This is a genomic window from Flavobacterium plurextorum (assembly GCF_002217395.1).
Classification (GTDB): Bacteria; Bacteroidota; Bacteroidia; order Flavobacteriales; family Flavobacteriaceae; genus Flavobacterium; species Flavobacterium plurextorum.
The window spans coordinates 1-57671 of the sequence record NZ_MUHD01000036.1 but is presented as its reverse complement, the minus strand read 5'-3'; the positions used below and the strand labels follow the sequence as shown (position 1 = coordinate 57671).

The 57671-nt window shown below is 33.9% G+C and carries 42 protein-coding genes (1 of these 42 running past the window's edge); 20 read left to right on the top strand and 22 right to left on the bottom strand.

Annotated elements, in window-relative coordinates:
* From B0A81_RS18685 to B0A81_RS18625, 13 genes are all read right to left on the bottom strand, one after another.
* Nucleotides 1-502 carry the 5' end (the start) of a T9SS type B sorting domain-containing protein gene (locus tag B0A81_RS18685; protein ID WP_089059412.1) on the bottom strand. It extends 8405 nt beyond the left edge of the window, so only the first 502 of its 8907 coding nucleotides appear in the window; its start codon is at nucleotides 500-502; the stop codon falls past the left edge of the window.
* Nucleotides 503-1560: 1058 nt separating this feature from the next.
* The gene (locus tag B0A81_RS18680; protein ID WP_089059411.1) at nucleotides 1561-2661 is read right to left on the bottom strand and encodes a tetratricopeptide repeat protein; all 1101 of its coding nucleotides are present in this window, start codon (nucleotides 2659-2661) and stop codon (nucleotides 1561-1563) included.
* 159 nt (nucleotides 2662-2820) lie between these two features.
* Nucleotides 2821-4764 (bottom strand): OmpA family protein, encoded by a 1944-nt coding sequence (locus B0A81_RS18675; protein ID WP_089059410.1) that lies wholly within the window; start codon nucleotides 4762-4764, stop codon nucleotides 2821-2823.
* 12 nt (nucleotides 4765-4776) lie between these two features.
* Nucleotides 4777-5688, bottom strand: a complete 912-nt coding sequence (locus B0A81_RS18670) for a PorP/SprF family type IX secretion system membrane protein (protein WP_089059409.1) — start codon at nucleotides 5686-5688, stop codon at nucleotides 4777-4779.
* Between the two features lie 78 nt (nucleotides 5689-5766).
* On the bottom strand, nucleotides 5767-7014 hold the full coding sequence (locus B0A81_RS18665) for a gliding motility-associated C-terminal domain-containing protein (protein ID WP_089059408.1): 1248 nt from the start codon (nucleotides 7012-7014) through the stop codon (nucleotides 5767-5769).
* Nucleotides 7015-7099: 85 nt separating this feature from the next.
* On the bottom strand, nucleotides 7100-8611 hold the full coding sequence (locus tag B0A81_RS18660; RefSeq protein ID WP_123922211.1) for a hypothetical protein: 1512 nt from the start codon (nucleotides 8609-8611) through the stop codon (nucleotides 7100-7102).
* A 77-nt stretch (nucleotides 8612-8688) separates the two neighbouring features.
* The gene (locus tag B0A81_RS18655) at nucleotides 8689-9597 is read right to left on the bottom strand and encodes a hypothetical protein (RefSeq protein ID WP_123922210.1); all 909 of its coding nucleotides are present in this window, start codon (nucleotides 9595-9597) and stop codon (nucleotides 8689-8691) included.
* 1877 nt (nucleotides 9598-11474) lie between these two features.
* Entirely contained in the window at nucleotides 11475-12065 is a 591-nt protein-coding gene (locus tag B0A81_RS21670) for a helix-turn-helix domain-containing protein (protein ID WP_165768091.1), read from the bottom strand.
* Between the two features lie 1058 nt (nucleotides 12066-13123).
* Nucleotides 13124-13480, bottom strand: coding sequence for a hypothetical protein (locus B0A81_RS18645; RefSeq protein ID WP_089059404.1), 357 nt, complete (start codon nucleotides 13478-13480; stop codon nucleotides 13124-13126).
* Between the two features lie 465 nt (nucleotides 13481-13945).
* Nucleotides 13946-14707, bottom strand: coding sequence for a LytR/AlgR family response regulator transcription factor (locus tag B0A81_RS18640; protein WP_089059403.1), 762 nt, complete (start codon nucleotides 14705-14707; stop codon nucleotides 13946-13948).
* A gap of 82 nt (nucleotides 14708-14789) precedes the next feature.
* A complete protein-coding gene (locus B0A81_RS18635) occupies nucleotides 14790-17807 on the bottom strand; it encodes a histidine kinase (RefSeq protein WP_089059402.1) in 3018 nt (1005 codons plus the stop codon).
* Between the two features lie 510 nt (nucleotides 17808-18317).
* Complete coding sequence (locus tag B0A81_RS18630; RefSeq protein ID WP_089059401.1) at nucleotides 18318-18752, bottom strand: LytR/AlgR family response regulator transcription factor; 435 nt, start codon at nucleotides 18750-18752, stop codon at nucleotides 18318-18320.
* An 83-nt stretch (nucleotides 18753-18835) separates the two neighbouring features.
* Nucleotides 18836-21865, bottom strand: coding sequence for a sensor histidine kinase (locus tag B0A81_RS18625; RefSeq protein WP_089059400.1), 3030 nt, complete (start codon nucleotides 21863-21865; stop codon nucleotides 18836-18838).
* Nucleotides 21866-22352: 487 nt separating this feature from the next.
* On the opposite strand from B0A81_RS18625, the gene B0A81_RS18620 reads away from it, so the two are divergent.
* From B0A81_RS18620 to B0A81_RS18575, 9 genes are all read left to right on the top strand, one after another.
* Complete coding sequence (locus tag B0A81_RS18620) at nucleotides 22353-22769, top strand: hypothetical protein (RefSeq protein ID WP_089059399.1); 417 nt, start codon at nucleotides 22353-22355, stop codon at nucleotides 22767-22769.
* 270 nt (nucleotides 22770-23039) lie between these two features.
* Nucleotides 23040-23651 (top strand): hypothetical protein, encoded by a 612-nt coding sequence (locus B0A81_RS18610; protein WP_089059397.1) that lies wholly within the window; start codon nucleotides 23040-23042, stop codon nucleotides 23649-23651.
* Between the two features lie 63 nt (nucleotides 23652-23714).
* Nucleotides 23715-24866 carry an HNH endonuclease gene (locus tag B0A81_RS18605; protein ID WP_089059396.1) on the top strand — a complete coding sequence of 384 codons (1152 nt, stop codon included), beginning with the start codon at nucleotides 23715-23717 and terminating at the stop codon, nucleotides 24864-24866.
* A 71-nt stretch (nucleotides 24867-24937) separates the two neighbouring features.
* Nucleotides 24938-25516 carry a hypothetical protein gene (locus B0A81_RS18600; RefSeq protein WP_089059395.1) on the top strand — a complete coding sequence of 193 codons (579 nt, stop codon included), beginning with the start codon at nucleotides 24938-24940 and terminating at the stop codon, nucleotides 25514-25516.
* A 165-nt stretch (nucleotides 25517-25681) separates the two neighbouring features.
* Entirely contained in the window at nucleotides 25682-27262 is a 1581-nt protein-coding gene (locus B0A81_RS18595; protein ID WP_089059394.1) for an HD domain-containing protein, read from the top strand.
* Between the two features lie 74 nt (nucleotides 27263-27336).
* Nucleotides 27337-27888, top strand: a complete 552-nt coding sequence (locus B0A81_RS18590; RefSeq protein WP_089059393.1) for a hypothetical protein — start codon at nucleotides 27337-27339, stop codon at nucleotides 27886-27888.
* Nucleotides 27848-28129: a hypothetical protein gene (locus B0A81_RS18585; RefSeq protein ID WP_123922209.1), complete on the top strand. Its 282-nt coding sequence runs from the start codon at nucleotides 27848-27850 to the stop codon at nucleotides 28127-28129. Before B0A81_RS18590 ends, B0A81_RS18585 begins: the two co-directional genes overlap by 41 nt.
* A 66-nt stretch (nucleotides 28130-28195) precedes the next feature.
* Nucleotides 28196-30067 (top strand): DUF262 domain-containing protein, encoded by a 1872-nt coding sequence (locus tag B0A81_RS18580; protein WP_089059391.1) that lies wholly within the window; start codon nucleotides 28196-28198, stop codon nucleotides 30065-30067.
* A gap of 127 nt (nucleotides 30068-30194) precedes the next feature.
* Nucleotides 30195-30422 carry a hypothetical protein gene (locus B0A81_RS18575; protein ID WP_089059390.1) on the top strand — a complete coding sequence of 76 codons (228 nt, stop codon included), beginning with the start codon at nucleotides 30195-30197 and terminating at the stop codon, nucleotides 30420-30422.
* Nucleotides 30423-30947: 525 nt separating this feature from the next.
* On the opposite strand, the gene B0A81_RS18570 is transcribed toward B0A81_RS18575, so the two are convergent.
* Together B0A81_RS18570 and B0A81_RS21665 are read right to left on the bottom strand one after the other, a co-directional pair.
* Nucleotides 30948-31313, bottom strand: coding sequence for a hypothetical protein (locus tag B0A81_RS18570; RefSeq protein WP_089059389.1), 366 nt, complete (start codon nucleotides 31311-31313; stop codon nucleotides 30948-30950).
* 187 nt (nucleotides 31314-31500) lie between these two features.
* Complete coding sequence (locus B0A81_RS21665) at nucleotides 31501-31731, bottom strand: hypothetical protein (RefSeq protein WP_089059388.1); 231 nt, start codon at nucleotides 31729-31731, stop codon at nucleotides 31501-31503.
* A gap of 625 nt (nucleotides 31732-32356) precedes the next feature.
* On the opposite strand from B0A81_RS21665, the gene B0A81_RS18560 reads away from it, so the two are divergent.
* Nucleotides 32357-32935, top strand: a complete 579-nt coding sequence (locus B0A81_RS18560; protein WP_089059387.1) for a helix-turn-helix domain-containing protein — start codon at nucleotides 32357-32359, stop codon at nucleotides 32933-32935.
* A 39-nt stretch (nucleotides 32936-32974) separates the two neighbouring features.
* Here the strand turns inward: B0A81_RS18560 and B0A81_RS18555 are convergent, their stop codons facing one another.
* From B0A81_RS18555 to B0A81_RS18540, 4 genes are all read right to left on the bottom strand, one after another.
* The gene (locus tag B0A81_RS18555; protein WP_089059386.1) at nucleotides 32975-33658 is read right to left on the bottom strand and encodes a phosphonatase-like hydrolase; all 684 of its coding nucleotides are present in this window, start codon (nucleotides 33656-33658) and stop codon (nucleotides 32975-32977) included.
* Nucleotides 33659-34819 (bottom strand): TIGR03364 family FAD-dependent oxidoreductase, encoded by a 1161-nt coding sequence (locus B0A81_RS18550; RefSeq protein WP_089059385.1) that lies wholly within the window; start codon nucleotides 34817-34819, stop codon nucleotides 33659-33661.
* A 19-nt stretch (nucleotides 34820-34838) separates the two neighbouring features.
* Nucleotides 34839-36137 carry a DUF5690 family protein gene (locus B0A81_RS18545; RefSeq protein ID WP_208861326.1) on the bottom strand — a complete coding sequence of 433 codons (1299 nt, stop codon included), beginning with the start codon at nucleotides 36135-36137 and terminating at the stop codon, nucleotides 34839-34841.
* A 414-nt stretch (nucleotides 36138-36551) separates the two neighbouring features.
* The gene (locus B0A81_RS18540) at nucleotides 36552-39401 is read right to left on the bottom strand and encodes a TonB-dependent receptor (protein WP_089059384.1); all 2850 of its coding nucleotides are present in this window, start codon (nucleotides 39399-39401) and stop codon (nucleotides 36552-36554) included.
* Nucleotides 39402-40273: 872 nt separating this feature from the next.
* Between B0A81_RS18540 and B0A81_RS18535 the strand changes: the two genes are divergently transcribed.
* The 10 genes from B0A81_RS18535 to B0A81_RS18490 all read left to right on the top strand — a co-directional run bounded on the left by B0A81_RS18535 (nucleotide 40274) and on the right by B0A81_RS18490 (nucleotide 51266).
* Entirely contained in the window at nucleotides 40274-41035 is a 762-nt protein-coding gene (locus B0A81_RS18535; RefSeq protein WP_089059383.1) for a DeoR/GlpR family DNA-binding transcription regulator, read from the top strand.
* Between the two features lie 23 nt (nucleotides 41036-41058).
* Nucleotides 41059-42462, top strand: a complete 1404-nt coding sequence (locus B0A81_RS18530) for an L-fucose/L-arabinose isomerase family protein (protein ID WP_089059382.1) — start codon at nucleotides 41059-41061, stop codon at nucleotides 42460-42462.
* A gap of 54 nt (nucleotides 42463-42516) precedes the next feature.
* Entirely contained in the window at nucleotides 42517-43356 is an 840-nt protein-coding gene (locus B0A81_RS18525) for a transketolase (protein ID WP_089059381.1), read from the top strand.
* Nucleotides 43356-44312 carry a transketolase family protein gene (locus B0A81_RS18520; protein WP_089059380.1) on the top strand — a complete coding sequence of 319 codons (957 nt, stop codon included), beginning with the start codon at nucleotides 43356-43358 and terminating at the stop codon, nucleotides 44310-44312. The genes B0A81_RS18525 and B0A81_RS18520 overlap by 1 nt, the downstream gene beginning before the upstream one ends.
* Nucleotides 44309-45229 carry a D-ribose ABC transporter substrate-binding protein gene (locus tag B0A81_RS18515; RefSeq protein ID WP_089059379.1) on the top strand — a complete coding sequence of 307 codons (921 nt, stop codon included), beginning with the start codon at nucleotides 44309-44311 and terminating at the stop codon, nucleotides 45227-45229. Before B0A81_RS18520 ends, B0A81_RS18515 begins: the two co-directional genes overlap by 4 nt.
* Before the next feature lie 2 nt (nucleotides 45230-45231).
* The gene (locus tag B0A81_RS18510) at nucleotides 45232-45846 is read left to right on the top strand and encodes a DUF2291 domain-containing protein (protein ID WP_089059378.1); all 615 of its coding nucleotides are present in this window, start codon (nucleotides 45232-45234) and stop codon (nucleotides 45844-45846) included.
* 1 nt (nucleotide 45847) lies between these two features.
* Entirely contained in the window at nucleotides 45848-47338 is a 1491-nt protein-coding gene (locus B0A81_RS18505; protein WP_089059377.1) for a sugar ABC transporter ATP-binding protein, read from the top strand.
* Nucleotides 47339-47346: 8 nt separating this feature from the next.
* Nucleotides 47347-48321, top strand: a complete 975-nt coding sequence (locus tag B0A81_RS18500) for an ABC transporter permease (RefSeq protein WP_089059376.1) — start codon at nucleotides 47347-47349, stop codon at nucleotides 48319-48321.
* Nucleotides 48322-48398: 77 nt separating this feature from the next.
* Nucleotides 48399-49688, top strand: a complete 1290-nt coding sequence (locus tag B0A81_RS18495; RefSeq protein ID WP_089059375.1) for a nucleoside hydrolase-like domain-containing protein — start codon at nucleotides 48399-48401, stop codon at nucleotides 49686-49688.
* 72 nt (nucleotides 49689-49760) lie between these two features.
* The gene (locus B0A81_RS18490; RefSeq protein WP_089059374.1) at nucleotides 49761-51266 is read left to right on the top strand and encodes an FGGY family carbohydrate kinase; all 1506 of its coding nucleotides are present in this window, start codon (nucleotides 49761-49763) and stop codon (nucleotides 51264-51266) included.
* 78 nt (nucleotides 51267-51344) lie between these two features.
* Here B0A81_RS18490 and B0A81_RS18485 read toward each other — a convergent pair whose 3' ends face one another.
* From B0A81_RS18485 to B0A81_RS18475, 3 genes are all read right to left on the bottom strand, one after another.
* Nucleotides 51345-52265: a hypothetical protein gene (locus tag B0A81_RS18485; RefSeq protein ID WP_089059373.1), complete on the bottom strand. Its 921-nt coding sequence runs from the start codon at nucleotides 52263-52265 to the stop codon at nucleotides 51345-51347.
* Between the two features lie 269 nt (nucleotides 52266-52534).
* Nucleotides 52535-53941 carry a RagB/SusD family nutrient uptake outer membrane protein gene (locus B0A81_RS18480; protein ID WP_089059372.1) on the bottom strand — a complete coding sequence of 469 codons (1407 nt, stop codon included), beginning with the start codon at nucleotides 53939-53941 and terminating at the stop codon, nucleotides 52535-52537.
* 33 nt (nucleotides 53942-53974) lie between these two features.
* Nucleotides 53975-57130, bottom strand: coding sequence for a SusC/RagA family TonB-linked outer membrane protein (locus B0A81_RS18475; RefSeq protein ID WP_089059371.1), 3156 nt, complete (start codon nucleotides 57128-57130; stop codon nucleotides 53975-53977).
* Between the last annotated feature and the right edge of the window lie 541 nt (nucleotides 57131-57671).

The window sequence follows — 57671 nt, the reverse complement described above, 5'->3', positions numbered from 1 at the left end:
TTCTAATTTTTATTCTAAATTCACCGCTGCTGCTAGCTGCATAATCTGCACCTTCCCCAACATCTGCCCAAGTGCAGTTTGAGTCTTTATTTGGACAGTTTCCCCTGGTGAAAGATGCGCAGCCGCCAGTTCTTCTCTGCCAAGTTATAAAAACTGCATCTGTTATGCCTGTCTGTATTAACCTGCTGTCATTTAAACCGCAAAGAAATAATTTTGGAAGCATACTGCCATCATTCGGGCAGCGTGAAACCACCCCGACATAGGGGCTTTGTGCATATTTTATTACCGGATTTACAATTTCGGAAGCATCTTGCCTTACAGAAATATTTTTACTGTGGGCTCCAAACTGGCTTTTAAACTGATAGCTTGGCGTAAAAAAAACAGCATCGAATTCTTTCGCACCTTTCAAGCCATAAGCTACTAGATTTTGCGAGTATATCGTAAAATACTGAAATGAAATTAAGGACAGTAATAGTATTCTCAGAATAGAAGTTTTTTTCATAAATCGTTATTTCTTTATTTTAGAAAACTTTCCTTGGGAGGAAAACTGAATTTTTAAGCTTTAACCAGACAGCTAAAACTTCATCATTTAGCTGCAGCATCGTTTAGACCATGAAGCTGGCACCATTTAGAAAACACACCGCCTGAAGATCTATCATCCTTTTTTTTATTATAGCTTTTAGATGCTAGTCCTCTGTCTATTAAAGAATTTAGTGTACTATTTCCAGCAATACATAATCTATCACACCGTAAATATCAAAAAATGATAATCTACACGATAGCTATAAGTAGTTAACGGTCATAAAAGAAGAAAAACAAGTGCGTTTTACAGATTATCGTATATTCATGAATTTTTGAAAATCAGAATAAATTCATAGTTTATTTTTTAGACAGTATCAATATCCATACCTGCTGCAATTGGTAAATCTTCACCTATATACATTTAAATTCGCAAGTAGGCTAACGGCTAAATGCAGAACATAATGTGAATTTAGAAAGAACAGAAGCTTAATCTCACTTCGAGTAAAGATGCTGTAACACTGCTGATCATTTTCCCAAAGAATCAACGCAAAAAATTACGTCTCCAATACTGGGCAGATTATTTTAACATTCTGGCCTTATACCACATTAGACAGTCCCTCTCTGTCAATAGCCGCAATTCCATGCTGATAAAGACTCTGGCTGCCAGGCTGGGACTGTCTAACGACTTTATTCTGATTGATTGTTAGAATACTGCGATTTTCAATTCTAGAGGTATTTCCTTAGTTTATTCTAATCTCAAGTAAGTGTTTAAAAAAAAAGGGCATGCATTATTCGTAAATACCACTTTGAAGTCCAATAATATTTTTCTGCAGATTAAAAAGCGCCTCAATATTGTATATCAACAAGTGCGAAAGCGCTATATGCCTTATTCATTAAAAATTATTGTTTACTAATTCAAATATTCTCAAATGAACGATGAAAAATGTAAGGCGTTTAAATTCTATATGAAATTACATGCATGGACTTCGAATAAAATATTGAAAGTAAGATTTAGCAGCTGACTATATTATAAAATGCCTACGGATTAAACTCGGAAGTGTCAGTTAAACTAATTTTTTCGCCTAGATTACTAAAAATCCTTTCAGCCTCTGCAGAGGAACTAAGCCTTGCTTCACTTTCAAGCTGGTATACAGGATTAATTTCTAATACCCTTTTGTAATATATTTTAGCATCTTTCTTTTTATTAAGCCTTTCGCTGATAACCCCCAGATAAAAATACAGATCCGCATCATCCGGATTTTTTACCAAGCGTGCAAGCAAAATTTTATCAAATGTCTGGTAATCTTTTGTTTCGAGATAAAGCAGAAATTCAGCCAAATCAAACATCGGATTTTGAGGTTCACGAATTTTATATTCCATTATAGCTCTTTTAGCATTCTCGGCATTACCCAATAAAAGATTTAAGAGTATAATGTTATTTAATATATTCTCTTTCTTAGGCTCACTCATTTCAGCGTAAGATCTTTTGTGGGTTCCCGCTGTTAATGCCTTATCCCTTTCAGATCTGGAAAGAAATTCATCATCCTTTCCGCTAGTGTTATTAACCGCGTAATAAAAAAATATTTTTCCCGAATAATTCTTTTTTTTTAATTCTGTAAAATAATTCAGCGCGTTAGAATATTTTTTCATCAGCATATTACAGTATGCGGCATAGTACAGATAACACATCTGATTTTTATCGAATTGGTACAAATCCAAAAAAATATTACCGCTTTCTTGATATTTTTCTTCTTTAAAATTAACTGCAGCCTGATTGGCCAATTTGCGTTTTATTCCATATAAAGCTTCTTTAGCTACTTCAGAATATTTGAAGAGTTTCGTGGAATTTTCTGTGACTAGCAAGTCATTGAATGCCTGTACTGCAGTGCTAAGACCTTTTTTATCATTGCTTTTCTCGGTCTGCATTAGATTACAGATGCCTGTAATGTAATAATAGTCCGATTTTTCTTCATCGGTTGCATTTAAAATCTTATACTCCAATCCAGAAATTGAAGTCAGTGCACGCTGTGGATATCCTTCCTTTAATTCTCTTAAAGCTGACCTTATTTCTTGTTTTTGTGCATTAGCACCAGTAAATAGCAGCAATATTAAAAGCTGCTTTAAATTACGCCATCTCATACTTTATCTTTTTTTATTTTCAAAAAAAACATCAATTGTTTTTTTACATAGTGTTCCCATCCCGTAAGAAAAAATTTGAATCCCTTTACTATGGCCTCTTAAACTGATCTCACCATTTTTATAAACGGAGATTAAGCTTTATATTTAAAAATTTTACCATTACAGTTCTCTGATGATAAACTCACTTCTCCTGTTTTTCCCATGCTCTTCTTCTGTACATTTAACACCATCTGTACAATTATTCAATAATTCAGATTCACCAAAACCTCCTGCTGTTAAACGCTCTGGGGCTATACCATTCTTTATAAGCCATTCTAGGGTAGATTTCGCCCTGCGATCCGATAAGGCCTGATTATATTTTGCAGTATTTCTGCTGTCTGTATGTGAACGGATATCCAATTTTAAAGAAGGGTGCTTCACCATGACATCAAGAATTTTCTCCAGCTCAAAAACTTCATCTTTTTTTATTTCTGACTTATTTAAATCAAAGTAAATCATTTTTATGCCGAAACATTTTCCTAGATCATCACCTACGGCAATTCTGCATTTAGATTTATCAAGTTCTACGATGAACTCTTTTTTCTTGCTCTGTTTACCGGTCTTAAACTTCAGTTCCTTTGTGAAATAATCCTGTATTGAAGCCCTAAGGATATAGGAATCGCCCGCTTCAACAAAAAAACTGTAATTTGCAGTCGAATCAGCAATTACCTTACTTTTTAAAATCATATTGGCATCGTACAATTCCAGCGCTGCTCCGGGAAGCAATAAACCTGTTTCGGAATCAATAACATAGCCATTCAGCTCTTCTCTCTCAGGAATTATTTTTTTTGTCTCTAGAAAACTGTATATTTCGTCAGTGCCTGAATCATTTCTGTTGGATGAAAAATAACCTTTCCGAGATTTGGAATCGATAATATATGCAAAATCATCACCGGAAGTATTGATATCAGAGCCAATATTCTGTATAAAACCTACTGTATCATCATCTTGAAACTTTCCGACAAAAACATCCAGCCCTCCAAGTCCTGGATGTCCATCTGATGCAAAATAAATTTCACCTTCATCACTGATAAAAGGATAACTTTCCCTGCCTTCTGTATTAATGCCTGAACCAAGATTTTTAACTTCCCCAAATAATCCATCATTTATGCTTACCTTAAAAATATCAGACTGCCCTAACGTTCCAGGCCTATCAGACACAAAAAACAAGGTTTTTTCATCAGCACTTAAAGCAGGATGCGCACTACTGTAATCATCCGTGTTAAATGGCAGTTCTTTTACCTCCGTTATATTGTCCTTTTCAACCTTTCCGCTGTAGATCTTAAGCAAGCTTATACCTTTATGATTCTTTTTTAACTTTCCATTGCTGAAATTATTACCTGTAAAATAAGCCGTTTTGCCATCTTTTGTAAAAATCAGTGAGGATTCGTTAAATTTACTATTGGAACTGATAGTAACTTTTTCAGGCTTTCGTTTAGGATTTTGTCCTCTGGAACTATCAATATCTGCAACGTAAATGTGTGTGAAATACTGTCCCGTCCATCTATGTTTGCTTTTAACAAAATTACCTGTGTCCCTGGCTGATGTAAAATATATTTTACCAGATTTAACAAAAGCGCCATAATCAGAGTATGCCGAATTAAAAGTGCAGTCATTAATGGCGTATCTGCCTGAATTTAAATTTATTTTTTTTATATAATTTTTATCTTCTTTAATTAAAGCTGAACGGCTGTCGTTTTTATTTTTATCTCGAAATCTCTGCATTATTTCATTTGCTTTTTTTATCTGTCCTGCTGATTTTAAGCATTGTGCATAGCGATAATCATATTCAGAATCCTGCTGGTCATTAATAGCATACAATTCACCATACCATTTAGCAGCATCTTTATATTGAGAATTATAGTAATAAGAATCACCAAGCCTTTTGAACATGCTTTCAGATTTAAATCCTTTGGCAGCTATTCTTTCATATGTTTTAATAGCATCAATAAATGCATATCGTTCGAAATCCTTATCACCAGAACTCAAATCTTTCTGACAATAGATATTAGCTGAAAATGCGTTGAATATTATTAATGCGCCAATTGCAATGATTTTTTTCATAATAGATAGATTTTAAAAGAAACGTCCTGTAGTGATTCGATCATATTTTTTAAAAAACTCGAAGCGCAGAAAAATTTCGTGTGACCCGGAATTGTATTTTCTCAGCTTGGTAGTTTCACTGTCGTATCCATAACCAATATATAATCCGTCAGAAATCTGAAATCCAGCTATGGCACTTACTGCTGCATCCCATCTGTATGCTGCGCCAAGTGTAAGCTTTTCAAACAATAAAAAGTTTGCCGACACATCGGTCTGCAGAGGGGCGCCTTCAACAAGTTTAGTTAAAACGGCGGGTTTGAACTTTAAATCTTGAGAGAGATTAAAAACATAACCACCTATTAAATAATAATTTATCTGGTTTTTATAAATTGCCACATCATTATCATTATAATGCCTGGTCTGAATAAAATTAGGCACCGAGACCCCTATATATGCCTTATCTGAATGCCAGTAAACTCCAGCACCAATATTTGGAGAAAATTCGCTGATTGAATTTTGAAACTGCGTATCGCCTGATGTCTCTGGATTTAATTTAGCTATATCAAGACTGAATATAGCTGCCGTAGCTTTAATGCCAAATGACAGTTTCCAGAAATCTGATGTTTGAATAGAGTATGAAAAATCCGCAGAAATCTGATTTTCACTGGTAGGTCCAATTTTATCATTAATTAACGAAATTCCAAGTCCTAAATTGCTATTATTTATTGGAGTGTTAATTGAAACGGCATTGGTTTCCGGAGCACCATCCATACCGATCCACTGACTTCTATGCAGACCAAACACACTTAGCACTCCTCTAGATCCAGCATAAGCAGGATTTATATTAATAGTGTTGTACATATATTGTGTAAACTGCGAATCTTGCTGGGCATGACTAAAAAAGACGCTTAAGAGCGAAATACCCATTAAAAAATTTGTTCTCATATTATGATCAATAATTCGTAACCTAGCAGCTACCTTATTATTAGAATGTTTTTTTGCTTGTTTGATAATTGCTCCCGATTACCAGCTTAAATATAGGTATCCTGTCTTTTGTTTTATTTTTACCTTACTTTGATCCTTTAGATATAAAATGTAAAAGTATGTTCCAGCCGGCAGAAGCTCATTTTTACTAATTGTTGTCCTGCCTTCCGAGTAACCTTTAAAAAAATTATCATTGGAGCCGTAATTACTTGTTTCATATACCTTAACACCCCATCTGTTATAAATTTCAATTGTATTTTCACTAGCACATTCTGTTAAACCGCTAATTTTAAAATAGTCGTTTTTATTATCTCCATTGGGTGAAACCGCATTGAATACGGTTATTGTTCCGCAGAAATCTTCCGCAATACTGCTGAATCGTGCCAGCGTAAAAATGCCATAATCTGAAGCCTGCACAACTGTTGTGATTTCTTTTGTAGAGGAATCTGCAGCGCCTCCTTCATCTACCCATATTTTTTTTGAAGCATCCCAGCGGATAATATGCAGCTCGTCTAAGGGTGCTGCATAGATGGATGCCGGTGTTGTATCCTCATCCCATGTCAGGGTAATAAGCGCTCCGCTCTCTTGGTTTTCTTTCTCAACAATCCAGTACTCTTTATCATCAATCAAAGAAATCTCCTTCTGTTTATTTACATGAGGGTAGAGCAGGTTTGAATTCTCAAAAAAATATCTTGAGGCAAATACATTTTCAGAATTATTAAGAAATGAAATTGCAGAGTGGCGATACTGTCCCTGAGCACCGATAGGAAAATAAAAATCAGATCTTCCGTCTTTTTGAACAGATCCATTTACGAAAGAATCGTCACTGGCATTTACTGCTTGAGCACCTTCCATGAAAAAGAGTTTTCCCTTGTTCGAGATATTATCAATAATCCCTTTATCAAAATTAGAAACTCCAAATATTCTCAATTCATTTGACAGATAAAAGGCAGGTTGTACTATACTATTGCCAAATTCAGCATCATACCAGCTCATAGCGGTATTTCCAGAAATATTTTGAAAACCAAAGGTTCCGATCATATGTGTTGATCCAGATTTCAAACCAGCAGTAAATGTTACCGTACCATCATTATTATAATGATCATACAAATAGAAATCGCCATCATTTACCAATTTAGCTGTACTCTTGTTATCCATGGGTGCTACCGTCGACAGTATAGTTCCCGCACTAACATATAAATCTCCTAAATTGACCGTTTGTGCATAGTTGGCTTGCACAAATAATAAAAGCAGGAATAAAAATAAATGGCTTGAAATATTTTTCATTATTTTTTTATTTGTTGAACATTGATATCTTAATAGCTATAAAATAACTCCAGATACTTCTTACAATTATTCGTTTAATTATTTACTACAGTTTAGAGGGAAGGACAGGATTTGTAATTATTTTACATTTTAGCACTGTAATGGTAATCTCAGCAGGCGCCGACCGAAAAGCTTCATCCCCGTAAGGCTGGAATGTCCCATTCGGATAGGATTTCCCCTTTATAGAATATTTTATAGATGCCTTGCCGCTAAAAGAAGATAGCGGAAAAAATGTAACCGCACCTGTAACAGGGCTATATGAAAACGTTCCTTGGCTATCAGTTACTTGATAAGGATTTGCTGCCGCACTTCCGTCACTGTTTATAAACATGAATTGTGTCTTATCAATATTTTCCTGACTTCCTCCCGGAGTTCCAGTGGTTGGTCCGGCATACGCAATATCATTTGTCAGAGGACTAAGAGTAAAAGTCGTGCTTTTACAGGTTTCCCCTGTATCATCATTAGCTTTAGCGGCAAACGGCAGTGAAATATCTAAGTTCCAGATTTTATGTATATCGTTAAAGCTTCCCGTACTTGCAGCAAATCCAATTCTAAAATTTTCAGGAATTGAAGCATCGATGGTATGCTTGGTATCGGCTCCTCTAACATTCAAGTTATTAAAATCACTAGCATCAGGATTAGCATTTTCCTTGTAAGTAATAGAAGTGCGATACCAGTAGTTATCAATTACGGTGCTTACTATATTTTGATGCTGAATTTTAACTGTCACATTATATCCGCCTAAAGGATTGGGAGTCATGTCAATAAAAGCCTTTCGATAACCAGGACTTCGCACAAAGGGTGCATAGACTCCGGATCTTATATCGAATCGATCACCAGGATAAGTTACTGAAATATCATAAGCTCCAGTCGAACTATTCAGCACTGCACCTGACAAAAGACTATTAAATCTGGACCCTTCCAGAGTGCCTAAAGTAGTCAGAACAGGATATCCTGTATATCCTTCACCCTTCCCATTTGAATCAAAAGAATTGCCTCTAGCTCCTCGAAGAGTTACATGGCTTCTAGCAAAATCTTTCCAAAGAATTCCTGGCATATCAATACCATTGACTCTTTCGTCGGTATTGAAACGCATGTGTTTAAAGTTCCCGAAAACATCCAATGCTATGCCCAAATAAGCCCCCGAAAGGCCTTCCTTTCTATTTCCAGAATTAGAATTATTAGCTCTCCTAAAAGCATAACCTAATCCTGCGCCAGCGCTGCCACTGATTACGGGATTGACTGCCGCATCAAATAGAAAGACACTAATACCGTCTGCTCCCGTTCCGCCATAAATTGCGTAATTAAATGAAATTTTAATTCCGACAGAACTATTAAAAATCTTGTTATCGATAATTACAGCACCAAATTTAAAATTCTCAGCAGGCGTCAGCTCTAAACCTGTGGCAGTAAATTTTGCTGAATTCGCTCCTGATCCCGCAGGCAGCAAAACTTCTGATGGCTTTACTCCTGAAGTGAAACTTTGATGATATGGAAAATCTCCGTATAATTGAGCATATATCTTCTGATGCATTCCTAGAGAAATGAAAAGCATCATAACTGCATATTTTAATTTTCTCAAAAGACCATAATGCATTTTCATAATTTTATCTGTCATAGCAGTGGATATAAGAATTAATCTTTTACTTTAAATACGATATTCATATATGAATTTTCAGATATGACAGCCCCAGTCTTAATGGTATATGTAATTATTCCGGAAGCGGAAATTGAGACAGTCTCAAATATATCGGTATCGAAATACGTTATGAAATAATCTAAATCAGCAGAAGCCAGAACGGGTAGAACCGATGCATTGTTACTTCTCGCCTGGCCGCTTGCCTGCTGAAATCCAAATTGCTTTGTATATAAATTATAAACATCTATAGTTTGAGGTCCTTTTAAGAGTACCCCTGACTGATTGTGGGTTGGAATGGAGACTGATGGCGCGTAGAAAAATTTAGGCATGGCTGACCTAACCTGTTTAAGTAAACCAGATACAGGATCACCAACCAAAATTCTATCTGAAACTAAAGAATAGTTATTACCGTCATAAATGTAGCTGCTGCTGCCTGTCTGAAGACCTGATAAAGACAGGGTATTGTTAGCGCTGGCATTAATTACGGTCGGTTTTAATAATGTCCCTCCTAATTCAATTTTTAAGTCTTTAATTGATAAACCGTTGTCTGCCGACACCTTATTCAAAAGTGGAGTAAGATCTAAATTATTGCCTGACAATCCGTTTACGGTAGTAACAAGACTAGAACCGTTTAAACTGCTGGCCACAGAATTCACAACCTGCGTTACTGCACTATGTTCATTCACTACAGAAGTAATATTATTATCAGCATACGTTAATGAATTGCTTAAATCCTGCTTGGAAGCTGCTCCTACTCTAACCCATTTATCAGAATACCAGTAATAAAAACCAGGCTCTATATCGATCGTTGTTGCAGTATTGAATATCAACAGACCATTTACATTACCATTTGTAATTGTTTTGGAATCAGCAATTCCAGTCAATGAAACTCGAGGAATTAACACTCCTTTATTTGCAGAAACTACATCCAATAGTGATGAGGAGTTAGGAGCGGTCGTTCCAATTCCAACTTGTCCGTAACTTATATAACCTGCAGATAAAAATAGCAGCAGTAGGAAAAATTTTCTCATAATTTATTCTTTTAATCTTTAAACAGAAGTAATTTCAAATTGTTTTTTTGTTTTAAATAAGTTTTTTTTACTATTAAAAAGCATTGCGAGCACAATGCTGTGCATGCGGGTTTTAAATAAAAGAAAGCCATAACCTTTAAGCATCTTTTTCTCCCGAAGCCCACCCTTATCTTTTAGTATAATTTAAAGAATAATAAAACTGTGAAAGGATTTCAGTTCATATTATGATTTGTGCTCTTGTCAATTACACCAGCTCACAATGCTTAAATACATTATAAGTTATTCATTAATATTTTTTAAGTGTTAATAAAAGTTCTGGTCTTAATCTTTTTCAATCTTTAGTCTTAAAACCAGAAAAGAAATAATGAAAGCGAAGTAACATCATATTTAAAATTTATATGGATCATTTTAAAAATACAGTATCTCATTTTCATAAAACACTAATAAACAATCTTTTATAATTTATTTTTTTTTTTATGATCTATGGTTTTGATACATTAATAGCCGCAATAACCCGTATTTTAGTCTTTTAATACGCAAAGCAGCATCTATAAAAATGATTTTAGCAATAAAATGATTTTAAACTTTCAAGAACAAAAAAAGCATACCATATATCTTTGTCTGTTATACTGCTTTTATAACTGAAAAGAAATTATCAGAGATTATAATTTCTGGCTTTAGTTTATCTATAGGCAAGCCCTCGCATTGTTGCACTATTATCAAAGTAATAAAGGAGTAGATTTTTGAAGATCAATTCATCATCAGTTAGGAATGCTAATTGCTTGGGAAGTTAGTCCGCCACACCTGAATTTTTAAAGAAGGGCTTATTAGTAAAATTATACTTGCACAAATATCCATGCTTAGAAAATGGAGATAGCCAAAAACGAGAAATTAAGATACAAAAAAAGAGGCCGAAGCCTCTTTAAAATTAAAATGCAAAACAATAAAAATTATCTAATATCCATGATAATCTATTTTTTTTTGATAGAATCCAGAAAGAACTTTAATGATAATAGGAAACCTAAAATCTGCTTTAAGTATTCTGCTAATGAGACATCAAGAATCTCCATGCACCATTTACCAGTCCATAACCCTAACCTGCCCAATCCCATTTGTGTAAAGCGTTATTAAAGCGTTATGGGCGTAAAGCAGTTCGTCTAAGTTTGGAAAAAGCTGACTTAACTTAGCCCCTAAACCATTTGATCTCTTTCCCTCCCTTACTGCTTTACTTTTGACATAATTTTAGAATTAGAACTGAGAATGAATAAGTCCTAACTACCTACGCTCTAAATTATTATGCCAGCCCATAAAACTATAATTCCGTATATTTTTTTCTCGATAAATCTAATTACTTTTTAATACAAGCGTTTCTTAACTGATGTACAAAAAAGTATCTCAAGCAAAGGACTAATTATATCGTATTTAATATTCCTTCGTAAATTCATCTATTGGCTTTTAAACGACTGATACAGCTGCTGAATCACTAAAAAACACTACTCGATTTAAATAGTCTATTGTTCTTTATTCCATAATTGGATCCTTTAGCATATTAAACAAACATATTTTAAAAAAAATTGCGCGGCTAGACTCTCCCTTAAATACATATTCCATTATCTGTGCCTATTACCTAAAAAACTTTTCTGAACATCTAAAACAAGACAGAAATGCTATGCATGCGGATTAAAAGAACCTGCAATTCATATAACAAAAAATAAAACTTATTATTAAAATCACTTTTATAAGTTGCTGCACTAAAAAATATGCATCGCTACAAATTGCTGAGGAGTTTTTCTAAACTTACTTTTAAAATTTCTATTGAACGTCGCCCGACTGTTAAAACCTAAATTTAGATAGACTTCTTTTAGCAGGAAATCTTTGCTTTTGTGCGTTTTTATTTCCTCAACAAATGCATTTAGCCTATAATCATTCAGATAACTTTTAAAATTATTTTTTGTGCAGTAATTTATAGCATTAGAAATCTGAAAAACATTCAATCGCAGTTCTAAGGCCAATTGCTCCAAATTGTAATCTGCATTTCTCCACGGCTCTTCATTTTTCATATAAAGATCAATTTTTTCAAATATTAGCTGACAGGAAATATTTGCATTTTTTTCAAACTCCCTTTTCTGATCAGAGTTTTGGTTTGCCTGCAATTTTTTCTCTTTTTCGAAAAACAATATCGAATTGTACTTTTTAATCTCAGTGCCGTAGTATACAGTTATGAACAATACCATTAAATTGAATATCCACAAGAAGTGAAATGTATAGCTTTCATAACTATCGCTATGTTCCTGAAATCCTAAATAACTTCTTAAAAATAAATGTGCAGGGTATACTAACATTGTGCCACAGGTGAGAATAATTGTTTTTTTTAGCGAAAAAAACATATAAAATAACCAGGGAAACAAAAAAATATTCAAAAAAAAGCACAACAGAACTGTCTGATTTAAAAATCCATAGACAAGATCAAAAAGCAAAAATAAAACACAGTTAATATTTGTTAGCTTAACAAAATACTCCGGCGAAGAAAGATAAGATGCATAAGTTCCTAAAATAATGCCTACAAAAATTGCTCCTGCAAAAACTGCAACAAAATTTCCGAAATAGTAATTCAGGAAAATCCAAAAAAAATGCTTCAACAATAAAACCGGCAAGCAATATTTTACAAAATCACACTTTAATGCATTTATTTTTATTTCAACCTTATTCATTATAAATCACTTAAATAACTCATTTTTTACAAATAATACTGTTCAGTATTTAAAAACAATAAATATTGCGTTAAATATTACAATTTAACATCATTAAAATCTTGACTATATATTTACCGAATGGTTACAATAAATCTAATATTAAAGTAAATCACCTTATTATACAACTCCATAACTTTTAATTGATGCCTATTGGGAATCATCTCTATAAAAAAGTGGGCAGAATTTGAATTTACCACTTAAGCTTTTTAAAAATTTCCAATAAATACTGCTAATAAATTAATTGATTATCTGCTATAAATAAAATAGGAAAATCTTTTACTTAAGATACTGCGACGGCTTATAATAATTCTTAAATAAAAAACTTCTTAAATAAAAATGATTTCCCTATTTTTAACTAAATCAGAATGTATATTTAATATCTAAAGAACTGATGATCTTTTCAAGCTTTTACACAATCGTTTACATTTTATTAAAAGCCAATTAACAGTTATTCCCCCTAATTATCTTTAACAAAAATTGTAATATAAACCATAATATAAAAAATAGAAAAATTAACGTCCCATAACTATAAAATTTAATTTTCAGTTTATCATCATCATTCTTCACAAGCTTTTTTTTATTGTTAGTATTGACAGTTTATAAAATTTAAACCTATTTTTAATGCCTTGCTAGAGCTCGCAAAATATTTACGCGATTGAATTTATGCCGAAATCCATCTGTTTTATAATTTCAGACTTTAATGTAAAGCTATCTAGAAATCTGACCGTATCAGCACTAAATTTTAATTGATCAAATTCTTTCTTTGTTGAGACTATCAATAAAAATTTAACTTTAGATTCAATGAATTTTACATATATCAAATCATTGTAATCATGTACATTTATAAAACCAAATGAATATTCATTAAGCTTATCAGCACTAAATTCCTTTTCATTATTATTAGCATCGATATTAAACTTATCGCAGTAATGATTTTTTATAAATCTAAAAAAACCATTTGACGAATCATGAACCAAAATCTTTTCTTTTAGCATCTCTTTCATATTATTTTTTTTAAGTTAAGAATAATATAAACTGGCAGACCATTATACTATTCTTTAAATTCATAAATGTTCAACTCAAATAATCAATAAATGCAGCATTAAATATCCCTCCTGCGAAATTATTTATAAAAAACTCGTAACAACAGCAGCTGCAATAATTGCTTATATTTTCAGCAAAGATTACCCAAAAAGCCGGTGAATACTACCCAAAAGTAGTTAACGGTAGAATTTCCTGATTATCGGTAGAATCTTCAGATAATCGCAAATGCAGATAAAAGCCAGATCAATAATTTAAAACATAAAAGAGCCATGATCTGTTCAGATCTGAAAACAGATTATGGCTACATACTAGTTTAATAAGCTTTATTATTAACTAGTTATAAAAAGAAGCTAATCCAATAATGGAATTTTGCTAATTCATCTATATCCTTTTTTACCAGAAGTATTGAATCGAATTATAGCGAATTAATTTTTGATTTTTAAAAACCTGTTGAACAGCTCCTGTTTACGTTTGGAAATGGGAAGAAACATACCATTGAGCAACTCGCAGTAGCTGCCATCTCTTTTTATTATTCTCACTGTATACCTAATATTGATAATATAAGATTTATGAATACGAAAAAAAACAGCAGAATCAAGTACATCTTCATAGAAAATTAAATTTTTATTAGAAACATACTCTTTTCCGTTAACCAAATAAAATGTAGCATATTTACTGTCAGAGCCCACATAAAGTATATCTGAGGTTTTTATTAATTCAATTTTATCCATCGATGCCACTGCAATATAATCTCTGTTGTTTGAAATGTTTTTTTCAATTTTATCCATCTTCAGACTGCTGAAATCAAAATAGTTTTCCCTTTCTATTTTTGTAACTGCCTTATTAATTGACAAAATCAGCTCTTCAATTATAACTGGTTTCAAAATATAGTCTATGGCATTGTATTTAATCGCTTTTAAGGCGTATTCATCATGTGATGTAACAAATATTACCTGTGCCTTCGAAATTTTTATCTCGTCAAGCATTTCAAAAACTTCTCTTCCATTAAGACGAATATCTAAAAAAAGAATATCAGGCTCCATTTCATTTATTATACCGATTGCGCTGGTTATCGTTAACGCTTCACCAATTACTTCGATGTTTATACAGTATTTACCGATCAGATGCTTGAGAAGCAAAATATTATTCACCTCATCATCCACCAAAATTGCTTTGTATTTATTCATAATTCTTTTGTCATTGCAAGTTGAATTTTAGGCTGTATATTTCTACAGACACAAATTTTTCTTTTTTTAATATTTTAATAAATCAGTTCAATTTAAATCTAATAATCACGGTCGTTCCTATTGATTTAGCATTTAATTCATTGTCTATAATTCTAAAAGAAATATCCTGCTCGGAAGAAGATGCATTTAATATTTTTATGCGTTCTTCCACAATTGATGTTGACCAGGATTTATATTGGTGATTTCTTTTATTATTTAATTTTAATGCGGCAGCTCTTCCTATGCCATTATCTGTGATATTAATAATGAGATAATTGTTTTCCACGCAGCAATGGATTATTATTGTTTTATCATCTGACTCTTTTGGTGACAATCCATGAACAATTGAATTCTCAACAAAAGGCTGCACTAACATTCCAGGAATAAAAATATCCTGTGTTTTATCTATAGCATTGGCATTTATTGAGAAAATCAACTGATTATTAAGCTGCATATTATTAAGAATCAGATAGTCATTAATATATTTCAACTCTTCTTCCAATGATACAAGGTGCTGTTTTGAAATGTTTAATGTAAGACGGAGCAGTCTTGAAAATGCTCCAAAATATTTATTAGCTTCCTGCTCATCTTTGAGCAGGATAACACTCTGCATATTATTTAACATATTAAATATAAAATGCGGATTCATCTGTGCTTTAAGCGCATTGGTCTTCAAGGTTGTAATTTCCATCTTTCGTTCAAATATTTTCTTCTGTTTTCTTGCCTTTCTGATAAAAAACAATATCACAGATGATAATGAGAGCATAAAAATTAAAACGATAAAATAATTTGTCTTATAAAAAACCTGCCTCACATGAATCTTAATTTCGATTTGGTTTACTGTATCACTTCCTTGATAGTCTTTACCTTTAACATTCAGGATATAATCGCCTGCTGGAAGATTATATAACTTAATAATACCAGATGGGCCAGCATCAGCCCAGTTCTCTATATAACCCTTTATTTTATAATAATACGTGTTTTTTTCATTATTGAATAAATCATTAACAGCTACCTCAACTGAGAGATAATTTTTATCATATGGGATATTAATAATTTCAGAATTAGAACCGTATATAACAACATTTTTATTTTTACTTTCTGAAAAATATTCTGTTCTGGAAGAATAAATTCTGCTTTTAGTATCATTAAAATTAAAGCTTTCTGGATTAAATTCCGTTATGCCTTTTGTTCCTCCAAAGTAAAAAATCCCTGTTCTGCCTTTATGAAATGCATTAATATTAAACTGGTTTTGGGAAATCCCATCTTCATCATAATAATTATTAATTTTTAGAGATTTTTTATTTAATTCGGCCAAGCCGTAATAAGTTGAGAACCACATTTTTTTATCGCTTTCCAATATACCGCAAATATTGTTATTGCATAATCCTCTGCTCTGATCAAAAATTTCTATTTTTCCTGTTTTAAAATTTAAAAGAATTGCACCCGAATTATTTGTTCCCAGCCAGATATTTTTATTTTTATCCTCATGAATAACTAAAAAAACTTTATTTTTCAGCAGTGGATTTTTATCCAGAAAATTAATAGCTTTTTTTCCTTTTATTTTCAAAAACAAACCGTTAGAAGAAGATATCCATAAATTTCCAGAGCTCGTTTTCAAAGCATTGGTTAGATGGACTCCCTCAAAACCTTCAGATTCAATTTTTAACTTCTCCAGTATTTCTGTCTCTGGATCAAAAGTAAAAAGACCGCGGTTAGTGCCAATATAAAAGCAATCATGAGACATTTTTTTAATAAAGGTTACTTTAAGATTATTAGGAAGAAAAAAATTGGGCATAATTTTTCGGGTTCCCAAATTAAGTTTATCAATCCCCCCATGGTAGCTTGCCAGCCACAAGATGGAATCATTACTCATTGCCAATGAATTGTAGCCAATGGAGTCGCTTACTTTTGAAACTATTTTATCATATAGGCCGTACTTCAAAATTCCAGAACTAGAAAGTGCAAATAAGCTGCTATCTCTGTCAGATACAATTGCTTTTATGCTAGGATCGGAGTTATTATAATGAAAAGTATTTTTGAACAGCTGATGTTTTACTTTTAGCATATAAATATTATCAGGAGTAGAAAAATAAATTACATCATTTTTAGCCGTATTTAATTTATAACTTATTATTAAATTTTTTAAAACAATTGAATCAGAATATTTAATACTTTGTTTTTCTTTATCAAAGACCCCAATACATAACGTTTTGCCAGAAACAGAGAGCACCTTACCTTTCTGATATATAAAGCCAATATCCAATCCGGGAAACTCAAACATCTGCAGGTCAATTTCTTTTAAATACTCATAATTAATTTTTTTGTCCCGAACACTAAAAGTCCCGTTTTGATTTTTAGGAAACATGCGTCCATTTTCTATAAACACATAGTCTTTGATAATACTACTCATTGAGTTTTTCAATTTTCTATAAAAATGCATCCCTTTATCGTCTATAATAAATAGACTTGACCAAGATTTAACCAGCATCCTTCCATCCGCTAGCTCACGTATCACTTTTAGCCGCTCATTATTGCTTTCTAACATTTTATCGACAGAAGCAGGACATTCTACAATTTTACAATTATAAAATCTGTCAAACTTGATTATGTAATTTTCCGATATGCTCATCCAAATATTACCTTTCCGATCCAGAACTGCCGCTATATCAAAAGGGTTAACATATCCTGTTTCTTTAGATTTCCATTTTCTGTATCTTACTTTAAACGTTTTGGGGTTTATTATGCTGCATCCATACTGCCCGATGGCCCAGATATTACCATTAAAATCTTGCAGCCAGCTAAAAACCATAAGGTCTGTTGAAATAGCATTTTTTTTATCTTTATTATAAAACTTATATTCTATTTTGTTTCTTCCGTCATATTTATAGAATGAATTTTCTTTATTTGTACAATACCATATTGCACCGTCCTTATCCACAAAAGGCGGGCTGGTTACGAAATATGTATTCTGTTCCGTACGGACAGAAATATTTTTTAACGTATAATTCTGACTTAGTGCAGTGAAGGATATCAATAGAAAAATGCCTCTTATAATCATTTCAAAAACGGAGTGAAAATGCTCTTAAATATGGCTATAATTTAACAAAAAAAAAAATAATAGTTTAAGACATGCCCATAATAATCCAACTAGTTTCAATTGAAGAAAATAACAAGTAAATACCTAAAAAAAAAGAAGCTTTTTGATACCTCATTACAGAATAGTATTAATAAAAAACAAAAAAAACAATTAATTGTCGCTGTGTGAAGAGTGATTAATAAAAAGGAAAATCATTTGATAGCTAAATAAGGGAAGAAATCTTTTAAAATACAGTTTTTTTTCTAGCCAGAAGACGGTTTAATACGAAGCAATTTCGATATTTAAAGAAGAAACTACACTTTCTGATGGGGCTGAACTTCATAGCCTAACAAACATTAAATCCATCAGCAATGCTTTTTAATTTTTAATCATGAAGAACGATTATGAAGCCTAATTGCTATATGCAAAACGAAATAAAGCTGATTCTACTCAATAAGCATAAAAAACTTCCGTACTATTTTTACATCAGACTCAAAGGCTTTTATTTTTTTTGCGCCTAATCTGCAAGCCTTTATTAAAATCAAAATACTGTTTCTGTTCGATTTTTCTTACCGCCCTGTTTACTGAAATAATGAGATCCTCTATAATAACCGGTTTTAGAATATAATCGATATCAATATATTTCATTGCCTTCAATGCATATTCGTCATGCGAAGTGACAAATACAGCTTGAGCTTTATAAATTTTTATATGATCCAGCACTTCAAAAATATCTTTGCCATGGAGCCAGATATCCAATAAAAGTATATCAGGTTCAAGTTTATTTATTAATGAAACGGCGCTATCAGCTGTGAGTGCCTCCCCAATAATCTCAATATTTACACAGTGCCTTCTAATAAAATGTTTAAGCAGTAGAATGCTATTTATTTCATCATCTACAATAATTGCCTTGTATTTATTTATCATTTTTACAGCAATAATTTAAAGGTTAAGTTGCAAAGCACCAGCACTATTTGCTGAGATACTATATTGATTAAAAAATATCAAGATTATCGTATTTTAAAGCTGATTATAACTGTTGTGCCTAATGCTCTGCCATTAAACACATTATCTTCAATAGTAAAGGAAATATGCAGTGATTTAGAAGAGGCATTCATCACATTGATCCTCTCTCTAACAATTTCTGTCGACCATGATTTATGCGCGTATTCTCTTTTTTTAACTAATTCTGATGCCGCTTTTCTGCCAATGCCATTATCTTGTATAATCACAAAAAGGCAGTCATTTTCTATAAAACACTTAATTTTAATTATTTTATCACCTTCTTCTTTTGGGGACAATCCATGAATGATTGCATTTTCTACAAAGGGCTGTATTAGCATTCCTGGAATAAAAAGATTGCTTACATTTTTTATTGCATCGCATTCAATAAAAAATTCCAGCTTATTATTCAGCTGAAGATTATTGAGCATTAAATAATACTTTATATACTGAAGTTCATCTTCCAATGAAACCAATTCCCTTTTTGACATATCGAGAGTCAGACGCAGAAGTCTGGAAAACGCACCAAAATATTTATTTGCCTCTGACTCGCCTTTTAAAATCATTATGCTCTGCATATTATTTAAAATATTAAACACAAAATGCGGATTCATCTGTGCTTTCAACGCATTTGCCTTTAAAGCTATAATTTCTTTTTCTCTTTCGTACCTTCTTTTCTGTTTTTTGGTCTTCCTTCTAAACTCAAAGATTATAAAACAAGCTACCAAGATAGTCGCGAAACCTAAAAAAAAAGGATTTTTAAAAAAAATCTGTTCTACTTCTATTCGTATACCTATCTTATTCACTGTTTCAGAACCTTCAAAATCCTTTCCCTTGACTTCCATCAAATAATCACCAGCCGGCAAATTATATAATTTTATGAGACCAGAAGGGCCTGCGTTTAGCCATCCATCAGTTAAGCCATCAATTTTATAATAGTATGTGCTTTTTTCATGATCGTACATATCATTTATAGTGAACTCAGCCGAAAAGTAGTTTTTATCGTAAGGCAGTTTAATCTTTTCAAAATTATGAACGTAATCAGTAACATTTTTACTTTTTATTTCGGAATAATATTCCTTTTTTGAAATATAAACCCTGTACTGTTTCTTGTGGAATTTGAAATTTTTAGGGTTTAATTCCGTAATTCCATTTAGTCCTCCAAAGTAAAAAGTATAATTGTCTTTTTTATGAAAAGACCTCATGTTGAATTCATTATCAGAAAGCCCGTCCCGAACATAAAAATTATTAAATTTTTTTGTGTTCTTATTCAGAACAGATATACCGTAAAAAGTTGAAAACCAAATTTGCTCATAACTTTCTAATATTCCGCACACAGTATTATTTGACAATCCATTAGTCTGATCATAAACTTCCGTTTTACCGGTTTTAAAATTCAAAAGGGCAGCACCGGAATTATTGGTTCCGATCCAGATATTTTTATTTTTATCTTCATGAATAACTAAAATAATTTTATCTTTAAAAAAACCACTTTTAACAGAATAATTCAAAAATTGTTTTCCTCTCCTTCTGAAATAAAGACCTTTATCAGTCGCAATCCACAATATTCCATTACTGCCTTTTAAGACGTCATAGACAAAAAAATCTTTTCGAATCCCCTGTGTTTTATATCTCTCAAATTTACTGCTGCTTTTAATAAAAACAAATAGGCCTTTTTCAGAACCGACCCACAAAGAATCTGCTGATTTTTCCTTTATGAATATCGAACGTAATTTCTCTTTTCCTTCATGTCGAAAGGTTTTTATTTTGCCGCTATTCAGATTAATGGATTTTATAAAATTATCTTCAGCAACAGCCCATAAAATAGAATCATTTTGAATGAGTAGCGAATTATAGTAATTAAATGGATACTGGAGATCTATAATTTTTGACAGAGTATTTTTAAATGTATTCAATTTAAAAAGCCCATGATAAGAACCAATATAGAGATTCCCATATTTATCAGACACAATTCCGCGGGTACTGATTTTATAGTCTTCATTTTGAATATGCTTTTTAAATCTGCCATCATTAGCTTTTATCATAAAAATATTGTCATTAGTGGAAAACCATACGACATTATTTATTCCTGCCAATAAACGATTGTTAATAATGCTATTTTTAAAATCTACTGTATCGGTAATCTTAAAAGGAATTGCATTTTTAGTAACTGAACCAATAAATAGATTATTCTCATCAACTGTAAAAAATTTTGATTTTACATGCAAAAAATTATCATAGGGATATTCGAACATCTGCAAGCCAAACTCTTTCAAATATCTGTAAGTGTATTTTCTTCCATTGAAATGGTATGTACCACTTCTATTTGCTGGAAAAATTACACCATTTTCAGCAAAATGGATCTTACTACTATCATACTTCAGCTTATCTACATAGTGGATGCCACTGTTATTGAATATATACAGATTTAAGACTGATTTTATTAAGAACCTCTCGCCTTTTAAAACTTTTAGCAGTTTTAGCTTAATTTTTGCAGATGAACTATTAGGAGCAGCCTCTTTTTCTTTCAACTGTTCTGGGAAACTGAATATCTTCTGATGATATTTTCTATCAAATCGTATTATATAGTCTTCACCCAGGCTTACCCAAATATTTCCTTTATGATCTAAAATTGATGCCAGAAGTTGAAAATCTCTTAAATTAGACTTACTTGGTTTCCATTTTATATATTTTAACTCGAAAGTTTTTGGATTAATAATATATGCTCCTTCAATTGTAATAGCCCATATATTATCATTTTTATCCTGAATCCAATTATATACGCTTGCTGTAGAAATAGTAACTCTTTTTCTGTTTTTAATATAAATACTATATTTAATCTGATTTCTTCCATCGTATTTATAAAATATTCCCTCACTATTTACCGCATACCATATAAAACCGTCTTTATCTATGAAGGGTTCACTGGTTAACAGATCGGTATTAAGTTCATTGCGGACTGGAATACTTTTTAAAGTATAATTCTGCCCAAAAGTTTGATGAGCAAACAATAAAATAAATATTACTCGTAAAATCATTTAAGCGGATATTTAAACCAAGTATAATAAAAAGGTGAAACCAAAGTATGCAATAGCAGATTTTTGAACATTTTATTTTCATAAAGGAGCTACAAATAACTGGAGTTTATAATGCTATGTGCCTTTTTTCATTCTTAAAATCTCTTTAATATCCCATAAGGATTTTTATCCCTAATTTATCATTTTCATTTTCTAAATAAATCTTTCTGCACACCGTAAAAGTAGACTCAATATGATGCTGGGAAAACCGCAAAGTAGTAAACGGTCATTTTACTTGATTAAACGGAAGAATTCTCCGATTAACGTATTGCAAAATAAAGAGTCTAATAAGTAAAAAGCAAACTAAAAAAAACCTTTCATTCTTAAGAAAAAATGCTTCACTTAATATTTCTTTTACCCAAATTTTAAAAAAATACTATCTTCAGCTTAAACATTAGTAAAAAACCGCTTAAAGCCAATTAAAGCTGTCGAGATCTATGCACTGATCTTGAAATTAAATGAAGACGACCATCAGGGCATCAGGTATCTCCTGCTGGAAACATTGTTCGCTTCAAAAGATTACAAGCAGGCTGAACTGCTGCTGGATAAATATTCGGAAGATTATTCAATTGAATTTAGATTTGGGTCAGTCGCACTGAATATCCTTCAGAATAAATTGCAGCAGGCAGAGAAATGTATGCAGGATGCGGCGCTATTAAATGAATTCTTTATAGACGAAGTGATCAGAGGCAAACAAGTAAAGCCGCTTCCATACAGAATCCCGGGCGTACAAAATTTGGACGCAGGCGTTCCTATAGGCTCTTTTCAAGAGGCATATGATTATTGGGAGAGAAACAGGGGCTTATATTCCAATAAAAAAATCATAAGCTATTTCAAGTCATACAGATCTCCTATTGCCAAATAATTTCCGTATGTACGATGGCGCTTTAGCCAATAGTACCATTTAAAATAAACATTCACACGCATTAGCGGCACAGACTTATGAAAAAACAGCAGATTAGTCTTCTCAATGAATTATTTGAAAGAAAGAATAAAGTTTTTCTTGACGGAAATTATAATATACTGATTCATAGCGTACTTAATACAATCCAACTGCCCCAATTGATTGATTGCGAGCTGACGATGCCAAATAGCGAGCTGAAAGCTTCGGTAGAATCAAATCTTTTGAAAAGAATTGGAGACCTATAAAAATGGTTCAAAAGTTTATTCAAAGCTTTATATTGAATTAAAGGAAAGCGATTACTCAAAAAGGCAAAGAATTAGAATTTTATTGTATGCTCTTTTGCCTAACTTAAAGAAAATATATTACGAAGATTTTTTTAAAACGTTTTACCATTCAAAATATCAAAATGATATAAAATATGCATTGAAAATATATGATGCTGTAGCCAAGCCAACACTTGACTCGCTTCTTTTGAAAGATTATCAGCAAAACGGCAATGAATCTTATTTGGAGGCATTGGCGGAATTCGGAAATGAAAATCTATTGGCATTGAACATCAATGAAATATGGTTGCAGAATCCCAGCGGATATCTTAAGAACAAATTGATTAAAAGGCTGATGCAAAATCATATGAAACAGCTGGAGTTTATCGAACAGGCCAGCCCGGAACACTTTCTTTTTATATTATGCAGTTCGAAAGAAGCAAGCGATGAAGCCATAATCAAATGCTTCAACGAAATAGCTGACGAAGCCAAACATTTTGCAATTTATAATTTAAGCAGGACAAGACGATGGAAGCTGGTGGAAACTGAAATAAAAAAATATATTGCAGCTAATAACTAAAACTTAAAAAAATAAGCTCAAAGGTATCATTTACTAGTTAACACTTTGCGCAGCCTGATTTATATGAGTACTACAACATTTGATAATTTGACGAGAAGTGCCATCTGGGCGGCAAATAAGAATCTATGCTTCTACTGCCGCCAATCTTTGGAATGGGCAGATTTAGAGATTGGCCACATAATCCCCGAATCCCTAGAGGTTAAAGTGAAAGAATTTGAAATGGTAAAGAATGATTTGGGACTGGATAAAGATTTTGATCTTAACGGCCTTTACAATTTGGTTCCCACCCACAGCAAATGCAATTTGAGAAAAAGCAATGATCTTTTTCCTAAGAGCGCCAACCTATATTATCTTGCTCTTGCTGCGAAATCTGAAGCAAAAGTCAAAAAAGAAATCGAGAAGCTGACAAAAAAGAAAAATAGGGGAATAATCCTTTCCAAACTTCAGGCGGCTCTTTCAGTAAATATTGTAAATACCGAAGAATTAAAAAATATATTGCGGGAAGCCGAGACAAAAAATTGGGAAATCAGGGAAATTAAACTGCCTGCAGGGATAGAATTTATTGATGAAATTTATGATGTTTTCTATTTGAATACTGATTTCTCGATTCTTTTGGATAAAAAATTAATGATTTACAATGATAACGAATATTTGGAACTATCCAACGATGCAGACGATAAAATAAGAGTCTCTACTTTAAATGAATGGAAGGACGCCAGTGTAAAGGGGTTTTATCCGCTGACGACCTATGCAATTAAAATGTCACACAGCTTTACCTTTTTCGAAGAACTAATAGAAGCTGTTAAGAAGGCCAAAATGCCTAAAGTCTCCTTTATCAGCGATCCTTGGATAAATATCAATATGCTTGACTATTTATCTCCAAATATTCTTTTTGACATGGAAGGCAGGCTGAAAGAGTATGTCCTCGAAGGGGTCTCTATTGGTGAATTGGTAAGAAGAGGAATTGTAAAAGGGGACAGCTCTCCAGGCATTTTCGAATTCAGTTTGGAATTTGAAGGCTTTGAAACCTCATTATCGGAACAATTTAGAGCGGATTTCAATGATGATGGAATTGAAGACATTTTCGTAAGAGGCTGGACAAGATCCATTCAAGGAACAATGGGTTTTGGTTTTACTCAAATTTTGACAAGACCCTCCAAAAAGCATCTTATCGATATAGTACAAGCTATAGATGAGACTCCAGGAAAAGTTTAAAATTAATCTGGCATTAGGAAACTAAATACCGTGTTGGAAACTGCCATGAGCAACAATACACAAAGAAAAGCATGAAAGAAACCATACAAAACATCATTGGCGACCAAATTAATAAATTGAACGCATATCTTGAGGCTATCGAAAAAAATGGCCTGAAGATCCAATCGATCGATATAGACAGCACTTACCTTGCTGAAAACTACAGACAAACCCAGACGTTTTCAAAATGCACGGAATTTAAGAGCCTGAATGAAAGCCTTCCAAAAAACAAACCGATATTATATTGGTTCAGCTTCGATACGGAAAAACTGAATAATGAAAGCATGCTGCAGGCACTGGAAAGCATCAGGGGACTTGCCGGAAAAAGAAAAATAGCGGAACTGCCGAAAATCCAAAGGGAATCCAGCGGAACGCTTTATGTGGGCAAAGTGAAAGATAAATTCCATTACAGGTTTGTCAATCATTTGGGCCATTCCGTAAATGGCGAAACTGGAAGTCTGCAGCTCACCTACTGGTACGACACCTTGCTGTATGGCAATCTAAAATTAAACTACATCGTTCTGGAAGAAGAGATGAAGCCCCTGATTGGGATACTTGAAATTGAACTGGCCAAAAAATTAAAGCCCCTGCTGGGTTCCCACAAAAATTAGCGAAGTACTTATCCATAATATAAAATCAAGTATAAACCCCCTGTCCCAGCCTTAAAAAAGGTTTTATTTTTACGCGCAAACCTTCAGTAAAGACATGATCAGCCCAATGGCAGGCGGCATGCTTCGCAAGATGAAGAATTAAAGATTTATACTAAATGAAAAATTATGATTTACAATTACAGAGATAATTATTACGGAAGCATTCTTGACCCCTTGCACGGCGATATCAAACTGTCGGAAATTGAAAAATGGATCATACAGCATCCCATCTTCACCAGATTGCGAAGGGTGAAACAGAACACCTTCCTTTATTATGTGTTTCCCTCGGCAAACCATACGAGATTTGAGCACTCTATCGGAGTAATGCATCTGGCGGGAAAAATATTCGATTCCTGCAAGGAAAATTTCGCAACTGGGCAGAAGAAAAAAGAAAAGTATTTTATAAAGGGCAAGAGCAGTTTCTATAATCTAAACAATCTGGAGGAACGGGAAGAAGTTTACTATCAGGAGCTAAGATTGGCTGCCCTTCTGCATGATATAGGACATGGTCCGCTATCCCACCTTTTTGATAAATTCGCAATAAGCAAGGATGCTTTTCTGAAGATTGCCGAAGAATCAAAAGTGCTCAAAAATTATTATTCGGCTTTCGAAAAGCTGATCGCGGCCAATAAGAATAAAGTGGAGCATGAAATCATTTCATGCGCATTCATCTTTATCCTAATTGACGAATTAAAGATGAGGCACATAACCGATGAACATAAATTTTCGCCTTCAGCCAAGGTCATTATTGAAAGCCTATCCGCTGAGAGGATCGTTAAACTGATTGAGCCTGATTTTGAAAATCTGCAGGAGTTTACCGATTCAAAAGAGAATAACTACACCTCTTTCTTTTCGCGCATAATCACATCATTTCCAATTGACGCCGATAGGATGGACTATCTTTTAAGGGACAGCTATTTCTCAGGAGTAACCTACGGCATCTACGATATCAATAGGATCTTCGCATCATTTATGGCTACCAAAGATGCCGATAATAATGTGTATCTGGCCTATAAGGAAAGCGGGTTGGACTCCATGCTGCGATTTATCCAATCCAGATCCCATCTGTATAATCAGGTCTATTTCCATAAGACAAACAGATCGGCCAATTCTATGCTCGCTTATGCAAGCGCTTCAAGTAAAACATTAGGCACCAAGTTTTTGGAAAAGAGCAAAACGATACAGGAACTGATGGATTTTTACATTAAAAACAGCGATGAAGTCTTTTTGAATTACACTGCAAAAAAAGAGGTGGTAATGCAGGATTCGGAAAAAGAGGTTCTGGAAGAATTATTGAAAAGAAAATTATTCAAGAGAGTTTATCAGGTAAAAATCATATTAACCAGGGACAACTTCGATGACTTTGATAAAATAGAAAAAATAAAGGAAGCCATAAATGAAAGATTAAAACCTTTGGTAGCCGATGACATATTTGCAACAACGGATATTTACGAAAATAAGACCTTCAAGGATTCGGATATAAAATGCATCCAAATTGCTCAAAAAAGCAATGGAGGCTACGAGTTTAATGCGCAATGGGAAAGTGTAAATAAAGAATTCTCGCTGATGAATATGAATGTCGTGATGGTGAGGATCTACTTGAGAAGGACATTTACCAGTTCCAATGATTTTGAAAAGAAAAAAGAAATAATTAAGCAAATCGTTTCTGCAGAAATCTCTGAACTGGAAAAGTATGCAAATAGTTGATCTGATAAGAACCTTATGATTAATGAAAGACAATCATGAATCTGCTCATAGAATAAAGTTAAAATTAAGAAGAGATGAAAAAAAAAATTAAGCTGGAGGAAAATGATAAACTGGAGGAATTGGCAGATTATGTTGTCAAAGCCACACAGCATGTTGTCATGCTGGATCCCGACACTTTAATGCCTGGCGCCCCTGGCAGCGGTTGCGCAATAAAATACAGAGAAAGGCTTTTTTTTATTTCAGTCCGACATGTTACCGACAGAATCGGATTGCAGACCGCTATAGACAAAGGCACTGGCACCCAAAACGGCACAAATGTTTTTGTCATACCGGAATTAAATTACATAGATACCGTAGAATTATTGGAGGGAACTGAAGAAGAAGATTTGAACACTATAACCCCTCTGGACATTTGCTATGCCGAGATAAAGGAAGACTTTGAAATCTTCCAAAAGGAGATCGTATTTAATGAAAAAATACGCGTGGAGGCTGGCAATAAAATAATTCCATTTACAAATTTGGATTTTAAGCCGACTAAGGGGGAAAAATATAGTTTATACGGAAGAATTCGCGCTGCCACCTATAATGAAACTCATTCAAACCGACAGGCTAGTATTGGGCATTGAATATGATTCCAAAATCGGCCCTTTTGAACGTTTTGATTTAAAAAGCACAATAACCGATCACCTTGATTTTATTGGAACCAGCGGAGCACCGATAATTTCGGAAAGTGGTGAGATAGTGGCTTTCATGGCGCACGGTTACGACGATGACCATCATATCTATGGATTTTCCGCAAGAGAATTAAAAAAATATCTGGATATCCATATAGATATGAATCCAATACATCAAAGCGAGAAAAGCTGACAAGCAAATTATAAAAATCATCAGCGAACACAGCTTTCAATTAATAATTAAAAATAGCTAACCAACTTGGAAAAGAAAACATTGTCAAATATTTTTGACAGCAAAATTTTTCGCATACCGGACTACCAGAGAGGATATTCATGGGAAGAAAAACAGTGGCAGGAATTTGTTCAGGACATTGATGCGCTGGTCGATGACCAAATTGTAAGCCACTATACCGGAACAATTGTAATTTATCAGCCCAATCCCAAGCCACTGGAAAATTACGGAACTAAAAAATTAGAAATCGTGGATATAGTGGATGGGCAGCAGAGGTTATCGACCTGCAGCCTGTTTTTGTCAATAATATTCAAGGAGCTTATTGATTTGGGCCAGACAGACTTCGCTGCAGAGATTCCAATATACCTTTATTCAGGAAGTAAAAGCAAGCTCAGGCTAAACAACGACACTTCCGACTTCTACTTGGATCTGATAACAAAAGGTGTCAGCAATGTCTCAGCAAATTCAGTCCATCAATCCCGAATTTCAAACGCGTATTTTTTTTTAAAGAATCATATATCCGAGCAGCTCAAAATAAGAGAAGAAGGCGGTGTGGAATACCTGAAGGATTTGTTTGACGCCATCATTAGAAAACTAAATTTCTCATTCTATCCTATCGAAGTCGAAAGCGAAATAGGGATGACTTTTGAATTGATGAATTCAAGGGGCAAGGACCTGTCTTCGATGGAATTATTGAAAAACTACCTAATGTACTGGGTTTACCCCAATATAACAGATGAATCGGAAAAGGAGGATTTCACAAATACAATCAATAAGACTTGGAAGGAAGTTTATGTTAATATTTCAAAATGCAATGGAAGCGAAAGCCAATGCTTGCGTATAGCGTGGACTTTATTTGTAAGTTACACTCCTAAAAACTGGACTGGCTACAGCGGTTTCAAATCTGATGAGGTAATTCCTTTAAGGAACTTTACAAAAAAAAATAAAGATCAGGTAAAGGGATTTATTTTAAAATTTGTTGACGGACTGGCGGTAATATCCAAGCACTATGCCTCGGTCGTTAATCCGAGCAGTCCCGCTTCGGATAAGGATGAGCTAAAATTCTTTACAAAAATCAAAAATGCGGGAAATGTCGCAAATTTCCTACCTTTGTTAATTGCGGTAAGAATTAAGAGAGACAATAATGGCATAACTGACGACGATTATGCCGATTTTCTCAAATCGATTGAGCTCTTTTCCTATCGCGTATTTTTATGGGAAGGAAAACGAAGCAATGCCGGATTATCCAAATTCTATAGATGGGCGGATGATATATTTGCTGGAAAACATGATTTAAAAACGGTTACGGAATGGATCTATGGTACAATTAATTGGTATTCTCCAGAAAATAATTTCAGGAAATCCCTAAAGGAAGATTTTTTCGAATGGTATCACTGGCGAAAACTGTTGAAGTATACCTTGTACGAGTATGAAGTCTTTCTTCTGATGGATAAAAATACGCCAAAATTAAATTGGGAGGATTTAAGTGATGCAACGTTGGAACATATTCTTCCCCAAAATCCGGATGTTAATTCACAATGGCTGAAAAAATGGCCCGCGCGGGATAGAAACAAATATCTTCATGATATATCAAACATAGTTCTAACGAAAGACAATTCACGATACAGAAACTTTGAATTTGAGAGAAAAAAGGGAACTTCGGGCACCGGTTTTTCTTATGCAAATTCTGATATACGACAGGAGAGAAAAATTGCAGAGCATGACGATTGGACGCCTGCGGCCTGTAAAATCAGACGCGAAGAATTAACCGACTGGATAATTGACAGATGGGGAATGGATAAACACTATGAAATTTTAATAGATGAAAGTATGCCTGAAGATGAAAATGAGGATGAGAATGAAGATGAAGATGAGATTGGCCTTGATGTTAGCGAGTAAGCCACCTAATCTGAATTAATACAATTGAAAGTAAAAATTCCCCTGATGATTCCAATAAATTGGATTTTCTTTCTTGTGCCATAAAAAACAATATTATACATTTATCTTTTATTTAAAATTTACATAAATGCACGAAACCGCCGAAAGGATATTTGAGATTTTACAGGACTACCATTGCGATACCCCTGAGACCGACTACAGAATGTCGGTTGAACATATAATGGATTGGGCAGGCCAATTTGATGACAATGCGGAATTCATCCTTTCCGAGCTGCTGCATTTTCTGCCTGAAATATACATTTCCAAAAGCAAAGCGGCGGAACTGCTCTCCCCACTAAAAGGGGAAAAGAAGTAAAAAGGTCACTTTTTCAATCTTTTCAAAAACCCGAAAAAACAGTGGTAAAACCTGCAAATCCTAGGATTCGCAGGTTTTTTTCTTTTAAAACACTTTTCAATCTTTTCAAAACCTCTCAAAGTTAAAGGTGCAAAATCGTGGCACTTTCTTCCTATAATCTTCTGGACGCAACTCTTTTCTACAACCGTCCAAGGTACAGAATTGGTATTAAAGCAAATAATATTTTAAATGAGCAATATTGGGTAAGTGATGTTTTTTTTATGCTCGTCCGCAAAAACCTTTTAATTTCATGATCAATCTTACTTATAAATTTTAGATTAATCCATTTCTTCAAACATGATAAATTGGTAATAAGTATAAAGATATCCTCGAAAGAAAAAAACAACCTAAACATCATTATCTCAAGATTTCGCACTCTTTTTTCTTGAGAAATGCAATATTGCCAACAAACATGAATTTTAAAGTTTAGTTAGTAAAGATCAACTCCACTCATAGATATTTCTCCCTTGAAATACCTTGTCCATATTAACCAAATAAAGCCATTCCATCATTCATCCTTTGAAGTAAAGCAACACAAAGCGAACACGTAAAGAATGCTATAATAATCGCAGCAAATCCAAAAATTAACAATAATTTTCTAACAGCTGTCTGTACTGCCTTTTTCTTGTCTTCTTTCAAAATGTAAACATGACCTATTTTAATTATTTTTAAATTCTTATAAATAAAAATTACCGCAAGACCCATCACAAAAAAAATCATAGCTGCTATGATGGTCAAAACATAAAAACGCAACTGATTTGTATGGATAAAAACGTCACTAAAGGTAATTAAACTCAAAGCAAACAAGGCCGTTACTGCAAAATGAATGGAAATTTTAAAAAATGTAAACATATTAATTTAACTAATTTAGGTTATTACTTATGTACGATCAAACCATTTTACACTTATAAGCTTCTTGCTGTTCGTGCATTAAATTAATCCGCTTCAAACTATATTGAACTAAAAGGCTGAATAAATTAAACATTCAGCCTTTTATAAACTGGCAGTAATTTGTTTTTTAAGTCCGGTAAATTACTATTTAAAATTTATAGTTTAGTCCTGCACTAATAATTCCTCTGTGTCCGTATCCTAATTCAACAAATATACCAAGTTTTTTACCTGCGCGTATACCTGCAGGATTAACCTGGAAAGCAAAATCAGCAGTATCGTTTTTAACGAATGCTTTATTAGGTTCTGTTTGTGCAAATTTGTCCAAAATATTACCTGCAGCAAATGATTTAAAGCGGTTTTTTAGCTTAGTCGTGATCAAAACAAATCTAAGTATTCCTTTGAAACCCTATTTTTGAATTACTGCAAAAATTGTATTTTACAATTTTGAATACTAATCTCTAATGAACAATCGTTACAGAAATACAATTAACAATTTGTTTATTTTTTAATGTTTTACAAAACCCTCACGTAACTAATCCCATTCCCTCTGATGAAGTGATGATTTTGATAAAACGAAAAGGTAATTATGAGCATTTTCAGAGAGAAAGATGAAACGGATTTTCGTAGGAGCGTTTCTTGACGCGAAGCATAAAAAACTCTACTCTTCATATTGTTTTTTTAACGCTTGAACCTAACAGTTTTAGAGATCAGTTAAGTACTGATGCTTTTGAGCATGAATACATACTTTCCAGAAAAGGAAATAATACAATAGGAAATAAAAACTACACAATTAAGCAAATTGGATTTTTCTGAAGGAAGGATCGTACGCGTTCCTAATTTAACAAAGTAAAAAAAACAATTGAAATGCTCATTAATTACTTCTTTGGCAACTAATTCTCCACGATTTACCAATCCCTTTTTGCTGCAAACCTAACTCAACTAATCATTTTGAATTGTAAAGTTATTTTAAGACTTTTACAACTACATTGTTTATCACAAATTTTATGGAAGATTATCTTATTGGCTTAGGGAAAAGAATTAAAGAAATTCGCAAAAAAAACAACCTTACTATTAATACAGTTGCCACAAATGCAGATGTAAGTAACGGCCTTATTTCACGAATTGAAAACGGAAGAACTATACCATCGCTTCCAGTTCTTTTACACATTATACAAGCACTCGGAATTGAGGTATCGGATTTTTTTAACGGTCTTCCAAAATCAGATAAAAGCAATTTTATAATTTCAAGAAAAGAAGACAACGCTGTAATTGAAAAAGAAGATGAAGCCAAAGGGTTTTCCTACCTTTCTATTTTTGGAAAACAATTATCTTCTGTAGCTTTTGAAGCGGTTTTACTTGAAGTACAACCGGGTTCGCAACGCGGAAAAGTAGAAACCGATGCTTACGAATTTAAATATATTTTAAGCGGTGAATGCTGGTATATTATTGGCGAAGAAGAAGTTTTGCTTAAAGAAGGAGATTCTATATTTTTTGACGGAAGAATTCCACACGTTCCTGTAAACAAAGGAAATACACCTTCAAAAATGCTGGTGCTTTATTTCTTTCTGGCTAAAAATGAATAAACCCGCCCTTTACAGACGGGCTTACTGAGCCGTAACTTTTTATCGAAATAAAATGCCTTCAAGCTCTGTTACATCATTCAAAATATAATCGGGGTTAGCTACTTCTAGCTGTTCTTTATTCTGTGCTCCGCTAAGAACACCAACTGTTATTGCGCAACCGGAATTTTTTCCCTCCATAATATCAATTTCCGAATCACCTGCTTTTAAAACCTGAGCAGGATTCGTGATTCCAAACTTAGCCATTGCCATTTGAATCATATCAGGATTTGGCCTTCCGTTTACAACATCATCAGATGTAATCAAAGCATCTACCTGGTTACCCACTTTCCAATTTAATTTCTCCAATAATTTATTCGCCGTTTTAGAATCATATCCTGTATTCAGCGCAATTTTGATATCATGTTTTCTTAAAGAATCAAAAAAGGCTTCCATTCCGTTAAAAGTAGAAATATGAGCTTCATCATAAGCCGTTTCCAAAGCAACTTTAAAATTATTAAAAGCTTTATCAGCAATCGTTTTAATATCAACATTGGTAGTACAGGCAGTTAAAACATCTGTTATAGCCGTATGCTTTTCCTTACCGGCACCATAAAGCAATACTTCATCAAGTGAAACCGAAAATCCTTCCTGATTAATCACTTTTTGAACGGTTTTATATACAAGATTATTCTCGTTTACGGTAGTTCCTGCCATATCAAAAACTACTAGTTTAATATCTATCATCTATTTTAAATTAAATATGTTTTTAATGTTTTCTTTAGAAAATCCTGCACTTCCTGTCATGCCTTTTCCTCCAATTCCTGTTACGATATGAATGTTGTTTTCTATAGTATGTTCAAAAATATCATTCTCTTTGCATTGAGAATACATACCATACCAACGGTTTTGTATTTCAAAAGTTGGCAGATTGAATATTTTTTTAGCTTCAGCAATCATAAATTCGTCGACGTCCATTCGTAAATCAAATCCGAGATCGTCGATATTGGCTGCATCAGCATATTCATGCGAATCTCCAATAATAACAGATCCATCGACAGCTTGTTTAAACAAAATATGAACACCCCACTCTTTCTCAAAACTATCTGATGCTTCTTTTGCTTTAATTCCGTCAAAAGAAGGACACTCGTAAAAAGCCTCATAACGACGAATCGAAAGTCCAGTTAATACGGACCCTTTTAATTGATAATCCGCTTGCGGTTTTGTTTGAAGCATTTGTAATTTGGTTACTTCAAGATCACTTTTTGCAAATACATCAGGATATAATGTTTTGAACTCTGAACCGCAGCACAATATTACTTTTGACGTTTTATGAATTTCTCCGTTAGCGGTTAGAACAACGACTTCATTTAAAAGCGAATCGCAACGCACCACTTTTGTATTTCCAAAATAAGCTAAACCTTTGTTTTTTATCAGAAATTCCAATAAACGGTTTATCATTATTCTTGGCTCTACTGTAACCTCTTCAGGAAAGAAAAGTCCAGCTTTTATATAGTCATTTCGTAAGCCTGAATATTTTTCAAGACATTGTTCTTTGGTTAACAACAGCGATTCATATCCATTGTTTTTATTTATGATGCTTAATTCTTCAATAAGCTGCACTTCTTCGTCATTTGAAGCTAAATATACTGAGCCGTTTTTCCGAATCGAAATATCAAACTGACTTTGAATATCGCTGTAAATCTTAAGACTTTCTCGTCCGTAATTTTGCCACTTTGTATCCATTCCTGACGGCACTACCTGACCAAAATTGCGAACTGTAGCACTTACCGGCAGTTTGTCTTTTTCTATTATGGCAACTTTTAAGCCTTTTTGTAAGGCGTGGTAAGCATGAAAAGTTCCTAAAACTCCGCCACCAATAACAATTAAATCGTATTTAGTATTCATTTTTAATTAATTATAAAAATTAAGAACAAAGCATCGCTGCTGATTTTTGTTTTCTTTGTAAAAAACGTCGATTGAAATACCACATTGAAAAAAGTGTAATCATTCCGATCATTATCGCTGACGTAATATTCAACGACACAAAAAACTGAGTCCAACTCTTATCAAAACCTGTAATTTCTTTTAAAACAAGCACCATAACGCTTCCTAAATAACCAAAAGCATCGGCGATATAAAACAAGAAACCAACATTTCCTTTAAAACTTAACAAAGCCACAAGTCGCTCAAAAATCAGGCAATGAAATAAAATATAAGGCAAATAAACCCCAATTCCGCTAATAATCATCCAGTAAACCGGAGACATTAAATGATTATTAAACAAAACCGTCGAAATCAAAACCATTGCAGAACCCAATATCGTAAGACTCATCCCAATGTTATAAGCCAGCTTATTTTTACGTACTAATGTTCCTGCCGCAGCAATTAATAAAACGGTTATTGCAACAGGAATTTCTGTTAGTGTGATAATTTTTGGTGTGCCCGAATAGCCTTGATCTGCCCAAAACTCAACAATAAAATTATCTCTAAAATCTCTTACAATGGTTAGCAAAACATAAATTGCAACTAAACCAAAATAACCAATCCAATTTTTTCTTAAAAAATCTTTTCTTTCTTTTTTATACATTGGCTGTCTTTCGGAACGTTCTATTATATCGCTTTCGCTTGGCGCTTTCGAATAATTAAGAACGATAACAGAAAGCAGAAAAAGTGGAAAAAAAAGCAATCCTGTCAAAAAAGGCATATTATATTCGCTTACATTAAAATCACGCATCAAAAGCAAACCGGCAGTTTTTACAAGTCCGGTCGAAAATATAAAAGTGGCACTAAGTGCTGCTGCCAATAACTCGGTGTTTTTTCTGCCTTCAATGTAAGAGAATACAATTCCGAAAACCATTCCTAAAGGCAATCCATTAAAGAACAATGCCAGAACTTTTAACTTAGGCGGTACGATTGCAAATAATCCCAACATTGCCAAACTAAAAGTTATAAAACATACCAGCCAAATCGCTCTTTTTTCTTTCTTCATTTCAGAAATCACCTTAATACCGATGAATTTTGAAACCATATAACCTAAAACCTGACTGATCACTAAAGTTATCTTTGCATTTAGTCCAAAACCTAAGGAAAGATCTACGTATTGACCTGCTAAAAACGACTTTCGTATGGCATACATTCCTGTGTAACACAAAAAGACCGCTATAATAATTAACATCGTCGATGTTTTTTTACCATTTGTAAACTTATTTACCTTCTTAAGCATAATTAATCTGTTTTTACAAGTACAAAAGTAGCATTCAAAACAAAGACTAATATTAAGCAAAAGTAAACATATTATTAATTATTTTTACAAATAGTAAAATTTTACCCATAAACAAGAGGCAAAAAAAAAGAACAAACAAAAACATCAACACCAACAAAATCAAAACACTAAACATTTAAAAACCTATTTTTCTTTCAATTAACATTTGAATCAAAGATAAATTTTCTATGAAGTGTTCTTTTAAAGTTTATAAGTGTATATATTAAACAACTAAAAAATTACAAATAGTAAAATTTAATATTTCAAAATCGAATAAAAATTTCATTATGACAAAACAACTAATCTCCTAAAAAAAGGAAAAAGCCGGCATAAAACCGACTCTTCCAATAAAAAAACATCAAACAAAATTTTATTCTACAGGCTCCATTTAACTCCCATTTGCCCTCTGATTCCGTAAAGCTCTACTTGTTTTGGTCGGCTGTCATCTCCATAATAATATTCCAGTTTATCATTAAGAAGATTGTTTGCTTCGGCAAAAATTGTAAAATGCTTGGTTAATTTGAATGAAAATGTAGCGTCTAATGCAGAATAAGCTCCATAATAAACATCATCTCTATCCAAACCACTTGTACCATGCTCGGTAATATATTTTGATTTAAAGTTATACGCTGCCCTAACATTTATCCTTCCTTTTTCATAATACAACTGCGCATTTGCTAAATGATCCCCTTGTCTAGGCAAACTTGTTTTCCCTGCACGACCCGGTATCGTCATTTGCGACTTAGTAAAAGTATAGTTGGTTTGTACACCAAAACCATTCAAGAATCCTGGAAGAAAGTCAAATTTTTTATTTCCACTAATTTCAGCACCAAAAAGCCATGCATTCTCACCATTCATAGGTTGTGAAATCTCTACTCCCGTATGTCCGTTGATATCACCTTGCTTGGTATCCATAAAAATAGGATCAGTAATTGTTTTGTAAAACACTCCAGCCGAAACAACATCAAGTTTTCCAAAATAATGTTCTCCCATCAAATCAAAATTATAAGAATACGTAGGATTTACATCGGGATTACCTCCGTCATATTCATTATCAGCAGCCAAATAAGTACCACCTGGAGCCAGATAACCAAAATCAGGTCTTGTAAAAGTTCTCGTTGCTGCCATTCTAAGATTTGTATTTTCTTCAGGAGAGTATTTCAAGTGAAGCATTGGCAAAAGTGATAGATAGTTTTTTGTTTTTATAACTTTAGAAAGCAATCCATTCGGATTTTCAGGTGTCACATCATATTGATAACCGCTTACTTTTGTATTGGTGTTCGTTGCTCTCAAACCTCCCAAAAAAGTCAGTTTACTATTTATTTTATACGTTGCCATTCCGTATACAGAAGTATGCGTTTCGTCAACATTGAAGTTACGCCCTAATCCGCCGCCGTTGGCAAGAATTTCAGAATCGCTTTCAGACAATTTCAAATTACCGTTATTAAAATTATCATTGTAAAACTGATTCATACCGGTTGGAGAAAGTACTGGCCCAAAACTATTTCCGATATTAGTATGAAGCTCTTTCAGGTACTCTGTTCCTTTTGGCTGCATAATATTATACTGTCCATAACCTGCCAAAGTTGGCGCCGCCGCCGCTCCGCTCCAATTGTAAAACTCATCTGCAAAAGTGGCAATTCTATCTTTATCCCTAAATTTAGCACCAAATTTTAAGTTAAGATTTTCATTGGCATCAAATTCATAATTCGCCGATGCCACAATATTATCTCTCTCTTTTACAGCTACTTTATAAAGCTCCAGCGTGCTAAACTTCATCAAATTAGGACTGTCCTGAAAATTAGGATTTGACAAATAACCAAACATATTATCTGTATTCATATATCCTCCATCAGAATCCCAATACGCTCTTGGACCATTTCCTCTATCCTGAAGATAAACAGGATTTAATCCTACTCCGTCTTGCTTAAAAAATACAGAATAATAACTGTTGTTTTGAGCATCAGGAACATTTCCGTAATAAAACTCCGTGCTGTAATGGGCTGCACTCCAATCAAAAACACCTTTGTTTCCGATATGTTTTCCTCCAACTTCACCACCATAGAAATCAAAGTTTAATTCGTTGTAGATATTCTGAAGCTCTACTCTTCCTGTATTTGTTGCTGCATTGAATTTATCAAAACGTATACGACGTTTAAAGTGTGTTTCTTCATCAAGAAGTTTCCCATAATTCAGTTTTACGAAAAACTTATTTCTTTCGTTTGGATTAAATTCAAATCCGCCGTTAAAACCTGTTGTATGTCTTTCACCTGTATAATCTCTTAATTCTAAACGGTAAACACCTTCATCTCCAGATCTTCTTGCTTCAAAATTATCAGAAGCCCAGTTTCTGTTCCATTGTGAAAAATTCAGTATATAACCAAATTTTCCATTCTTAGATTTGTCTCCAACCAAAACAGACCCGCTGTAAATTCCTTTATCCGATTTTGCATTGTATCCCATACCAACACTAGCGTCTACAGTAAATTTAGAAGGCGCTGTTTTTGTTATAAAATTCACACTTCCACCTAATGCATCAGCATCTATGTCTGGTGTTAAAGCTTTTGAAACCTCAACATAACCAATCATTTCCGTCGGAAAAAAATCAAATGCCGTAGCTCTGCTTGCCCCTTCATCGGCTGCAGTTGGAATTCGGTTTCCATTCATAGTAGTAGAACTCCATTCAGCAGGTAATCCGCGCACGGCTACATAACGGCCTTCTCCCTGATCACGCTCAATAGATACACCCGGAACACGTTGTACTGCTTCGGCTGCATTACGATCCGGAAGTTTTCCGATTCCATCCGCAGCTATAACATTTACCAAATTGATTGCATTTTTTTGAATATTTAATGCTTTGGCTTCACTTAGTCTTTTTGAATTATCCTTCACCACTACCTCATCCAAATTGTTTGAGGAAGTTTTTAGTAAAATATTCGGAACAACCATTACCTTTCCAGCTCCGATTATAATTTTTTGGCTGATTTTTTCGTAGCCTAAATAAGTAACCACGATTTCATAATCTCCGGCTTCAATTCCGGTAATATTGTAACTTCCTTCAAAATCTGTTGAAGCATTTTTTTGAGTCCCATTCAACTGTACAATCGCACCCGGAAGCGGAAATGCACCATCAAACACTTTACCTTTTATAGCTCCTTTTTGCCCTGCTGCTGTAAGCGAAACCAATAAAAAAACTACATAAACCAAAAACTTATTTTTTTCCATTTCAGTTAAATTATTAATATTAGTAAATATTTCACTGCAAAAATGGATATAAATTTACTTATAGTAAATTTTTAGATTTTAAGAAATCCTTAACAGAGGATTATTGTTATGTAATTTTAATGTTAACAAGGACAGCTTATTGAAGACAAAATCAATAACAAACACAAAGCACAACGAATCAAAAAAATATTTACAAATAGTAATAATTACTATTTCCTGAAGCGACATAAGAAACTGCAGGAAGATAGACAGCCAACTTTAACGAACTATCAAATTTTAAATTTTGATAAAAAATAAATTACTAAAAATTTAGCAGCAGACTAAATAATTTCAAATTTAACGTTTCACTCGAACAAGGGAACACAATACACATACCATCAGTTTACCTCACTAAGAAGACACCAGTCCTATAAACCAAACCCAAGCGGAAGAGAAAACTGTTCTAACAACATTCTAGCGCACGAACATTTATCTCTAAGAGGCACTAACAAAACAAAGATCCAAAGAATTCAAGTTCACAAACTTTATTATAATCTTTTGAGTCTAAAACTTACAGTTTTCTTCTTCTGAATACTATAAATCATAATAAACAAAGAAATTAGCAACATCTAACGCAAACAACTAAATAATACTATTTACATTATTTTTCCTCTTTGAAAAAGAAACCAACAACACAATTACATACGTAAACAACTAACATACAATATTTTATTATTTAAAAAAGCAAAAACTAAAATTTTCTTTTTCTTTCTTTTATTTTGTTTTGTTTTTCTTTTATTTTGTTTTACATTTGTTTTATATTTGTTTTGCATCTACTTTAATTTGTTTTGCAATTGTTTATATTTGTTATTCACATATTAAAAACAAATAACATGTTAGCAAATCAAAGAAGAGAAAAAATATTAGACCTGTTAAAAGAAGATGGTTTTGCAAAAGTTAACGATTTAGCCCGCTTATTCAAAGTCACGGAAGTTACAGTGCGTCAAGATCTTGAAAAATTAGAAAGCGAAGGATTGATCCTTAAGGAACATGGAGGAGCAAGCATTAAAAATGTAGAAGATCAGGTTAGAAGTTTTTCTCTTCAGCGTCAGGAAAACTTGGAACAGAAATCGGCTATTGCGCAGAAATGTCTGGAATTCATAGAAAACGGAGATACCATTATTCTCGATTCAGGTTCAACAACAACAGAAATTGCAAAAAGATTAAAAGGTCATAAACGATTAACTGTAATCACAAATGCATTAAACATTGCTTTATTATTAGGTGCTGATCCAGATATAGAAGTGATTATGACGGGAGGCGAATTCAAGCCGCCAACATTATCACTTACAGGACAAAAAGCCGCAGACTTTTTTAAAGGATTGCATGTTCAGAAGTTATTTTTAGCCACGGCAGGAATCTCATTAAAAGCAGGACTCACCTACCCAAGTATTAGCGACCTGGTTGTAAAAAAGGCAATGATTGAGGCTGCAGAAGTAACGTACCTGGTAGCCGACAGCACAAAAATAGGAAAAAGCGCATTGGCCAGTTTAGGAGCACTATCCTTAATTGATTACATTATAACTGATGATAACATCGAGGAAAAACACAAACAAGTATTTAGCGACAACGAAATTGAAGTAATAATAGCATAAAGAAAACAAAACCAAAGAATAAAATGACAACATCAACATTAGGAGTAATTATTGGAAATAGAGATTTTTTTCCTGACAGTTTGGTAGAAAAGGCCAGATTTGAAATTATTGAAATTTTAGCAAAGTTAAATATCAAACCTATTTTACTGGACAGTACCGACACCAAATTAGGCGGAGTAGAAACGTATAAAGAAGCTCAAAAATGTGCAGAATTATTCAAAAGACACCAAGACGAAATTATGGGTGTGCTTGTTTTGCTGCCTAATTTTGGTGATGAAAAAGGTGTTGCTGATACTTTAAAACTAGCCAATCTTAATGTTCCTGTTCTTATTCAGGCGTACCCAGATGAATTAACCAAAATGAATGTGGTAAACAGACGTGATTCCTGGTGCGGTAAAATCTCAGTTTGCAATAATTTATATCAATATGGGATAAAATACTCTTTGACAAGCCAGCATGTAATGAGTCCTTCTGACCCTGTTTTCCAGAAAGACTTATTAGATTTTACTGCTGTCTGCAGAGTTGTAAAAGGAATGCGAAATGTAAGAATCGGCGCTATCGGAGCAAGACCAGGAGCCTTTAATACTGTTCGTTATTCTGAAAAAATATTACAAAGAAACGGCATTACCGTAACCACAGTAGATTTATCTGAAATTCTAGGAAAAGCAAATAAACTAACAGCTGAGGATGCATCGGTAAAAAAACATTTAGAATCGATTAATGCTTATGTTGCTCAAGGCAAAACACCAAATGAGGCTATGCTTCAAATTGCCAAATTAGATGTGGTACTAAAAGATTTCATGGAAGAACATGCTCTGGATGCAACTGCCATACAATGTTGGACTTCATTACAACAAAACTATGGCTGCAATGTATGTACAAGTATGAGTATTATGAGTGAAAATATGCTTCCAAGTGCTTGTGAGGTTGATGTCACAGGAACTTTGAGTATGTACGCCATGCAATTAGCATCAGGATCACCAAGTGCATTGGTAGACTGGAACAATAACTATGCTGATGATCCTGAAAAATGCGTTTTATTTCACTGTGGAAACTGGGCTAAATCATTCTTACCGGACATTCAATTAAGCACAGCTCCTATTCTTGGAACTACCGTTGGAGTCGAAAACACTTATGGCGCTTTAGACGGAAGAACACCAGCAATGCCTCTAACTTATGGAAGAATCAGTACTGACGATCCAAAAGGTATTATTAAAGTATATATTGGTGAAGGCGAACTTACAGACGACGCACTAAACACTTTTGGAAATAGAGCCGTCGCTCAAATACCTGACTTGCAAGGACTAATGCAATACATCTGTAAAAACGGTTTTGAACATCACGTCGTAATGAATGCTTCAAAAACAGCTGCCATCTTAGAAGAAGCTTTAGGCAACTACATGGGTTGGGAAATTTACAGACACTAAATTGAATTAATCACATGGATTTGCAAAGTTTTACAAACGATAAATTAATATAAGATGCACATTGACGAATTAAAACGAAAATCAATTGAGAGTAGAAAAAAAATACTCAAATACATCTATAATGCCAAAGCTGGTCATACAGGAGGAAGTCTATCTATTCTAGACATACTCAATGTATTATACAATAATGTAATGAACGTTTCTCCTGAGAATTTTAATTCTAAGACCAGAGACATATTTATTCAAAGTAAAGGGCACTGTGTCGAAGCTTTATATGTGGTTTTAGCAGACAAAGGTTTTTTTCCTGAAGAAGATTTATTGACACTTTGCCAATACAAATCACCTTATATAGGACATCCTACCAAAGCTATTCCTGGTATCGAGCAAAATACAGGAGGATTAGGTCATGGTTTACCTATTTGTGCAGGAGCTGCTTTGGCTGCAAAAAGAGACAATTCGGATGTAAAGGTTTTTACTATTTTAGGTGACGGTGAAATGGCAGAAGGCTCTAATTGGGAAGCCATGATGTTTGCTGCGCACTATAAATTAGATAATCTCTGTGCTATTTTAGATTACAATAAACTGCAAATTACTGCTCCAAACGCTGATGTTATGGGCCTTGAGCCTATAGATCAAAAAATGGAAGCTTTTGGCTGGGCTGTAATCCACGTAGATGGACATAATTTAGAAGAACTTTCACAAGTGCTCAATAATTTACCATTGAAAAACGGTAAACCAACCTTTATCATAGCACATACAACCAAAGGAAAAGGAATTAGCTATATGGAAAACGTATTGAAATGGCACCATGGAGTTCCTTCAAAAGAGCAATACGATTTGGCTGTAGAAGAGTTAGACAAACAATTACAAGAACTTGAAACTGTTTTAAAATAATGGTAGAAATAAAAACAAGTGATGCAGCTAACCTCGAAGTCTTTTCTGAAGTTCTTCAATCGTTAGCAGCAGCAGACAGAGATATTATGGTTGTGACGAGCGATTCTCGTGGCTCAGGAAAATTAGTGCCCTTTGGACAAAAATATCCTGAACAAATTGTTGAAGTAGGTATTGCCGAACAAAATCTTGTAGGTGTTGCCACCGGTTTGGCTAGTATGGGCAAAAAAGCTTTTGCCGTTTCTCCTGCCTGTTTTCTTACGGCTCGAGCACTGGAACAAATTAAAAACGATGTAGCGTATTCCGATAATGCCGTGAAATTAATCGGCATTAGTGCCGGCGTAAGTTATGGCGCTCTAGGAACTACACATCATAGTTTACATGATTTTGCAGCACTCAGAGCCATCAATAACATCACTATCGTGGCACCTGCAGACAATTTTGAAACCGCCGAAGCTATCAAACAAGCAGCCAAAATGCAAAGCCCTATTTACCTGCGTTTTGGTAAAAAGACAATGCCTGCTAACCTTAACTCAAATGTAACCGATTTCAAAATTGGAAAAGGGCGTATCATTCAGGAAGGAAGTGATCTCACTTTTATTGCTACTGGTGAAGCTGTACTTCCATGTCTTGAAGCTGCTAAACTATTGGAAAAAGAACATAATATTTCCTGCAAAATAATCAGTTTACATACTATTAAACCATTAGATACTGAATTATTATTGAGCACTGCCTCAAACAATCAACCCATTATTACTGTGGAGGAACATTCTATTAATGGCGGCTTAGGGGAAGCAGTAGCTTCTTTATTATTCCAAAATAGCTGCGTAAACAAATTCAAAATTATAGGATTGCCGGATGACCATACAGTTTCAGGTTCTCAAATAGAAATTTTCAATCATTATGGTTTATCGGCAGAAGGGTTAAAAAATACCGCTTTAAACCTAATAAAACCATGAAAACAAAACACCTCACCTTAGTCCTGTTAACATTGGTTTTAATCTTAGGATGCTCCTCAAAAGAGAAAGCCGAAAAACCAAAAATTGCAGTTGTGGTTTCCACATTAAACAATCCCTGGTTTGTAATGCTGGCAGAATCCGCGGCTGAAAATGCCAGAAAATTAGGTTATGAAGCGAAAATATTTGATTCGCAAAATAATCCTGCCATCGAATCCGATAATTTTGAGAACCTCATTTCTTCTGGTTATGATGCTATTCTATTAAATCCAACAGACTCTGACGGTTCAATTTCCAGTATCTTAAAAGCTAAAACTGCAGGAATCCCAGTTTTTTGTATGGATAGAGAAGTAAACGTGGATGATGCGGCAACAAGTCAAATTCTTTCAGATAACTACTCTGGTTGTGTTTCTATTGGAATTGAGTTTGTAAAAGAATTAAAAGAAAAAGGAAATTATGTAGAGATCATTGGGCTCGTAGGTGACAATAATACGTGGGCAAGATCAAAAGGATTCCATTCAGTTGTGGATAAGTTTCCTAATCTAAAAATGGTGGCACAACAAAGTGGTAATTTCGACCGAACTAAGGCTATGGAGGTTTTAGAAACTATTATGCAGGCAAATCCTGATATTGATGCTGTTTTTTGTGGCAATGATGCCATGGCAATGGGCGCTTTTCAAGCCTTGCAAGCAGCAGGAAAGGAATATAAAGTCAAAATTTTTGGATTTGATGGCGCCGGAGATGTAATTGAAAAAATCAGAGAAAAGAAAATTGTAGCCACCGGTATGCAATTTCCTAAAGTTATGGCCCAAACAGCTGCCCAATATGCAGATGAGTATTTTAAAGGGAGAAGAGTTTTTCCTCAAAGAGTTCCTGTAGAAGTCGAATTAATAAACGCAGCAAATATAAAAGACTATTAAAGATGAAAAAAAAGTATGTTTATATTTTAGCCTTCCTTATAATAGCCATTCTAGGATATAATTCAGTTTATTTTAAAAAACTGAGCGATGTTAAAAAAGCACAAAAAGAATCTTTTGACTTTAAAGCTTATGCCGATTCCATTTACTATAAAGGCATTTTGAAAAGTAAAAAAACTATAGATTTAACCACATTAATTGCTTCGGTAAAATCCGATCAGCAAGCTGCTTTTAAAAATTATGGAAACCGTCTTGGAATAGGAAATTCAGCTTATTTTATGATTAAAAGCACTGGCAAAATTCTCGATATAAAAGATGGTATTTACACCATTGCTGACGAAAAAAATGGTATCATTTTTATTGACACCAAATACATTTTCGGAAATGCTTTAAGAGATGCTTCCGGTTTAGTCAAACTAACTGATTTTAAAACCAATGCTCAATTTAACAAAGTTTCGGAAAGCTTAAATGATATTGTTCGCAATGAGGTTGTGCCAAAAGAAATTAAAAAGGTGAAAATTGGTGATAGCATTTCATTCTCGGGAGCCATTAAATTGAGTAAAAAACAAACTCTGTTTACTGACCTTTTAATTATTCCATCACAAATTAAACTTCAGTAAATTGTTAGAAGCAATAAACATATCAAAAGAATTCCCAGGCGTAAAAGCACTCAATCAGGTAAATTTCAAATTTTATCCTGGAAAAGTCAATGCCATATTGGGAGAAAATGGTGCAGGTAAATCTACCTTGTTAAAAATCCTGACAGGTGTTTACACGCAATACGACGGCGAAATTCAGTTAAATGGACAAACAGTTTCATTTTCGAGTATAAAAGAGGCACAAAATGCAGGCATAGCTATTATTCATCAGGAATTAAATCTGATTCCTGAGCTGAGCCTAACAGAAAATCTATTTCTTGGAAGAGAAATCTTAACTCCTCTTGGGCTTTTAGATTCTTCAAAAATGGAAACGGAAGCCAAACGCATTTTCGAAAAAATTCAATTGAATGCTTCTCCTAAAACATTGGTTCAACAACTTAAAGTAGGAGAACAACAACTAATCGAAATTGCAAAAGCACTGCTTTGTAATGCTGATGTTATTTTGATGGACGAACCTACTTCTGCCTTAAGCGATAAAGAAATAGACAACCTGCATCGCATTATTTATGAGTTAAAAAAAGAAGGCAAAACTATTGTCTATATTTCTCATAAAATGGATGAATTATTCAAAATTGCTGAAAACTATACAGTTTTACGAGATGGTAACAGCATTGATGAGGGAGAAATGAAAAATACAACCGAACAGGATTTAATTCGAAAAATGGTAGGTCGTGACGTGCTTATTGAAAGAAAAAATACCCAAACCCAATTTCAAAACACTATTTTAAAAGTTAACAACCTTAATCTTAATCATCCCAACAATAAGAAAAGAAAACTCCTTCACGATATTTCTTTCGAATTAAAAAAAGGTGAAATTCTAGGCATATTCGGTTTAATGGGAGCCGGCAGAACCGAACTATTGGAAACCCTATTTGGCATGCATCCTGCAAATAGCCAGTATAATTTAGAAATTGACAAAAAAAATACATTTCACAAAAAACCAAAAGAAGCCATTGAAAATGGATTAGCCTTTGTGACTGAAGATCGTAAAACAGAAGGATTAATTTTAGGAATGGATATCTCATCTAATATAAGTCTGACCAGCTTACCTACCTTCGGGATTTTGAACCCTTCAAGAGATAAAGAATCCTCAAAGGATTATATCGAAAAATTACGCATCAAAACACCATCTGAAATGCAGCTCTGCCAAAATTTAAGCGGCGGCAATCAACAAAAAGTAGTTCTGGCAAAATGGCTCGCGACCAATCCTCAAATTTTAATGATGGATGAGCCAACACGCGGAATAGATATAAATGCCAAAAATGAAATTTATAATCTAATAAAAGAACTTGCAACTAACCAAATGAGTATCATTTTAGTTTCTTCCGAAATTCCCGAAATACTAGCCCTTTCGGATCGAATTTTAGTAATGGCTGAAGGGAAAATTAAAGCCTCCTTTCCGGCCAATGAAGCTAATGAAGATAAATTATTAAAATCAGCTTTACCAGAATAACCACAACTATGACTATCTCTCTAAACCACCCTATTATTAAGAAATCGCAATCCCTGATTGCATTATTTTTACTGTGTCTCTTTATCAGCTTATTGTCTGATAAGTTTATGACGAGCGCTAACCTTTGGAATGTACTAAGACAAATCTCTGTCAATGTTTGTATTTCTGTCGGAATGACCTTAGTGGTTTTGATGGCTGGAATAGATCTTTCAGTAGGTTCTGTATTAGGTTTCACCGCAGCAGTATGCGCCGGATTATTAAAAAACGGAATTCCTTTTGAGTCTATGGATTTATTTGTGGGTTTTTCCGTCTTAGGAGCAATTTTAGTATCGATTCTTATCGGAATGGCTTTAGGACTTTTTAACGGCTGGGTCATTACTAAATTCTCCATTCCTCCTTTTGTAGCAACGTTGGCCATGCTTACTATTGCCCGTGGGTTTACAATGCTTTATACGGAAGGGATTCCTATTTCTAATTTAGGTTCTGAATTTGAATTCATAGGTTCGGGCTGGATTCTAGGAATTCCGGTACCGGTATGGATTTCACTGACGATGGTTCTCATTGTTATTTTTTTAACTAAAAAAACAACCTTCGGAAGATATATATATGCAATCGGTGGAAATGAAAAAGCAGCTTTCTTATCCGGAATTAACATCAATAAAATCAAATTGGCCGTTTATGGAATCGCAGGAATGATGGCTGCTGTAGGCGGTGTTTTAGTTACTTCAAGGCTAAACTCGGCACAACCCAATGCCGGTATGAGTTACGAATTAGATTCAATCGCAGCAGTAGTTATTGGAGGAACTTCACTTTCAGGAGGTATTGGTACTGTTGCCGGGACTGTAATTGGCGCAGTAATTATTGGGGTTTTAAACAATGGATTGGTTTTATTGGATGTATCACCTTTTTGGCAGCAGGTCGTAAAAGGATTTGTTATTTTGTTAGCGGTAATCATTGATAAAATGAATCAAAAAAACAGATAATACTCCTAATAGCTCTTGTTATTGCTGTTACTTTTCAAGATGGCATTTGTCATACATAAATTCTTAATTTAAAAAACATGAAGAAGCTGATTTTCACGATTCTATTTTGCACCGTTTTTACCGTACTTCTAGCACAACAGCCAGTACCTGTTAAGCCCAGAATTATAGTAAGTACCGATATTGGAGGTACAGACCCAGATGATAACCAATCAATGATTCATCTCTTAATGTATAATGAAAAATTTGATATTGAAGGTCTTATTTCTTCACCTTCATATGGTGAAGGCAGTAAAGAAGAAATTATAAGAACCATTGATCTATATGAAAAAGATCTTCCAAAACTACAAAAACACATTCAAGGATTAGCAGCCCCAGAATATTTACGTTCAGTAACTAAACAAGGAAAACGTGGTCGTTTTCCTTTTAAAGGCTTTGCAACTTCAACAGAAGGATCGGACTGGATTATCAAGTGTGCTTTAAAAAAAGACAAAAGACCTCTTTGGATACTAATTTGGGGTGGTCTTGAAGATTTGGCACAGGCATTACATGATAAACCCGAAATCCAGAAAAATATAAAAGTGTTTTGGATAGGCGGCCCTAATAAAAAATGGAGTGCAGATAGTTATGCTTACATAGCAGCTAATTTCCCAAATCTTTGGTTTATAGAATCTAATTCATCATACTATGGATTTTTCTCAGATAATGTCGCCGAGAATTTAAACGAAAAAAATTACTATAAGAACTATATTAACGAGGCGGGATTTTTAGGCAAAGACTATAAAAATAACCGTTATGAAGGCAGGCTTAAAATGGGTGATACGCCATCATTACTCTATATGATGGATGGAGATCCAAATAATCCAATGAAAGAAAGCTGGGGTGGCAGTTATGAAAAAATAGCGCATAGCCCTAGAATTGTATTTGATAGAAATACGACAGTGAAAGATACTGTACCCGTATTTTCTATAATGGAATTTCATTTTAAAGGACCTATTATTAATATCCCTAAAGATTCAGCTTGCATCACAATGACTGTACAGGCAGAAATTGGCGAACAAAAATGGGAAGGATATTATATAGGCAATGGGAATTATGTAGTTAGATATTGCCCAAAACGTACTGAAAAATTAAGCTATAAAGTTACTTCGAACATTCCTGGATTTGAAACCCAGAGCGGCACTTTTTTAGTAAGCAATCTCTGGCCAGGCAAACCTAATGCAACAGACTATAATTTAGGTCATAATTGGTACACGGATCGACCAAATCCTGAACTTTATGATGATATTTGGCAAGGCGGTAAAACAGTTTTAAAATGGAGAACCGACGTACTTTTAGATTGGGCTAAACGCTGGGATTGGCTTAGATAATATCTTTATTTCACTCCAAAAAGGCTTATCACTCTCAAATTGTCAAAAATCAATTTTTACTGCAAAACATAAATGAAAAAATATATTCTAGCTATTGACCAAGGTACGAGCAGTACCAAAACCATACTTTTTGACGAATTAGGAATAGCTGTTTCCAAAGGCAGTGTAGACCTAAAAACAACTTATTTTGACAATGGTTTTGTTGAACAAAATCCAGAAGATATTTACCAAAATGTGCTTGATTCTGTTCGCCTTTGCTTGAATAATTTTACTGATCAGGGACTTCAGTTAACAGATATAGTATCTTGCGGCATCAGCAATCAAAGAGAAACATTTGTTCTTTGGGATAAAAACGGAAAAGCATTGGCTCCGGCAGTAGTTTGGGCCTGTAAGCGTTCTATTGATATTTGTACTGATTTAATTGAAAAGGGACAAAATGATATAATCAAACAAAAAACTGGTCTTCTTTTAGACCCTTATTTTTCTGGCACTAAATTGCTTTGGCTGCTGCAAAATGATGCTGCATTAAAAGAAAAAGCAACACAAGGCGAAGTGTATTTTGGAACAGTAGATTGCTGGCTTATGTATAAACTGAGCAACGGAACTCATTTCAAAACCGATTATACAAATGCCTCCAGAACATTGCTTTTCAATATTCATACTCTAAAATGGGATGTCGAAATTCTTAAAAAATGGGGATTAAACAACTTAAACCTGCCTCAGGTCTGCCCTTCATCACATGATTTTGGAGAAATGGATTTAAGTCAGATTTTCGACAATAACACCAATATTTCTATTCCAATTACAGCTTTAATAGGCGATTCTCATGCTGCTGCTTTTGGAGAAGGCTGTTTCGAAAAAGGTACTGCAAAAGTCACAATGGGAACAGGAAGCTCCATCATGATGAATATTGGCGACGAAGCCGTTTTATCAAATTTTGGAATGCTCACAACCATTTGCTGGAGCACTAAAGACCGAATAGATTATGCTCTTGAAGGCGCTATTGTTTCCTGTGGATCCACCATAGAATGGCTGAAAAATGAATTACAATTATTTTCAAACCCTGCTGAAACAGCCTCTATGGCAATGGAAATTAGCGACAACTCTGGTGTTTATTTAATTCCCGCTTTTAGCGGATTAGGCGCGCCTCACTGGCAAATGAACCGAAAAGCATCCATTGAAGGAATGACTTTTGGAACGACTAAGAATCATATCGTAAGGGCGGCTTTAGAAAGCATTCCCTATCAAATCAAAGATGTAATTGAAGCCATGACAAAAGATATGAAAGCGCCATTAAAATCTATTTCTGTAAATGGAGGTATGACACAAAATAAATTTGTCGTGCATTATTTAGCTGATTTATTAGAAATTCCGCTGAACAAGCAGATAAACTCTGATGTTTCTGCTTTAGGAGCTGCTTATTTATCTGGTTTAAAAAGCGGTGTTTATAAAAATATTGAACAACTCGCTGCTCTTGTTAAAAACCAAACAGAACAGGTTTTAACTAATTCAAATAATGAACTGCCTGCAAATGGATATTTGGGCTGGAAGGAAAAAATAAAAAAGGAAATAGTTTAAAATTAAATTAAAATCTGCTATAACCTAAAAAAGCTTCAGTAAAATCTGAAGCTTTTTAATTTATCACTAAATCAATTATTAAAGACCTAAATTAGGCAGCACAAAAGATTTAGTATTTGGGTGTAATCTTATCCATAACCCTGGATTTGCATTTAATTGTTGTAATAATTGATCTGCATCTGAACTCAACTGTGTATTAATTACGTTTGCGTAAGTTTGAACTTTAGCAGGGGCAGAATCAGCATCTACTACAGACTGAACGACCTTCTTGGCTTGTAATATGGCTGCTGGACCTAAAGTGAGAATATATTTTGCAGAACGACATTCTTTTTCATCATCTTCATTTATAAGGCTTCCACCTGCTTTAAACTTACTAATGTGATGCTCCAAAATGCTATTAGATATTGGAATTATCCCTGCTATGTGCTCACTTTTTACTCCAGAAAAAGGTTTAATGTAAGCCAAATGTGATGCATGGTTTTCTTCAGGACCATGACCTATAAAAAATATATCCAAACCTCCTAATTCTTCCAATTTAGTCAAATACTGTACAAGTGCAGACTCTAAATCTTCTGTATCTGTTTGAATTGGTGTAAAACTTTTGATCTTTTTAAAAAAGGCATCACCTAAAATACGCTCAAAATCTCTAACAAAACTTAAACCATTATTCATACTCAATGAAGCAAGCGCATCCTGAGTAAACACATTCAGTCTTGCAAGTAAAAGGTCTTGCTCTGTCGATTTGGCTAAGTCTCCAAGCAAACGGTGCAACTCCTGAGCCCCTCTACCACCAAGAAGAGCAATATTGATATCACCCTCTTTTGAGGCTGCAGTATCGTAAAGTTCCTTTAACATTGCCTGACCTACCTCTGCTTCACTTCCCAGAACAGTAGGAACTATGCCATAATCATTAAAATTAAATTCCTCGCCGCTCTTTTGAGACAACCACACATTATTATTCTCTTCGTATCTTGTAAATTGTGAATTTGATATATTCATTATGATTATTTATTTTATTTTAATTAGTTAGCATTATCTCGTATCCTTTATAAGAACTTTTTTATCTGAGCAGTTTATTTAAAATCAGGTTACTTTTAAAATTTTAAAATTAAAAAAACATTCCATCTAAACAAAATGAGTCCTTTATATAGGACTCATTTCTATCAAACTAATTATAACCCTAATGCAACTTTTTGAACTCATGGCCTACCGGTGTCTTGAAATAGTCCATAATTTTACCAAACGAGCATTAATCTTAAACGATCATTTTATTTATAAGCCTCATTTTGAGTAATAACACCTGGATTTTGATTAATTACTAAAAACGGAATAGGCAATAATAATTTCGCTTCGGTAAGCGTGATATTTTTACTGCTGCCTTTAATTACCGGGATAGCTCTTCCTGTTCTTATTAAATCAAACCAACGATGGAATTCGCATGCAAATTCTACCTGAGCTTCATGTTCTAAAGCAAGAGCTACCGTATTGTACTTAGTTGGATAACCTGCCGTTCCATAAGCTGGCAGCCCGACACGGGTACGAACTTCGTTCATGTATTTTGGATCTGCAGTTGCTTCTGTTAACATAAGAAGAACATCTGCATAACGAAGAATGATAAAGTTATTATCCGAAGCTTCTCTCAAACCATTAACAGGAGCTTTTGCATCTTTCCACTTAATTGAAAATTTCACATTAACAGTTGAACCATTAGGAGTTTTATATCCATTTTGAATAGAAATATCTCTCCTTGGATCATTTGTTTCATAGGCATTCCATAAATCATTGGTTATTTGATTAAATCCTCCTCCCCAAGCGGTAATCACACGATTGTCAACCGGTGTAAACATTGCCCAATATGAACTGTATGGATTAGCTACGCCTCCTTTATATTGAATCTCAAAAATAGACGATGCGCCATTTTTCTTCGTTAAATCCCATAAATCGGCATAAGGCACCAGACTAAATTTACCATACACTTTCAATAAAGTTTCTGCTGCTTTTGCTTTATTTCCAATAGTTAGATAAACCTTACCTAACAAAGTATTGGCAGCTTCCTGACTAGCAGCTCCTACAAAACGTTGACTTGTTTTTACAGGTAATTTAGCCGCTGCAAAATCAAGATCTTTAATAATTTGATCATAAATTTGATCCTTTGGCGTGCGCGCTTGTGCATAAGCTTGATCAATACTAATTGGAGTTGTAACCAATGGCACATCGCCCCAAGCACGAACCATGTCAAAGTAATATAAGGAACGTAAAAACTTTGCTTCTCCAATTAAAGCATCTCGATTGGCAAAATCAAGTTTTTCGGCGCTGGTAATAATATTATTTACAATATAGATTGATTTATAATAGTTATTCCAGAAATTAAACACTAACTCATTATCGATTGTCATCGTGTGCAATTCAAAACTTTCATAGTCTTGTATTCTTCCAGCAGCATTATCACTATAGGCGTTATCAGACATTAACTCACCATAGAATGATGGCAGACTTTCAGGACCATTTAGGAGATAAAGCGAATTATAAGCAGACCATAACGCTGTTTCAATATCTTTCTGAGATTTATAAAAATTCTCTTCATTAGCATTTGAAACAGGGGTTTTATCTAAAAAATCTGAACTGCATCCTATTACAAATAAGCTGCAAAAAAGCATTGTTATTATTTTTTTCATTTTTCTTACGTTTTAAATGATTTTTATCGATTTTTAAAAACTAACATTTAGTCCCATAGTAGCAGTAAAAGGATTTGGATACGCTCCATAATCGAAACCAACCATTGCACCAGATTGATAAGTACTGCCTTCTGGATCATATCCTAAATAATCCGAAAACACATGAACGTTTTCCATATTTACATATAATTTTATATTACTTATCTTCAGTTTTTGAACTAAATCTTTTGGCAGATTATAGCCTAAACGTATATTTTGGATACGAACAAATGATCCGTCTTCAACCCAATAACTTGAACCAAAATCCTGAACCGTGTTTGGCGACATACGAGGTTTCGGAATCATTCCGTTTCCTGGATCAGCATCCGATTTCCAGTAATTGTTTACAACAGAGTACATGTTACGGTTACCTCCACCTACACCTGATTTCAAATATCGGGCAGTATGATTAAGGATTTCTCCTCCCTGTGAACCGCGAAGCAAAACAGAAAGCTCAAATCCTGCGTAAGAAAAATTATTAGTCATACCCCATTGAAAATTAGGCTGATAGTTACCCAAATAAGTTCGGTCGTCAGAATTGATTTTACCATCGTTGTTAACATCTCTTACTCTTGGATCACCCGCTTCACTACCCGGCCATATAGGATATGCTTTACTGTTCAACTCCGCTTGTGACATAATTACACCATCAATAATATAACCGTAATACATCCCTACTGGCTGCCCTACTGCTGTACGTGATGTCATACTGCTCACATTAATATCTATTGGAGCATCATTTGCACCTAGTTTTAGCACTTTATTTCGATTGGCAAAAATGTTAAAATCAGTGCTCCATTTGAATTTTCTATCAATATTAATGGTACTAAGACTTACTTCAAATCCTCTATTCTCCAGCTCTCCGATATTCGTCAAAGTAGAAGAAAACCCAGAAATAATTGGAATAGGCACATTAAGCAATAAGTCCTTAGTTTTTGAATAATAAATATCACCCGTAAATTTCACGCGTCCGTTAAAAACACTGAAATCAACCCCAAAGTTAGTTTGTCCCGTTTTTTCCCATTTCAAATTTTTATCAGCAAAATTTGATGTATAAATACCTTGGTTCACCGTTCCAGAACTTACATATGGACTATAACCTAATAACCCAATAGATCCGTAGTTTGGAATCGAATTGTTACCGGTTTCTCCATAACTTAACCTAACTTTCAAATTAGTCAACCAAGAAGATTCTTTTAGAAAAGATTCTTCAGAAATACGCCATGCCAGCGATCCTGACGGGAAATACCCCCACTTGTTATTGGCTCCAAAACGAGAAGAGCCATCAGCACGAATTGCAGCAGTTGCCAGATATTTACCTTTATACGAATAATTGGCACGAGCCAAATAAGAAAGTAATGACCACTCTTCTACAAAAGTGTTACCGGCATTCACTACACCAGCATTCAAAGTATGCACTAAATCATTTGGAAAACTACCGGCTGTCATACTGCTTAAATCTGTACGCTGTTCTTGAGCAGAAAACCCAGCCAATACATTCAGATTGTGATTTTCATTAAATTTCTTATTGTAATTCAGCGTACTTTCTGAAATCCAATTATTAGACTGCAGCGTTTTGAAATCAGCCTGCGCTGGCACCCATCCTGAATATCCCCAATTTTGGCCTGCATTCCAATAGAAATTATGAACTGTATTCTCAATATTAGAACTCACAGAAGTTTTAAAAGTCAAATCTTTAATAATATCCCATTCAAGGAAAGAAGTAAGTATGGATACATTTGTTCTTTTTTTGGCAATTGCCTCTCTCGTTAAAGAATAAGGATGCCAAAGCTGGAAACCATATTTAGAAAATGTATTCCAAATTGAGGTAGGATCCTTAAAACCAAGACTTCCTGTTTCAACATAAAGAGGAAAAAATGGATCACTTTGCAGAGCAAGACCCACTACATCACTTTTTCCACCTGTACCGTATGGTGCTTCGTTTACCTGACTAAGTCCAATATTTATACCCATACGAACTTTATCATTAAACTTATGCTTAAGGTTTGATCTTACATTAATTCTTTGATAAGTGTTACTGTCCACAACACCTTCTGAACTTATATACCCTAATGATGTCATAAATTGCGTCTTCTCGGTTCCACCAGAAGCCGATAACTGAAAATTCATATTAGTGGCAGTTCTCAATGCAACATCCTGCCAGTCAGTTCCATTTCCGATACGGGCAATCCAAGCTGGATCAGAGAATTCTACCGGAACAGTTACACCAATCCCTCTTGTCGCAGATGGATTTGCAGCAACAATTGTTGCCCATGAATTGTTCCTTGCCGCAGTGTTGTAGGCAATAAATTCTTGTGCATTCATCATGTCAACTTTACGGTTGACTTTAGAAACACCACTTTCAAAAATTGCATCAATTTTGGTTTTACCTGCTTTTCCTTGCTTGGTCGTAATGATAACAACACCATTTGCTCCTCTGGAACCATAAATAGCAGCAGACGATGCGTCTTTCAAAATATCAATCGACTCAATATCGTTAGGATTAATAGAATTTAATGGATTTCTATTAAAACTCAAATTACTTCCTCCGCTAATTCCTGAATCCGTAGAAGTAGTTGTATTATCTTCTAGTGGAATACCATCTATAACATAAAGAGGAGTCGTTCCTGCATTTATAGACGAAGCTCCACGTATTTTTACGGTAGGAGCAAGACCTGGGGCACCTTGAGACTGTATAATTTGAACACCAGATGCCTGTCCTCCAAGTGATTGAAGTGCATTAACATTTGACCTTCCTTCCAATTTATCTGCACCAACAGAAACTACTGCTCCTGTTAAGTCTTTTTTCTTGACAGAACCATACCCTACAACAACTACTTCATCTAGTTTATTAGAGTCTTCTTCTAATTTAATCGAAATATTAGTTTGGCCATTTAACAAAACTTCTTTTGTTTTAAAACCTACATAAGTAACTACTAATACTGCTTTATCACTTTTTACCTTTAATGAAAATTTTCCATCAAAATCACTTTGAACTCCATTTGTGGTTCCTTTTTCAACAATATTTACTCCTGGCACAGGTAATCCGAGACCATCAGCAATTTTTCCACTTATTTCTTTTTGTTGCTGCCCATAAATTGGCATACATAATAATAGTCCGAGAAAAAATATATAATATTTTAGTTTCATTATTTTATTGGTTATTTGGTTGTTAGAAAATTTTATATTTTCACATTTAGTGAAATTGAATTGCTTTTTTAATTTTTCAATAGTTTATTTTTAGATTAATAATTTTACATTACACAGCATAATACGGCAACAATTTCCTGAGCTTTTAAAACATTTAGCCCGTTTCGATGCAAATTTTCGTTCCCAAACAATGACTGTATAAAAGTCGTTTTCTTTCAATTTTGATCTAGCCAGATTTTTTTTACTTCAACATATCGGTTAGCTCCGTGTTTTAAAATTATATTCCAAAAGAAATCGGAGTAAAAAATCAGGGCAGTTTTAGACTATTTGCAATTTTAAATAGCCTCTACTTTTATCTTTTTTCCATGTTTATATTTTTTTGGTTAGTTAAAAAACTTCTTACAATTCAGCATTCATGATTTTAAATAATAATTAAAAAAAGTCAATAATAAAATATAAATAACTACAAAAAAAATGACAAAACGAAAAAAATAGAAAGAAAAAAAAATCAAAAGAATAAAAAAAAGAATAAAAATAGAAG

Excerpts from the sequence above, each read along its gene's own strand:
- B0A81_RS18540 (WP_089059384.1), bottom strand. The coding sequence starts at position 39,401 with ATGGAAAAAAATAAGTTTTTGGTTTATGTAGTTTTTTTATTGGTTTCG.
- B0A81_RS18515 (WP_089059379.1), top strand. The coding sequence starts at position 44,309 with ATGAAAACAAAACACCTCACCTTAGTCCTGTTAACATTGGTTTTAATC.
- B0A81_RS18510 (WP_089059378.1), top strand. The coding sequence starts at position 45,232 with ATGAAAAAAAAGTATGTTTATATTTTAGCCTTCCTTATAATAGCCATT.
- B0A81_RS18670 (WP_089059409.1), bottom strand. The coding sequence starts at position 5,688 with ATGAGAACAAATTTTTTAATGGGTATTTCGCTCTTAAGCGTCTTTTTT.
- B0A81_RS18630 (WP_089059401.1), bottom strand. The coding sequence starts at position 18,752 with ATGATAAATAAATACAAGGCAATTATTGTAGATGATGAAATAAATAGC.
- B0A81_RS18585 (WP_123922209.1), top strand. The coding sequence starts at position 27,848 with ATGAAACTCATTCAAACCGACAGGCTAGTATTGGGCATTGAATATGAT.
- B0A81_RS18660 (WP_123922211.1), bottom strand. The coding sequence starts at position 8,611 with ATGATGCTTTTCATTTCTCTAGGAATGCATCAGAAGATATATGCTCAA.
- B0A81_RS18495 (WP_089059375.1), top strand. The coding sequence starts at position 48,399 with ATGAAGAAGCTGATTTTCACGATTCTATTTTGCACCGTTTTTACCGTA.
- B0A81_RS18525 (WP_089059381.1), top strand. The coding sequence starts at position 42,517 with ATGCACATTGACGAATTAAAACGAAAATCAATTGAGAGTAGAAAAAAA.
- B0A81_RS18605 (WP_089059396.1), top strand. The coding sequence starts at position 23,715 with ATGAGTACTACAACATTTGATAATTTGACGAGAAGTGCCATCTGGGCG.
- B0A81_RS18675 (WP_089059410.1), bottom strand. The coding sequence starts at position 4,764 with ATGAAAAAAATCATTGCAATTGGCGCATTAATAATATTCAACGCATTT.
- B0A81_RS18575 (WP_089059390.1), top strand. The coding sequence starts at position 30,195 with ATGCACGAAACCGCCGAAAGGATATTTGAGATTTTACAGGACTACCAT.
- B0A81_RS18555 (WP_089059386.1), bottom strand. The coding sequence starts at position 33,658 with ATGATAGATATTAAACTAGTAGTTTTTGATATGGCAGGAACTACCGTA.
- B0A81_RS18560 (WP_089059387.1), top strand. The coding sequence starts at position 32,357 with ATGGAAGATTATCTTATTGGCTTAGGGAAAAGAATTAAAGAAATTCGC.
- B0A81_RS18500 (WP_089059376.1), top strand. The coding sequence starts at position 47,347 with ATGACTATCTCTCTAAACCACCCTATTATTAAGAAATCGCAATCCCTG.
- B0A81_RS18530 (WP_089059382.1), top strand. The coding sequence starts at position 41,059 with ATGACAACATCAACATTAGGAGTAATTATTGGAAATAGAGATTTTTTT.
- B0A81_RS18545 (WP_208861326.1), bottom strand. The coding sequence starts at position 36,137 with ATGCTTAAGAAGGTAAATAAGTTTACAAATGGTAAAAAAACATCGACG.
- B0A81_RS18600 (WP_089059395.1), top strand. The coding sequence starts at position 24,938 with ATGAAAGAAACCATACAAAACATCATTGGCGACCAAATTAATAAATTG.
- B0A81_RS18490 (WP_089059374.1), top strand. The coding sequence starts at position 49,761 with ATGAAAAAATATATTCTAGCTATTGACCAAGGTACGAGCAGTACCAAA.
- B0A81_RS18640 (WP_089059403.1), bottom strand. The coding sequence starts at position 14,707 with ATGAATAAATACAAAGCAATTTTGGTGGATGATGAGGTGAATAATATT.
- B0A81_RS18595 (WP_089059394.1), top strand. The coding sequence starts at position 25,682 with ATGATTTACAATTACAGAGATAATTATTACGGAAGCATTCTTGACCCC.
- B0A81_RS18665 (WP_089059408.1), bottom strand. The coding sequence starts at position 7,014 with ATGAAAAATATTTCAAGCCATTTATTTTTATTCCTGCTTTTATTATTT.
- B0A81_RS18635 (WP_089059402.1), bottom strand. The coding sequence starts at position 17,807 with ATGATTATAAGAGGCATTTTTCTATTGATATCCTTCACTGCACTAAGT.
- B0A81_RS18680 (WP_089059411.1), bottom strand. The coding sequence starts at position 2,661 with ATGAGATGGCGTAATTTAAAGCAGCTTTTAATATTGCTGCTATTTACT.
- B0A81_RS21670 (WP_165768091.1), bottom strand. The coding sequence starts at position 12,065 with ATGTTAGTATACCCTGCACATTTATTTTTAAGAAGTTATTTAGGATTT.
- B0A81_RS18625 (WP_089059400.1), bottom strand. The coding sequence starts at position 21,865 with ATGATTTTACGAGTAATATTTATTTTATTGTTTGCTCATCAAACTTTT.
- B0A81_RS18485 (WP_089059373.1), bottom strand. The coding sequence starts at position 52,265 with ATGAATATATCAAATTCACAATTTACAAGATACGAAGAGAATAATAAT.
- B0A81_RS18535 (WP_089059383.1), top strand. The coding sequence starts at position 40,274 with ATGTTAGCAAATCAAAGAAGAGAAAAAATATTAGACCTGTTAAAAGAA.
- B0A81_RS18520 (WP_089059380.1), top strand. The coding sequence starts at position 43,356 with ATGGTAGAAATAAAAACAAGTGATGCAGCTAACCTCGAAGTCTTTTCT.
- B0A81_RS18480 (WP_089059372.1), bottom strand. The coding sequence starts at position 53,941 with ATGAAAAAAATAATAACAATGCTTTTTTGCAGCTTATTTGTAATAGGA.
- B0A81_RS18550 (WP_089059385.1), bottom strand. The coding sequence starts at position 34,819 with ATGAATACTAAATACGATTTAATTGTTATTGGTGGCGGAGTTTTAGGA.
- B0A81_RS18645 (WP_089059404.1), bottom strand. The coding sequence starts at position 13,480 with ATGAAAGAGATGCTAAAAGAAAAGATTTTGGTTCATGATTCGTCAAAT.
- B0A81_RS18590 (WP_089059393.1), top strand. The coding sequence starts at position 27,337 with ATGAAAAAAAAAATTAAGCTGGAGGAAAATGATAAACTGGAGGAATTG.
- B0A81_RS18475 (WP_089059371.1), bottom strand. The coding sequence starts at position 57,130 with ATGAAACTAAAATATTATATATTTTTTCTCGGACTATTATTATGTATG.
- B0A81_RS18570 (WP_089059389.1), bottom strand. The coding sequence starts at position 31,313 with ATGTTTACATTTTTTAAAATTTCCATTCATTTTGCAGTAACGGCCTTG.